At 46.7% G+C, this 57,671-nt stretch carries 47 protein-coding genes and 3 tRNA genes (1 of these 50 running past the window's edge); 23 read left to right on the top strand and 27 right to left on the bottom strand.

Annotated elements, in window-relative coordinates; all coding sequences use genetic code 11:
• Window positions 1–894 carry the 3' portion of an FAD-dependent monooxygenase gene (locus tag BC792_RS11620; protein ID WP_148909228.1) on the top strand. Its footprint begins 279 nt before the window's first position, so the window shows 894 of its 1,173 coding nt (coding positions 280–1,173); its start codon lies beyond the left edge, outside the window; the stop codon is at window positions 892–894.
• A gap of 197 nt (window positions 895–1,091) precedes the next feature.
• Window positions 1,092–2,018: an NAD(P)-dependent oxidoreductase gene (locus BC792_RS11615; RefSeq protein WP_148909179.1), complete on the top strand. Its 927-nt coding sequence runs from the start codon at window positions 1,092–1,094 to the stop codon at window positions 2,016–2,018.
• Here BC792_RS11615 and BC792_RS11610 read toward each other — a convergent pair.
• On the bottom strand, window positions 1,999–2,877 hold the full coding sequence (locus BC792_RS11610; protein ID WP_148909178.1) for a UbiA prenyltransferase family protein: 879 nt from the start codon (window positions 2,875–2,877) through the stop codon (window positions 1,999–2,001). The genes BC792_RS11615 and BC792_RS11610 overlap by 20 nt on opposite strands.
• A gap of 261 nt (window positions 2,878–3,138) precedes the next feature.
• Between BC792_RS11610 and acs the strand changes: the two genes are divergently transcribed.
• The 8 genes from acs (at window position 3,139) to mnhG (ending at window position 11,090) form a co-directional block, all read left to right on the top strand.
• Window positions 3,139–5,055, top strand: a complete 1,917-nt coding sequence (gene acs / locus BC792_RS11605) for an acetate--CoA ligase (protein ID WP_148909177.1) — start codon at window positions 3,139–3,141, stop codon at window positions 5,053–5,055.
• A 185-nt stretch (window positions 5,056–5,240) separates the two neighbouring features.
• Window positions 5,241–7,550: a hydrogen gas-evolving membrane-bound hydrogenase subunit E gene (mbhE, locus tag BC792_RS11600; protein ID WP_148909176.1), complete on the top strand. Its 2,310-nt coding sequence runs from the start codon at window positions 5,241–5,243 to the stop codon at window positions 7,548–7,550.
• A gap of 98 nt (window positions 7,551–7,648) precedes the next feature.
• Window positions 7,649–8,059 carry a Na+/H+ antiporter subunit B gene (locus tag BC792_RS11595; RefSeq protein ID WP_148909175.1) on the top strand — a complete coding sequence of 137 codons (411 nt, stop codon included), beginning with the start codon at window positions 7,649–7,651 and terminating at the stop codon, window positions 8,057–8,059.
• Between the two features lie 2 nt (window positions 8,060–8,061).
• Entirely contained in the window at window positions 8,062–8,418 is a 357-nt protein-coding gene (locus BC792_RS11590; protein WP_148909174.1) for a Na+/H+ antiporter subunit C, read from the top strand.
• Window positions 8,415–9,929, top strand: coding sequence for a proton-conducting transporter transmembrane domain-containing protein (locus tag BC792_RS11585; RefSeq protein ID WP_148909173.1), 1,515 nt, complete (start codon window positions 8,415–8,417; stop codon window positions 9,927–9,929). Before BC792_RS11590 ends, BC792_RS11585 begins: the two co-directional genes overlap by 4 nt.
• A complete protein-coding gene (locus BC792_RS11580; protein WP_148909172.1) occupies window positions 9,926–10,402 on the top strand; it encodes a Na+/H+ antiporter subunit E in 477 nt (158 codons plus the stop codon). Before BC792_RS11585 ends, BC792_RS11580 begins: the two co-directional genes overlap by 4 nt.
• On the top strand, window positions 10,399–10,671 hold the full coding sequence (locus BC792_RS11575) for a monovalent cation/H+ antiporter complex subunit F (protein ID WP_148909171.1): 273 nt from the start codon (window positions 10,399–10,401) through the stop codon (window positions 10,669–10,671). Before BC792_RS11580 ends, BC792_RS11575 begins: the two co-directional genes overlap by 4 nt.
• Window positions 10,668–11,090, top strand: a complete 423-nt coding sequence (gene mnhG / locus BC792_RS11570) for a monovalent cation/H(+) antiporter subunit G (RefSeq protein WP_148909170.1) — start codon at window positions 10,668–10,670, stop codon at window positions 11,088–11,090. Before BC792_RS11575 ends, mnhG begins: the two co-directional genes overlap by 4 nt.
• Before the next feature lie 35 nt (window positions 11,091–11,125).
• Here mnhG and BC792_RS11565 read toward each other — a convergent pair whose 3' ends face one another.
• A complete protein-coding gene (locus BC792_RS11565) occupies window positions 11,126–12,217 on the bottom strand; it encodes a lactonase family protein (RefSeq protein WP_148909169.1) in 1,092 nt (363 codons plus the stop codon).
• 305 nt (window positions 12,218–12,522) lie between these two features.
• Here BC792_RS11565 and BC792_RS11560 point away from each other — a divergent pair, with 305 nt between their 5' ends.
• Complete coding sequence (locus BC792_RS11560) at window positions 12,523–13,893, top strand: peptidylprolyl isomerase (protein WP_148909168.1); 1,371 nt, start codon at window positions 12,523–12,525, stop codon at window positions 13,891–13,893.
• Between the two features lie 556 nt (window positions 13,894–14,449).
• Here BC792_RS11560 and BC792_RS11555 read toward each other — a convergent pair.
• The 6 genes from BC792_RS11555 to BC792_RS11530 form a co-directional block, all read right to left on the bottom strand.
• Window positions 14,450–15,313: a DUF4440 domain-containing protein gene (locus BC792_RS11555; protein ID WP_148909167.1), complete on the bottom strand. Its 864-nt coding sequence runs from the start codon at window positions 15,311–15,313 to the stop codon at window positions 14,450–14,452.
• Window positions 15,314–15,337: 24 nt separating this feature from the next.
• Complete coding sequence (gene cysS, locus BC792_RS11550; protein WP_148909166.1) at window positions 15,338–16,804, bottom strand: cysteine--tRNA ligase; 1,467 nt, start codon at window positions 16,802–16,804, stop codon at window positions 15,338–15,340.
• A 20-nt stretch (window positions 16,805–16,824) separates the two neighbouring features.
• Entirely contained in the window at window positions 16,825–18,129 is a 1,305-nt protein-coding gene (gene der / locus BC792_RS11545) for a ribosome biogenesis GTPase Der (protein ID WP_148909165.1), read from the bottom strand.
• Window positions 18,130–18,364: 235 nt separating this feature from the next.
• Window positions 18,365–18,437 (bottom strand) — tRNA-Met (locus tag BC792_RS11540).
• Window positions 18,438–18,485: 48 nt separating this feature from the next.
• Window positions 18,486–18,558, bottom strand: a tRNA-Met gene (locus BC792_RS11535).
• A 48-nt stretch (window positions 18,559–18,606) separates the two neighbouring features.
• Window positions 18,607–18,679: transfer RNA gene (locus tag BC792_RS11530), tRNA-Met, on the bottom strand.
• 117 nt (window positions 18,680–18,796) lie between these two features.
• Here BC792_RS11530 and era point away from each other — a divergent pair.
• Complete coding sequence (gene era / locus BC792_RS11525) at window positions 18,797–19,675, top strand: GTPase Era (RefSeq protein ID WP_148909164.1); 879 nt, start codon at window positions 18,797–18,799, stop codon at window positions 19,673–19,675.
• Here the strand turns inward: era and uvrC are convergent.
• The gene (gene uvrC / locus BC792_RS11520) at window positions 19,672–21,471 is read right to left on the bottom strand and encodes an excinuclease ABC subunit UvrC (RefSeq protein ID WP_148909163.1); all 1,800 of its coding nucleotides are present in this window, start codon (window positions 21,469–21,471) and stop codon (window positions 19,672–19,674) included. The two genes, era and uvrC, sit on opposite strands and share 4 nt — an antisense overlap.
• 117 nt (window positions 21,472–21,588) lie before the next feature.
• On the bottom strand, window positions 21,589–23,835 hold the full coding sequence (locus BC792_RS11515) for a penicillin-binding protein 1A (RefSeq protein WP_148909162.1): 2,247 nt from the start codon (window positions 23,833–23,835) through the stop codon (window positions 21,589–21,591).
• Between the two features lie 342 nt (window positions 23,836–24,177).
• Between BC792_RS11515 and BC792_RS11510 the strand changes: the two genes are divergently transcribed.
• Window positions 24,178–25,410 (top strand): TCR/Tet family MFS transporter, encoded by a 1,233-nt coding sequence (locus BC792_RS11510; RefSeq protein WP_148909161.1) that lies wholly within the window; start codon window positions 24,178–24,180, stop codon window positions 25,408–25,410.
• Here BC792_RS11510 and ispF read toward each other — a convergent pair.
• Window positions 25,391–25,873: a 2-C-methyl-D-erythritol 2,4-cyclodiphosphate synthase gene (gene ispF / locus BC792_RS11505; RefSeq protein WP_148909227.1), complete on the bottom strand. Its 483-nt coding sequence runs from the start codon at window positions 25,871–25,873 to the stop codon at window positions 25,391–25,393. The two genes, BC792_RS11510 and ispF, sit on opposite strands and share 20 nt — an antisense overlap.
• A gap of 258 nt (window positions 25,874–26,131) precedes the next feature.
• On the opposite strand from ispF, the gene BC792_RS11500 reads away from it, so the two are divergent.
• From BC792_RS11500 to BC792_RS11490, 3 genes are read left to right on the top strand one after another with little or no spacing between them, the layout of a single operon-like run.
• Entirely contained in the window at window positions 26,132–26,701 is a 570-nt protein-coding gene (locus BC792_RS11500; RefSeq protein ID WP_246155015.1) for an RNA polymerase sigma factor, read from the top strand.
• Window positions 26,702–26,717: 16 nt separating this feature from the next.
• The gene (locus BC792_RS11495; protein ID WP_148909160.1) at window positions 26,718–27,809 is read left to right on the top strand and encodes a S1 family peptidase; all 1,092 of its coding nucleotides are present in this window, start codon (window positions 26,718–26,720) and stop codon (window positions 27,807–27,809) included.
• Window positions 27,810–27,855: 46 nt separating this feature from the next.
• On the top strand, window positions 27,856–28,038 hold the full coding sequence (locus BC792_RS11490) for a hypothetical protein (protein WP_148909159.1): 183 nt from the start codon (window positions 27,856–27,858) through the stop codon (window positions 28,036–28,038).
• Window positions 28,039–28,130: 92 nt separating this feature from the next.
• On the opposite strand, the gene BC792_RS11485 is transcribed toward BC792_RS11490, so the two are convergent.
• The 5 genes from BC792_RS11485 to proB form a co-directional block, all read right to left on the bottom strand.
• On the bottom strand, window positions 28,131–28,766 hold the full coding sequence (locus BC792_RS11485) for a peroxiredoxin (RefSeq protein ID WP_148909158.1): 636 nt from the start codon (window positions 28,764–28,766) through the stop codon (window positions 28,131–28,133).
• 161 nt (window positions 28,767–28,927) lie between these two features.
• Window positions 28,928–30,163, bottom strand: a complete 1,236-nt coding sequence (locus BC792_RS11480) for a hypothetical protein (protein ID WP_148909157.1) — start codon at window positions 30,161–30,163, stop codon at window positions 28,928–28,930.
• A 208-nt stretch (window positions 30,164–30,371) separates the two neighbouring features.
• On the bottom strand, window positions 30,372–30,770 hold the full coding sequence (locus tag BC792_RS11475; protein ID WP_148909156.1) for a hypothetical protein: 399 nt from the start codon (window positions 30,768–30,770) through the stop codon (window positions 30,372–30,374).
• Window positions 30,771–30,773: 3 nt separating this feature from the next.
• On the bottom strand, window positions 30,774–32,036 hold the full coding sequence (locus BC792_RS11470; RefSeq protein ID WP_148909155.1) for a glutamate-5-semialdehyde dehydrogenase: 1,263 nt from the start codon (window positions 32,034–32,036) through the stop codon (window positions 30,774–30,776).
• A gap of 16 nt (window positions 32,037–32,052) precedes the next feature.
• Window positions 32,053–33,087 carry a glutamate 5-kinase gene (proB, locus tag BC792_RS11465; RefSeq protein ID WP_148909154.1) on the bottom strand — a complete coding sequence of 345 codons (1,035 nt, stop codon included), beginning with the start codon at window positions 33,085–33,087 and terminating at the stop codon, window positions 32,053–32,055.
• A gap of 141 nt (window positions 33,088–33,228) precedes the next feature.
• Here proB and BC792_RS11460 point away from each other — a divergent pair, with 141 nt between their 5' ends.
• Window positions 33,229–33,657: a hypothetical protein gene (locus BC792_RS11460; protein ID WP_148909153.1), complete on the top strand. Its 429-nt coding sequence runs from the start codon at window positions 33,229–33,231 to the stop codon at window positions 33,655–33,657.
• Between the two features lie 103 nt (window positions 33,658–33,760).
• Here the strand turns inward: BC792_RS11460 and uvrB are convergent, their stop codons facing one another.
• Window positions 33,761–35,803: an excinuclease ABC subunit UvrB gene (gene uvrB / locus BC792_RS11455; protein WP_148909152.1), complete on the bottom strand. Its 2,043-nt coding sequence runs from the start codon at window positions 35,801–35,803 to the stop codon at window positions 33,761–33,763.
• Window positions 35,804–36,056: 253 nt separating this feature from the next.
• Between uvrB and upp the strand changes: the two genes are divergently transcribed.
• The 4 genes from upp (at window position 36,057) to BC792_RS11435 (ending at window position 38,460) form a co-directional block, all read left to right on the top strand.
• Window positions 36,057–36,704 carry a uracil phosphoribosyltransferase gene (upp, locus tag BC792_RS11450; protein ID WP_148909151.1) on the top strand — a complete coding sequence of 216 codons (648 nt, stop codon included), beginning with the start codon at window positions 36,057–36,059 and terminating at the stop codon, window positions 36,702–36,704.
• A gap of 78 nt (window positions 36,705–36,782) precedes the next feature.
• On the top strand, window positions 36,783–37,256 hold the full coding sequence (locus BC792_RS11445; protein ID WP_148909150.1) for a ribonuclease H-like YkuK family protein: 474 nt from the start codon (window positions 36,783–36,785) through the stop codon (window positions 37,254–37,256).
• 62 nt (window positions 37,257–37,318) lie between these two features.
• On the top strand, window positions 37,319–37,927 hold the full coding sequence (pnuC, locus tag BC792_RS11440; RefSeq protein WP_148909149.1) for a nicotinamide riboside transporter PnuC: 609 nt from the start codon (window positions 37,319–37,321) through the stop codon (window positions 37,925–37,927).
• A 2-nt stretch (window positions 37,928–37,929) separates the two neighbouring features.
• Complete coding sequence (locus tag BC792_RS11435; protein WP_148909148.1) at window positions 37,930–38,460, top strand: AAA family ATPase; 531 nt, start codon at window positions 37,930–37,932, stop codon at window positions 38,458–38,460.
• 34 nt (window positions 38,461–38,494) lie between these two features.
• Here BC792_RS11435 and ahcY read toward each other — a convergent pair whose 3' ends face one another.
• A complete protein-coding gene (gene ahcY / locus BC792_RS11430) occupies window positions 38,495–39,811 on the bottom strand; it encodes an adenosylhomocysteinase (protein ID WP_148909147.1) in 1,317 nt (438 codons plus the stop codon).
• A 206-nt stretch (window positions 39,812–40,017) separates the two neighbouring features.
• Here ahcY and BC792_RS11425 point away from each other — a divergent pair, with 206 nt between their 5' ends.
• Complete coding sequence (locus BC792_RS11425; protein WP_148909146.1) at window positions 40,018–40,428, top strand: BrxA/BrxB family bacilliredoxin; 411 nt, start codon at window positions 40,018–40,020, stop codon at window positions 40,426–40,428.
• Window positions 40,429–40,556: 128 nt separating this feature from the next.
• On the opposite strand, the gene carB is transcribed toward BC792_RS11425, so the two are convergent.
• Entirely contained in the window at window positions 40,557–43,376 is a 2,820-nt protein-coding gene (carB, locus tag BC792_RS11420; RefSeq protein WP_148909145.1) for a carbamoyl-phosphate synthase large subunit, read from the bottom strand.
• Between the two features lie 314 nt (window positions 43,377–43,690).
• A complete protein-coding gene (locus tag BC792_RS11415; RefSeq protein ID WP_211357530.1) occupies window positions 43,691–45,940 on the bottom strand; it encodes a glycoside hydrolase family 20 protein in 2,250 nt (749 codons plus the stop codon).
• Window positions 45,941–46,188: 248 nt separating this feature from the next.
• Between BC792_RS11415 and lipA the strand changes: the two genes are divergently transcribed.
• Window positions 46,189–47,067, top strand: a complete 879-nt coding sequence (gene lipA / locus BC792_RS11410; RefSeq protein ID WP_148909143.1) for a lipoyl synthase — start codon at window positions 46,189–46,191, stop codon at window positions 47,065–47,067.
• Window positions 47,068–47,205: 138 nt separating this feature from the next.
• Here lipA and BC792_RS11405 read toward each other — a convergent pair whose 3' ends face one another.
• From BC792_RS11405 to BC792_RS18520, 7 genes are all read right to left on the bottom strand, one after another.
• Entirely contained in the window at window positions 47,206–48,849 is a 1,644-nt protein-coding gene (locus BC792_RS11405; protein WP_148909142.1) for an amidohydrolase, read from the bottom strand.
• A gap of 47 nt (window positions 48,850–48,896) precedes the next feature.
• The gene (locus tag BC792_RS11400) at window positions 48,897–49,964 is read right to left on the bottom strand and encodes a formylglycine-generating enzyme family protein (RefSeq protein WP_148909141.1); all 1,068 of its coding nucleotides are present in this window, start codon (window positions 49,962–49,964) and stop codon (window positions 48,897–48,899) included.
• A 78-nt stretch (window positions 49,965–50,042) separates the two neighbouring features.
• Window positions 50,043–51,458, bottom strand: a complete 1,416-nt coding sequence (locus BC792_RS11395; protein ID WP_148909140.1) for a Gfo/Idh/MocA family protein — start codon at window positions 51,456–51,458, stop codon at window positions 50,043–50,045.
• Between the two features lie 325 nt (window positions 51,459–51,783).
• Window positions 51,784–53,088, bottom strand: a complete 1,305-nt coding sequence (locus tag BC792_RS11390; RefSeq protein WP_211357529.1) for a TolC family protein — start codon at window positions 53,086–53,088, stop codon at window positions 51,784–51,786.
• A gap of 2 nt (window positions 53,089–53,090) precedes the next feature.
• Window positions 53,091–56,168: an efflux RND transporter permease subunit gene (locus BC792_RS11385; protein WP_148909138.1), complete on the bottom strand. Its 3,078-nt coding sequence runs from the start codon at window positions 56,166–56,168 to the stop codon at window positions 53,091–53,093.
• A gap of 13 nt (window positions 56,169–56,181) precedes the next feature.
• Entirely contained in the window at window positions 56,182–57,240 is a 1,059-nt protein-coding gene (locus tag BC792_RS11380) for an efflux RND transporter periplasmic adaptor subunit (RefSeq protein ID WP_148909137.1), read from the bottom strand.
• 249 nt (window positions 57,241–57,489) lie between these two features.
• A partial coding sequence (locus BC792_RS18520) for a hypothetical protein (protein WP_211357528.1) occupies window positions 57,490–57,671 on the bottom strand: 182 nt, incomplete at its 5' end.

The following is a 57,671-nucleotide window of genomic DNA, read 5'->3' as shown; positions in this document are numbered from 1 at the left end:
ACCCGTGCGATGCGGGAGAGGTATCAACAACGAAATTTCGCTATTCATCGTGCGGATCTCCATCTTTTCCTGCTGTCTAAAATCAACGCCCGGAGGCTCCAATTAGGCAAAAAAGCTATCCGGCTAGAACAACAGGCAAACGGTGTCACCTTGTTTTTTGAAGACGGCACACAGCACACATCACGTTTTCTAATCGTGGCTGACGGTGTGAGGTCTCCACTCCGGCAACAGCTCGTACCTTCGTCCACCCCCCGTTATGCAGGATATACATGCTGGCGCGCCACCATTGACAGCACCGGAATAACATTAAACACGGGAACAGAAACCTGGGGAAAATCGGGAAGATTCGGGATGACACCTTTAACTCATAATCGCATATATTGGTACGCCTGTATAAACGCCACACCTGATAATCCTATATATCGGAATTACAAGGTCCGTGATCTGATAAGACACTTTCAATCGTATCATGATCCTATTCCAGCTATTTTGGCACACACCGGGGACAGCGAACTGATCTGGAGCGATATTGTGGATATCGCACCGCTCAAACATCTGGCTTATGACAACATTCTGCTTATTGGCGACGCTGGGCACGCCACGACACCGAACATGGGGCAAGGGGCCTGCCAGGCGTTAGAGGATGTAGCCGTTCTGTTGGACGAACTGCAATTAGAGAAGAGCGTCAAGGAAGCATTTTCCTCGTTTGAAAGACGAAGACTGCTCCGTACAAAATATATTATAGATACATCCAGGCGGATTGGCGAGGTCGCACAGTGGAACAACAGCCTGCTGGTCAGCGCCCGGAACACGTTGATGAAAATCATGCCCGCCAGGTTGGCTCAAAAAAACCTCGACAAGCTGTTATCAGTCGATTTTATGAAATATCCTTAATTACAAACGTTGGTGAACATAACGGGCGTAGGGAGCTCATGAATGCCATTGGAATACGTAAAGAATAAATAATTATACATATATGAAACCACTCGCTGTGCTTTATTGAAACACAATCGCGCTGGGCAGGCTTAGCACAGGCGCTGTCGGGCAATAGTGGCGTGATAATGCACAATGGGTGAAACTTAGCTAAGAAAATGAATATCCTTATTGTAGATGATGTACATCCTATACTGTTAGAAAAGCTAGATCAGGCCTCGATTGCGTACGATTATCGGCCTGGCTTCAGCAGGGCCGACGCCGAGAACGTTATTCAACAATATAGGGGACTGCTTATCCGTTCGAAGTTTCAAGTCGACGAATCCTTTATTGATCTAGCCACCAACCTACAGCTTATCGCCCGCCCAGGAGCAGGGATAGACAATATTGATGAGGAGTATGCCCGTTCAAAAGGGATTCAGCTACTAGCAGCGAACGAAGGAAACCGTGATGCCGTCGGAGAACATATGATCGGTATGCTCCTTAGTCTGATGAACAACCTTAACCGCGGGCATCAACAAATATGCCGGGGGGCATGGCATAGAGAGGAAAACCGCGGTTATGAACTGAAAGGTCGTACGGTTGCTCTGATAGGGTACGGACACAACGGGCAGGCGATGGCCAAGAAGCTGTCGGGATTTGATGTCAACGTCATCGCTTACGACAAGTATAAGACAGGCTTTTCTGACCGCTATGCGTCGGAAGTATCGATGGAGGAAGTTGTCCGCCAGGCTGATGTACTCAGCTTTCACATTCCTCTGACACGGGAAACCAAGGGGATGGTCGATGAAGAATACCTTTTTCATTTCAGAAAACCGATTTTCTTTCTCATGGGGGCACGGGGCGGCATTGCCCAGATTCCGGCAGTATTAAAATACCTGGACAACGGCAGAATACTGGGCGCGGCATTCGATGTATTGCCGGTAGAAAAATTCCCCGAGCTTGGGGAGCAGCCTTGGTACGGCGACCTTATCTCCAGAGATAATGTACTCTTAAGCCCACACGTCGCCGGCTGGACATTTGAAAGCTATTTTAAACTGTCCGACATGCTGGCTGACAAGATCATCACATATCTGGGAAGATAGCGACGGACAAAAAGCCGAACAAAAATTGGACGACGAGGGCGAAGTCAAGTAAGTATGCGTAGTGGTATTTATCTTTATTCCGGAATACAACGGCCGACAAAACGAGGCCAATAGTAAGGTTCGTCAGCAGGATGCCGATTTTCAGCGACAGATTGAAGCTGGACAATACTATCCCAAGGCTATGTAGAAGCAGCAATGCGTAGCACAGGCGGATTGCCCTGTCCGCTCCCAACATATTGGGAATCGTTTTCAGGTGATAATACGAGTCCTGCCGGATGTCCCGTATATCGAAAGGTAGCGTACACACCAGAAGGAAGACGAACTTTAGCACAAACAGCATCGACAGCTCCTGAATATTGACCCCGGCACCTTCTCGATACAGCTGAAACGCCGGCAGACATACAGAGCTCAACGTCCAGACAAGCGCTATATGAAAAATTTTCATACCGGGAATCTGCCGCAAGCCCACCCATTTACCGCCATAACGCGCAACTGGAAAGGAATAGGCCACGCTGACTACCCCGATTCCGCCGAGGAAAAGCAGACTATAAAAATCGATATGGAAAACGGCATACACCAAAACGATCAAAGCGCAACCTCCGTTCAGCCACAACAGCCACTCTCTGCTAAAAATCCAGCGGGTCCGCCTGTATATCGATGCCGCGGGATCAGCCGGTTTCGAAAGAATTAAACTAAAATTGTAAAGTAAAAGTGTAGCCGCTCCTTCAATTGCAATAATATAATAATTGAACGGTTTCTCGAAGAAGATGTATGTTAGCGCACATTGCGCTGCCGCCGCCAGCGCTATTAGCAAGTTTGTATATATGGAGAAATAGTATAACCGCGTGACAAGCTTCATACATTAAAGGTACGAATAATCTGTTCACTTGCGGATATCCACCCGCGCGAAGCGGCCCCTCTTCCATGCGCGCGGCCAGCCGAAAAATAAACAAACGGTTGTTTCCGCCCTCAGGCAACGTTTATGCATTTTGCCCCCACGAAAATTGATAATAATGGCAAAAAAAACTAAATTAGCTTGAGGATATTCAATAAAGACAGTATTTAATAAATTCCTGTCTGCATCGAATAAATAGTAACGCATTAATTTTGTACCGAGAATATGAACCTACAGATTAAAACTTTTGAAGAGTATCAAGACGCCTATAAACGTAGTGTGGAGACACCTGAAGCATTTTGGGGAGAAGTGGCCGAAAACTTTTTTTGGAAAAGAAAGTGGACGAATGTATTAAGCTGGAATTTCACGGAGCCGAATATCAAATGGTTCGAAGGCGGCAAGCTCAACATCACCGAGAATTGCCTGGATCGCCATATCTACAGTTTGGGAGACAAGCCTGCCATCATCTGGGAGCCCAATGATCCAAACGAAGCACACCGCATCCTTACCTACAAGCAGCTATTAAACAAGGTAGAGACTTTTGCCAATGTTTTGAAGAACAACAACATCAGCAAAGGCGATCGCGTCTGTATCTACCTGCCCATGGTTCCGGAGCTGGTTATTGCCGTTCTTGCCTGTGCACGGATCGGCGCCATTCACTCGGTTGTCTTTGGCGGGTTCTCTGCGCAGTCTATAGCAGACCGTATTATTGATGCCGAATGTAAGATGGTCATCACGTCGGACGGTGGCTACCGTGCCGGCAAGGTGCTGGAGCTGAAATCCATAGTGGACGATGCGTTAATGCAATGCAAATCGGTTGAACGGGTGATTGTTCTGACGCGTACACGTACGCCGATCTCGATGATTAAAGGACGCGACGTTTGGTGGGAAGATGAGATAAAAAAGGTAGAAACCCAAGGAAATCCACCTTGTCCTGCGGAAGAGATGGACGCCGAAGATCCCCTGTTTATCTTATATACATCAGGATCTACCGGAAAGCCTAAAGGCGTTGTCCATACTACGGGCGGTTATATGGTATATACGGGCTATACCTTTTCCAACGTGTTTCAATATCAACCTGGCGAGGTTTATTTTTGCACCGCCGACATTGGTTGGATAACGGGCCATAGCTACATCGTGTATGGCCCCTTGTCACAGGGTGCGGTATCGCTCATGTTCGAAGGCACCCCTACCTATCCCGATGCGGGCCGTCTTTGGGATATTGTAGAAAAGTATAAAGTGAATATCTTGTATACCGCTCCTACTGCTATCCGTTCGCTCATGGCTTTTGGAGACGAACATGTCGACAACAAAGATCTAAGCAGCATCCGGAAGCTAGGATCCGTAGGCGAACCTATAAACGAGGAGGCGTGGCACTGGTACCACGAAAAAATCGGAAAAGGCAAGGCACCGATAGCCGACACCTGGTGGCAAACGGAGAACGGCGGCATTCTGATTGCACCGATGGCGGGGATATCGCCAACCATACCGGGCTACGCCATGCTGCCCCTTCCCGGCGTGCAGCCCTGCCTGATGGACGAGAACGGGCAAGAGATCGAAGGAAACGACGTCTCCGGCAACTTATGTATAAAATTCCCATGGCCTGGCATGTTGCGTACCACGTGGGGAGATCACGAACGTTGCCGGCAAACGTATTTCTCCACTTACGAAAACAAATACTTTACAGGAGATGGCTGTTACCGGAGTCCAGAAGGCTATTACCAGATTACAGGCAGGGTCGATGATGTCCTCAACGTGTCAGGACACCGTATCGGAACAGCAGAAGTCGAAAATGCAATTAACATGCACTCTGACGTTATCGAATCTGCCATTGTGGGCTACCCACATCCTGTTAAGGGTCAGGGAATCTACGCGTACGTTATTGCTAATCACCATATAGATGAAAACAGCACGCGTCAGGACATCCTACAAACGATCACACGGCTTATCGGTGCGATTGCCAAGCCGGACATCATCCAGTTCGTTTCCGATCTTCCAAAGACCAGGTCCGGAAAGATCATGCGGCGCATCTTACGTAAGATAGCCGAGGGAGAAACCCAAAACCTTGGAGACACGTCGACGCTTCAGGACCCATCGGTCGTCGACGACATTATCAAAGGAGCGGCGCAGTTCAGATCATAAAAATAGCATACAACGAATCCCCCGATAAGAAAATCCGGGGGATTCGTTTTTTCACTGGGTAAATGCATGCTAAGGAGCCCAACCCAAGGAAAACAGCGGGCAGGATAACGAAAAAGTTGAGAAAATAGCGCGGAAAACGAGCTTTTTTTCTTACTTTTATGACAATCCATTAAAATAAAGATTGCATGCTATTTACTGTTTTAGCAGGACTAATAACATCAAGCCTTCTTATCCCTTTCGGCAAGCTGATTAAGACGAAATGGAGCATATTGCTTCCCTTCATTCCTGTAGTTCTCTTTCTCTTTTATGTGATGCACGTTCCGTCGATAGCGGAAGGAACAAATTTCGTTCAACGTGTTAACTGGGTCCCCTCTTTAGGCGTTAATCTTGATTTCCGTCTAGATGGTTTATCCTTGCTTTTTGCATTACTGATAACCGGAGTGGGAACAGCCATTTTTTTCTACGGACGGACATATTTAAAGGGTCACATCTATTTCGATCGTTTCTTCGGTTATTTACTACTGTTTATGAGCGCGATGCTCGGCGTCGTGCTGGCAGACAATATTCTTACATTATTTATTTTTTGGGAGCTTACCAGTATTAGCTCCTTCTTCCTGATAGGCTTTAACAACGACGACAAATCTTCGCGGGATAGCGCGTTAACCGCATTAAGTATTACCGGACTGGGTGGCTTTTTCTTGTTAGCCGGACTGATTCTCGCGGGAAATATAGCCGGAACGTTTGTTATCAGCGAGCTTTTCATGAAGCATGAGGTGCTGACCATCCATCCGCTTTATCCACTGATCATTGGCCTGCTCTTTATCGGAGCATTTACCAAATCAGCCCAGTTTCCATTCCACTTCTGGCTTCCAGGGGCGATGAAAGCTCCTACGCCGGTATCCGCCTACCTGCATTCGGCGACGATGGTAAAAGCAGGCATCTACCTGCTTGCCCGTTTCACACCGATATTGGGGGGCACCGACCTCTGGAGTATATCGTTGATGGTTGTCGGGGGCTTTACGATGATTTTCGCGGCTGTACATGCTTTGTTCCGCATCGATCTGAAGGGCATATTGGCCTACTCCACGATATCTGCACTGGGCGTGCTGACCTTTCTATTGGGATTGGGCACACCTGCTGCCATTATCGCAGCCAGCGTATTTATCCTGGTACACGCCTTATATAAGGCAACGCTTTTTATGGTTACCGGCATTATTGACCACGAGACGCACACCCGGGATATTTCAGTCTTGAGCGGCTTGCGTAAAGTTCTACCTCCCGTATTCGTGGCGGCGTTACTTGCAGCTCTCTCGAGCGCTGGGCTTCCGCTTACATTTGGCTTTATCGGAAAAGACCTCATCTATGAGGCGACACTGCACTTCAACGAAAACTGGACGATTTGGTTAACGCTACTGGCTGTCTTAACGAACGTCGGTTTGGTGGCTGCTGGGTTCATGGCAGGAATTAAGCCGTTTGCGGGCAAGCTTCCTTCTGCGTTCAGCAATATCCACCTTCCCTATCCGTCGTTGTGGATCCCCCCTTTGGTCTTAGCTATTTTCGGACTAGCCTTCGGCCTGGTGCCGGGAATAATCGGCAACTATTTCAACCACCAGACAGCAAACGCAATTGCAGGTATAGAAACGGACATGCATCTCAAAATATGGCATGGCTTCAACCTCGTACTCATCTTAAGCATGGCCACCTTACTTGCTGGAACACTTCTTTACGTCGTGAACAAACCAAGTTCGAGCAAGCTACAGATGCTTGCCCGCTTTGACGGCCTTTCTCCGCAGGCGATTTTTCGGCGGCTGGCTCGGGGCTTAAAAGATTTTGCCCTGTTTTTCACGAGGCGCTTCCATAATGGCTACCTGCGGGCTTACCATCTTAAGATTATACTGTTCGCGGAACTGCTTCTGGCCTACAAACTATGGCTGAGTGGCCCTATCAGCATCGATTTCGACAGCTTAACCCCGCTGTCCTGGTATGAGGTGGTTATCGTCGCGATCCTTATAGGAGCATTATATATTATTGTGTCAGCGAAATCGCGCCTGGCTTCCGTCGTATCGACCAGCGTTATTGGCTACTGCATGTGTCTGATGTTCGTTTTCTACAGTGCGCCCGACCTGGCAATGACGCAGTTTACAATTGACACGCTGACCACGGTATTGTTCGTACTCGTGCTTTATAAGCTTCCGGGCTTTATTAACTTCACCAGCAAAACGGTACTGATGCGGGACGCCTTGGTGGCTTTGGGATTCGGAGCCATCCTATCGCTGATTGCCCTGCGTGTTCTTTTTGAACCGAACACGACAGAGATAAGCAATTTCTACGGCGAAAATGCCTATCTGCTGGCTAAAGGGAAGAACGTTGTGAATGTTATACTGGTCGATTTCCGGGTGGCTGATACATTATTTGAAACAGTGGTGTTGTCCATCGCGGCGCTGGGTGTTTACAGTTTAATACGACTGCGGCTAAAGTCGTCGGAAAAAGAATAATCATAGGAACGTTCCAGACGGATTTGCTGCAAAGCGTTGAAGTCGGACTATACATCATCATAGATTTGAAAATAGACACTAATGAATATTATTTACATATGAAGAGTGCAATATTACAGACAGCGACAAGGTATCTCCTCCCCATATTATTGTTATTTTCTTTTTTCCTGCTGCTCCGGGGACACTATTTTCCGGGGGGCGGATTCGTAGGAGGCTTGGTAGCCTCCATTGCGTTCGTGCTTCATAGCCTCGCCAACGGGACCGCCAGCACCATGAAAATATTGGGATACAAACCTATTTCATTGATCCCCATCGGGCTGGCGATATCGACGGTGAGCATTATGCTGCCTATGCTTTTTAATTTACCGCCCATGACGGGCCTCTGGTTCGAGGAGCCTATTCCGGTAATCGGCATGATTGGCTCGGCGCTGTTCTTCGATCTCGGCGTATACCTGGTCGTGATCGGGGTGGTGTTAACCATTTTGTTCACTATAGCCTTAGACGAATAAATATGGAATTACTATTAGTATTGGTTCTAGGATTATTGTATGCCGCCGGCGTTTATCTTATTCTACGGCGCAGTTTAGTCAAGTTGCTACTCGGTATTATGCTGTTAGGCAACGGGACAAACGTTCTCATATTTCTGCTAGGAAAAATTACAAAGGGAAGCCCGCCTGTTATTGATGAATCGTACAAAGTGTTTCAGGATATTTATGCCGATCCTATTCCACAGGCGCTGATTCTGACGGCTATTGTTATTAGCTTCGCCTTGACTTCTTTTGCCATCGTCCTGCTAAAACGGGTGTATGCCCTCGTGAATTCTGACGACTTAGACGATTTAAATACTCCTGAAGAAGAAGATTTATGATAGACAACCATATATTAGCTCCTGTTTTCGTGCAGTTGTTTACTGCTGTTATCCAGCTGATGTTCTGGCGAAAAACCCTAACACAGCGTTACTTAAGCGTAGGAGGAAGTTTCATTGGTCTCTTAGTTGCGATCCGTTTGTTCAGCCGGGTCTATCAAGACGGAATTTTGACCATGAATGCCGCAAACTGGGACGCTCCGTTTGGGATCGTTTTTGTAGCCGATTTGTTAAGTGTCACGTTGGTGTTGCTGACCTCCATAGCCTGTTTCGCCGTATCGATATTTTCATCTATAGGTGTCAGCAGGCAACGTATGCTTTACGGTTATTTTCCCATTTTCCACTTCCTTATCATGGGCCTGCATGGGGCCTTCCTGACGGGCGACATATTCAACCTCTACGTTTACTTTGAGGTCATTATCATTTCATCTTTTGTGTTGATGACACTGGGCGGTCGAAAGGCGCAGCTGGAGGGAGCGGTAAAATATATGGCCATGAATATCCTAGCTTCCATGTTTTTCCTAACGGGGATAGGTCTCCTTTATGGTCTTACGGGCTCGCTAAATATGGCCGACCTGGCGTTGAAGGTCCGGCAGGTACAGGACGGCACATTGGTGGGTATAACTTCTTGTTTTTTTATTTTGGGATTTGGCATAAAGTCTGCCGTGTTTCCGCTCTACTATTGGTTGCCCTCCTCGTACCATACGCCCCCTTCGGCTGTTGCGGCAACGTTTGGGGGACTATTGACGAAAGTCGGTATTTACGCGATGCTGCGTGTGTTCAGTTTAATTTTCGTTCCCGACGAGTTTACCCGAACCCTGCTCATGGTCATCGCATGCGCTACGATTCTGACGGGAGCCTTCGGCGCCATAATCAAGACCAATATAAGAAGGCTGTTTTCGTATTTAATTGTATGTCATATAGGCTTTATGATCGGCGGGATAGCTATGTTCAGTAAGCTGGCGCTTATGGGCGTTGTTTTCTATTTAATACATGACATTGCGGTTAAAACGAACATGTTCCTGATCGCCGGACTTATTCGACAGCTTCGGGGCACGATGGATATGGATAAGCTGGGCGGATTATACCGGGATTATCCGAAAATTTCGGTGCTGATAGCTTTGGTACTATTTTCCCTTGTCGGAATTCCCCCATTATCCGGATTCTGGCCAAAGATCTTCCTGTTCCAGGAAGCCTTTCTGCAGACCCAATATTTCTTTGTGGCAGCCTTAATCGTGGGCAGCTTTGTCACCCTCTATGTGATAGCGAACATGTGGGCCCAGGTGTTCTGGAAAAACCCACCGAGAGAAGAAGAGGTGGACGACAGGTTTGCGCCAATGCAGCCGTACAGAAAGCTGCTAATGGTTCTCCCTATCGGAATGCTGGCGTTGACAACGCTTTATATTGGCCTTAATGCGGAAGCTATCGTGCTGGTCGCAGAGAAGATATCATCTCAATTAATAGACACATCAACCTATATTGAGGCTGTCTTAAATAAAAACAACGAGTTATGATTAAGTATTTTTTGATGAATCTATTGCTGTCCGGAATTTGGGTCGCGCTAACAGGCTCGATGTATTATACCAATTTCCTTTTCGGCTTTCTGCTTGGGTTCTTTGTACTTTGGATTATGAACCGGAACGAGACCGACCAACGTTATTTTTACCGTGTTCCAAAAATCATCAGCTTCATATTTTATTTCTTGTACGAACTCATTAAAGCAAATGTGCAGGTCGCTTTTGATGTCGTTACTCCAAAGTATTTTTTTAAACCCGGCATCGTAAAGTACCCGTTGAATGCCAAGACTGACTTCGAAATTAATTTGCTCACGACCATGCTGTCGCTCACGCCCGGCACATTGATTCTCGACGTGAGCGAAGACAAAAAAACAATATACATACATGTGATGTATCTTACAGATGCCGAGAAATTTGTCATGCAAACGAAGACCGGATTGGAGCGAAGACTTTTAGCAATATTACGATGATTACATTAGAAACTTACTTTGACTTTGTTATCTTACCGATATTGTCTATTTCGGCAATGCTTGTGTTTATCCGCCTATACAAGGGCCCTGCTATAGTCGACCGCGTCATCGCGCTGGATCTGATTATCACCATCGGAATCGGCATCATTACCGTGTATAGCATCCGGGCTGATCAGCAGGTTATGCTCGATGTCGCGATCATCCTCGCGCTTATTGCCTTCCTCGGAACCATCGCATTTGCTTATTATATTGAAAAACAGAAAAAATGATTGATATTATATTAGCCATCTTAAGTACTGTGGGCGCGCTATCGATCCTTTTCGCGTCGATCGGCATCCTGAGAATGCCCGATTTTTACCTGCGGCTCTCCGTAACTGTTAAAGCGTCTACATTGGGTGTGGGCCTACTGCTGATTTGCGCCGCGATTATGTTTCCCGACGTATCGGTAACCACTAAAGCGATCGCTATTATTTTTTTCCTTATTATCACGGCTCCCATAGCAGCGCATATGATCGGAAGGGCCGCCTATTTCACGGGCACTCCGCTTTGGAAAGATACCGTAATTGACCAGCTTGCAGGGATGTATAATAAAGAGACGCACGAGCTGGAAAGCAACGGGGGGCCAAAAAACAGTGAGGGCGGATCCGAGCCGCCCAATATAGCGAAGAGCGAGGAAGAGACAGAATAACACGCAATAGCCATGCTTCTGCTCCCCAGCAAGAGCTAGAAGGCGATGCAGACCGGCGTAGGTACGTCAATCTGATTATCCGTTTGCTTGAGTTCGCCCGTCGACATATCCCGCTCAAAAACGGTTATATTATCGGTCGACTGGTTTGCTACGAGTAAAAATCTCCCGTCCGGTGTGATATTAAAGTTTCGGGGTTCCACGCCGTTTGTGGGGTAGACTTTAGATTTTATTAACTTCCCCGATTTTTCTATTTCAAATAACGCAATGGAATTTGCGTCTCCCCTATTGGAAGCGTATAAGAATTGTCCATCGGGAGAAAGCTTAATTTCAGCTCCTCCATTTTTCCCGTTGTAACCGTCTTCGTTGACTGACATGGTCTCGACAAGCTTCCAGTCTTTTCCTTCTTTGGTATAGTGTGCTATCTGCGCCGCCATCTCTAACAAGACATACAAATTTTTGCCTTTTGCATCGAATGCGATGTGGCGCGGTCCGCCGGCCGGCGGGGTCGGAATGTGGCTGTCTTCCACGAGCGAATACGTTTCCTTATCTTTCTCAATGCGATACACGGTGATGCGATCCGTCCCTAAATTTTGCACGTAGACGAACTTATCATCAGGGCTAAAAAATGCCGAATGTACATGGGATGCTTCCTGGCGTTCTTTATCCGGCCCACTTCCTTCCTGCACAATGTATTGCGTACGTTCGCCGAGGGCTCCGTTCTCTTCCAGCTGGAAGACCGATAGCGACCCGCCTCCATAGTTGGACACGACCGCTAAGGGGTAACGGCTGCTAACGGCCACATGGCACGGCGAGCCTCCGCCGGTGGGAATAGCATGGACAAACGACAAGGCGTCGCCGTCAAATGCAAAAGACGACAAGGAAGCGGTACTGTCTTCGCGTTCGTTTACGGCGTACAACATTTTGCCATCCGAAGATCTAGCTAAAAAGGATGGGTCGTTGCTAGCTGTTGTGGAATACAACGTTGCTTCTCCACTGTCAGTATTAAACATATAGAGGTAGATTCCCTGACTTCCCTTATTGGTGTATGTACCGACGAACATCGGAATTTCCTGTGCAAAAGACTGAACCATAAAAAAACCTAAAATAACTGTAACAACTGCTCTCATAAATAATCTTCGCTCGTATCAAACTTAAATAGATTCATTTTGTCAATGAATTTATTCCACGCTCCTCTGCCTTTGAAGGCCTATTTTTAGAGGAAATTGAAGCAAGATACATAATAGTATCATTACTAATAACACGCTCCTGTTAAATATGGTTAAAGAAAAATTAATTTTTAACATTTTTAATAATTTAGCGCGCAAAGTTTTAGTAAATTTGGCAGGTAGCAGATTCACAGGATTTCAGCAATATAGGGCTATAAAATCCCGTTAATTCTGGTAATTTTGCGACTCGTAAAGACAAACATTTTATGATTAAAAAATACATAGGACTATTGAGTTCGGTTATCGTGGCTTTTTGTTGCATCCAGACCGTTGTAGGGCAGAACAAGTTAGTCGATCGGGTGGTGGCGACGGTAGGCTCAAGCATTATTCTGCAGTCCGATGTGGAAATGCAATATGCCCAATACCTTGCTCAAGGTGAAAAACCTAATGACGACATGAAATGTTATTTGCTGCAGCAGCTTGTAACGCAAAAACTACTGTCTCAACAAGCCATGATCGACTCCATTGAGGTCTCCGAGGCCGAAGTTGATGACAACCTAAACCGGAGGATGCAGGTTATGGTGAGGCAGGCCGGAGGAAAAGAACGTCTGGAAGAGTTCCTCAACCGTTCGCTATTGCAATATAAGGAAGAAATGCGCTCGAGCGTAGCCGAACAACTAAAAGCGCAAAAGATGCAGCAGAATATCGTAACAACAATCAACGTTACGCCACAGGAAGTCAAAACCTACTTTAACGGATTGAATCAGGATAGCCTGCCTTACTTTAATACGGAAGTGGAAATTGGGGAGATTGTCATAAATCCGGAGCTTACGAAGGAAGAGAAAGAACAATTTAGGCAAAAAGCCGAAGGCTACCGGCAACAAGTGCTGAATGGTTCAGATTTCGGGACAGTAGCCCGCTTATATTCTGAAGACGGTTCTGCACCCTATGGCGGGGAACTGGGATTTGCGACACGGGATAGCTACGTGAAAGAATTCTCGGCCATGGCGTTTAAACTTAAGGAGGGCGAAATCTCGCCGGTCTTCGAGACCATGTACGGGTTCCACTTTTTACAGGTCCTGCAACGCCGTGGAGAAGAGGTGAATGTTAGGCACCTTCTGATTAAGAAAAAACCAACCAGTGCCAGCCTGGAAAGAGCAAAAGCAAAGATAGACAGCATATACGACAAAGTAACTCAGGGAAAAATCAGCTTCCACGCGGCCGCCTCTCAGTACTCGGATAACAACGAAACAAAATATACCGGAGGGATGATCATGAATGAGGAAGACCATTCGGGCCTGATTCCTGTAGACAGGCTAGACCGGGAAACGTTTACCGCCATTGATCCACTTGAAGTGGGGCAGTATTCGAAATCATTTCTCTCTAAAGACCGCATGGATAATCAGGTTTACAAATTCATGTACCTGAAATCGCGGGTTGCCCCTCATAAGGCAAACCTCGAGCAGGATTTTGCAAAAATACAGGAGGCCGCACGGCAGGATAAGATCAATAGAAAGCTTAGCGAGTGGTTCGAGCAACGGAAGGAAAATACCTTCATAGACATCAACTCCGATTTTATGCAATGCGACGAGCTGAAGCTTTGGATCAATAAAGACGAAGCCTTAGCTGCGCACTAGAAGAACGCTCACATAACAGAAAAGCTACCTCTGCGGGTAGCTTTTTTTGTTGAACGTGTTTGGATTTGGTTTACTTGATGATATGTCATCCGCCACGCCTTTATGTGCCCCACGGACGCAGCAACCACGCACCGTGCGCTGAGTCCCCTGCCGCCCTTAGCATTATTGCGAACCTGAGGAACGGAAGTGATCCAGTCTACACTCTTTAAAACATTTAAGATCGCGTCGTCGTCCCTCCTCACGAAGACGGGTTTCTATCGGCATTAACCTCATAGGAGTCAGTCGTTACGCTTAACCCCTAGACACTTTACACCTTCAAATCGAAGACTTTACGATTTATAGCTGTTGGCTTAAAGCCATCCGCTATCTGCCACTAGCTATTACCTTCCAACTTCCTTTTTACGACGACGAAGCAATCCCTATGCGAGCCGCGTGGGTGCCCCTATCGTACTTCGTAAAACATCGTCCCTTGAGCGGTATAAAGTTAACAAAACAGGCTAATCGATATGAGGACGTTCGTCGTGGACGGCCGGGTTTCATACTTTCATACCGCAGTCTAACGCTCAAACAGCATCTCGATTAAGACCCTCCATTGGTAATCGTCCTTAAGCTGCCAAATCCGGACATAGTTAAATTTAACCACCTTTTCCTTAGAACGCACGGTGGCAGTACCGGAAGTGTACGCATACTCCCCGCTGTAGGCGCGTCCTACGCCTGTCGGCTCTGTATGAATTTCTATACGCTTCCGCTTAAGAAATGCCAAGACATCTTTTTTGCCTTCGATCTCCGACTCCCATGGGTAGTAATAGCGGACGTCATCCGAAAGAAATTCGTTAAAAGCCGTTTCATTGTTGGCTTTTAATATTGTTGAAAAAAGCTCGTCGCTTTGCATAACGACCTCTTCCCGTTGTTGCAAACGAACCTTCGACCGGTGCTTTAGATACCAGGAATCATCCGGTTCGTAATAAACGAGGTCCGATTTCGGCCCTTTTCCAAAATTTTCCACTTCCGCACGCAGATGCACCTTCCAGTTGCCTTTCTTATCTCTGCGCCAGACAGTGAGATATTGCCCGGCCCGTTTCACGGCGCCAATTTTCTGAAACTCCATAGGGCCCGATGTTACCCCCCAATCCAAACTTTTGGACACCAGTGCAAAATTGGGCTGCCAGGCCATCACGTCGGGAATATTCGGGCGATTGTTCAGATAATTAACGGCATTAACCGGAGAAGGCACATATAAGGTAGACTCCTTGTCGACTATAGACATGAGTGCCTCATAAGGGTTGCTCATCTTCGCTATATTCGCGGCCGTACGGTCGGCAGCTATTAGGCTCCCCACTTTATCAGGTAGCTGTCCATACGCATCATACACGAAGACCAACCAGATAGCAATAAAAAAATAGATTTTTTCGAACTTCATTTACACAATTTTGTCGTCTTACAATCAAATCTTATTCCAAAGTGTCCCCTCTTTGCTATCTTTTAATTGTATCCCAATAGATTGAAGCTCCTCCCGTATACGGTCTGATGTCGTAAAATCTTTATTCTTTTTCGCTTCGTTTCGAATATTGATGATGATTTGCATGAGTTCTTCGATGTTATTCGTATCGGTTCCCAAATCATCGTTCAAGCCTAAAACGTCGACGACGAAAACCTGCATAAAATCTTTGAGCTGCACTACCATTTCTACGTCGGCGACGGCTTTTCCATCGTAAGCGGCATTGATGAAACGAACCACCTCAAACAACTCAGCGATAAGCACCGGACTATTAAAATCATCGTCCATGGCCGCATAACAACGTCTTTTCGAAGCTTCCAAATCAAACCCGGACTTACCAGAAGCAGGCTTGATTTTATCCAGCAACGCTATGGCATTCATCAGGCGTTTATAACCTTTGTCGGCCGCTTCCAGCGCATCATTTGAAAAATCTAACGTACTTCGGTAATGTGCCTGCATCATGAAAAAGCGTACCGCCATAGGCGAATAACCCCGATTTAACAACGGGTGGTTTCCAGTAAACAGTTCGTGTGGCAAAAAGCCGTTGCCGGCCGATTTCGACATTCTTGCACCGTTCACCGTCAGCATATTTGTATGCATCCAGTATTTCGCCGGTTGCACGTGGTTACATGCCTCAGACTGTGCTATTTCATTTGTATGGTGTGTAGCAGCCAAGTCCATCCCTCCCCCATGTATATCAAATTGTGCCCCGAGGTACTTGTTGCTCATCGCCGAGCACTCTATATGCCAGCCGGGAAAGCCAACGCTCCAAGGCGCTGGCCAGCGCATGATATGTTCGGGTTTCGCCTTTATCCAGAGCGCAAAATCCAGCCGTCCCCTTTTTTCGTCCTGGCCGCCGAGCTCGCGCGTGTTGTTAAGCAAGTCTTCCAGCTTTCGGTTGGTTAAGACCGTATAATCATATTTTTTGACGTATTTTTCCACGTCGAAATACACCGTGCCGTTCACCTCATAAGCATACCCATTATTGATGATCTGCTTTACCATTTCTATCTGCTCGGAGATGTGACCTGTCGCAGTAGGTTCTATACTCGGCGGCAATGTGTTAAATAAGCGTAACACCTCGTGGAACCCCAACGTATACTTTTGAACAATCTCCATCGGTTCGAGCTGTTCGAGCTTCGCCTTCTTGGAAAACTTATCGTCACCTTCGTCCCGGTCGCCTTCTAAATGTCCCGCATCCGTAATGTTACGAACGTAACGCACCTTATATCCAAGATGCTGCAGGTAACGAAAAATCATATCGAATGAAACAAAAGTACGACAGTTGCCCAGGTGTACATCGCTATATACGGTAGGGCCGCATACGTACATTCCAACGAAAGGTGCATTAATCGGTTCAAATCGTTCTTTTGTTCGCGTTAACGTGTTATAAACGACGAGATTATTTTCCATAAAAAAGATAAAGTAACGGCTTATTTTTGTCTAAAAAATATTTGAATAGGCACTCCTTTGAAATCAAAATTTTCGCGCAACTTATTTTCCACAAAGCGCTTGTAAGGATCTTTAATATACTGCGGCAGGTTACAGAAAAAGGCAAACATGGGCGAACGTCCAGCCAGCTGTGTCGCGTATTTGATTTTAATATACTTTCCTTTGGTGGACGGCGGTGGATAGTTCTCGATTATCTCAAGCATCACATCATTGAGTTTCGACGTAGGCACCTTTTTGATTTTGTTCTGATACACTTCCATGGCCGTTTCGACAACCTTAAAAATACGCTGTTTTTCGGTCACCGACGTGAAGATAATGGGAACATCGGTAAAGGGCGCTATCTTTTCCTTGATACGCGTTTCAAACTCTTTAGCTGTTTTATGATCTTTTTCTACCGTATCCCATTTATTGACAACTAAGACGACGCCTTTTTTGTTTTTCTCGGCGAGGTGAAAGATATTAATGTCCTGCGCTTCGATCCCGTCATTGGCATCCAACATCAAGACTACGACATCAGAATCTTCCAGCGCTTTAATGGTACGCATAACCGAGTAAAACTCAATATCTTCGTTTACCTTGCTCTTCCGGCGGAGCCCCGCAGTATCGACCAGCAGAAACTCGTATCCAAACTGGTTGTAATGTATGCGTATCGAGTCGCGTGTCGTACCCGCGATATCGGTCACTATATTGCGATTTATTCCGAGAAGGGCATTCGTCAGCGACGATTTACCCACATTGGGACGACCCACGATCGTTATCTTTGGGAGCGTATTCTCTTCTTCCTCCTCCTGGTCGGGGAAATGGGATACCACCGCATCCAACAGTTCGCCGGTGCCGGATCCTGTAGCCGATGAAATGTTGTACACCTCACCCAAACCAAAAGCATAAAACTCGGCGGAGTCGTGATGCAATTTGGCGTGGTCCACTTTGTTGGCAACCACATATACAGGTTTAGAGCTGCGCCGTAGAATATCGGCAATTTCATCGTCCAGGTCTGTGATTCCTGTCGTCACGTCGACCATAAAGAGGATGACGGACGCTTCTTCAATAGCGATATGAACCTGATCCCGGATAGCCTCTTCGAAGACATCGTCCGACCCATGTACAAATCCCCCCGTGTCGATAACCGTAAACTTCTTACCGATCCATTCGGCAGCTTCGTAATGGCGATCACGTGTTACCCCGCTAAAGTCATCAACAATAGCTTTTCTACTTTCTGTTAAACGATTAAATAAGGTTGATTTTCCCACATTCGGGCGACCAACGATTGCAACTATATTAGCCATAATAATATTCGGTGTTAACTGACGTTACCTCACGGCAACTCACTTTGTTCAAGCCTACAAAGTTACAATAAAATACGCTATTATTTAGATAGATTAAAAAAATGGCTTTGCGCTGTCGCAAAGCCATTTTTTGTCCAGAAACGCATTCGAATCATACACACAGTAGCATCTAGCTCAAACTGTAAATTGCTTGAATAAAAAAAGGGAAATCATATATCCGACTCCCCTTTAAAAGTAGCGGGGACCAGACTCGAACTGATGACCTTCGGGTTATGAGCCCGACGAGCTACCAACTGCTCCACCCCGCAATGTATGTTTAATATTTTCGAGCTAAGCATTGCACTTAGCTCTTTTAGTAGCGGGGACCAGACTCGAACTGATGACCTTCGGGTTATGAGCCCGACGAGCTACCAACTGCTCCACCCCGCAATGTATGTTTAATATTTTCGAGCTAAGCATCGCGCTTAGCTCTTTTAGTAGCGGGGACCAGACTCGAACTGATGACCTTCGGGTTATGAGCCCGACGAGCTACCAACTGCTCCACCCCGCAATGTATTTTTTATAAAAATTGCGCTTTTGATAGCATAAACGCAAGATAACATTCCGTTTAATTGGAGTACAAAGATATTATTTGTTTCTTTGTATTCCAAATAAAAAACAAGATAAAATGTCGCATAAAGCAGGATTTGTTAGCATCATCGGAAAGCCAAACGCAGGAAAGTCTACTTTAATGAACTCATTAGTAGGCGAGAAGATGTCGATCATTACCCCAAAAGCCCAGACCACAAGGCACAGAATTATAGGTATCGTAAATGATGAAAATCATCAGATCGTCTTCTCGGACACGCCCGGCGTCATTAAGCCGAACTATTCCCTGCAGGAATCCATGATGAACTTTGTCCAAGGCTCTTTAATTGATGCCGACGTCATTCTGTTTGTTACCGATATCCATGAGAAGTACGATGAGAACGATGTTATAGAAAAGCTCCAGAAGACGTCTTCTCCCGTTGCCGTGCTGATCAACAAAATAGACAAGTCGTCCGAGGAAGAGGTAAAAGCCAAAGTAGAATTCTGGAAAGAAAAGCTGGAGCCAGACACAATATTTGCTGTTTCCGCCCTGCATGGATATGGCGTCAGTGGGATAATGGACTATATCAAGGAAAAGCTCCCGGTACACCCACCGTATTACGAAAAGGATGAGCTGACCGACAAAAGCATGCGTTTCTTCGTCTCAGAGATGATCCGCGAAAAAATCTTCAAGCTATACGACAAAGAAATTCCATACAGCACGGAAGTGATTGTAACCTCCTATAAAGAAGATGGGCACCTGACAAGAATTGCCGCCGAGATCATTGTAGAGCGGGACTCCCAAAAGAACATTATTATCGGAAAAGCCGGCGCAATGATAAAAAAGGTCGGTACATATGCCCGTCAGGACATCGAAGAGTTTATTGGCGGCAAAGTATTTTTGGAGCTATTTGTAAAGGTAATCCCTGATTGGCGCAGCAAAAAGAATTACCTCAAGCAGTTTGGTTACGACGACTAGCCTTCAAAATAGTGACGTAGTGCTTTAACCTGTTTCGGGTTAAGCACTTTTCGTAGCTCTTCGTCCGTTGCCTCCTTAACTCTTTTGGCAGATTTGAAGGTTTTCAGTAGTTTTTCTACGGATGTCTTGCCTATGCCGGGAATGTTTTCCAGTTCCGATACAAACGTCTTCCGGCTCCGTTGATGGCGGTGAAAGGTGATACCGAAACGATGCGCCTCGTCCCGAAGATGCTGAATGATCTTGAGTGTCTCTGATTTTTTATCGAGATATAGCGGATATTGGTCTCCGGGATAATAAAGCTCTTCCAACCGCTTGGCAATTCCGATTACAGTTACTTTTTTCTCAATTCCGAGTAGCTTCAGGCTCTTCAACGCCGCCCCCAGCTGTCCCTTTCCCCCATCGATTATAATCAACTGCGGCAGATCCTGATCTTCATCAAGCAGGCGGCGATACCGTCTGAATACCGCTTCTTCCATCGTGGCAAAATCGTTTGGTCCAACAACGGTTTTGACATTAAAGTGCCTATAATCTTTTTTGGACGGCTTTGCATCTTTAAAAACGACCACTGCCGAAACGGGGTAATTCCCCTGAATGTTCGAATTGTCGAAACACTCGATATGCCTTGGAAGATCCGTCAGTCGCAGATCCTTTTGCATTTGCTTCAAAATACGTTCAGTCTTCACCTCGGGGTTAAGCCGTTCATATTGCAACATACGTTCTTTTTTGAAGTAGGCGACATTCTTCAAAGAGAGCTCCAGCAAGTTCTTTTTTTCGCCGGCTTTCGGAATTGTAAACCGTATGTCGTCGCTTTCTTCGATATGAATATCAAAAGGAACAATAATCTCTTTCGATGTACTTTTAAAGCGGCTACGGATTTCAGGAATCGCCAGTGCTAACAGTTCTTCTTCCGATTCGTCGAGTCTCTTCTTCATCTCTAGCGTTTGCGTCTGTATTACCACACCGTGTACAACCTTCAAATAGTTTACAAACGCATAGCTCTCGTCGGAAGCGATGCTAAACACATCCACATTGCTTATCGACGAACTGACAACGGTCGATTTGCTCTGGTAATTGGCAAGCTTATCCAGTTTTCCCTTGAGCTTATGCGCCAGTTCAAAGTTCAGGTCGTTAACAGCGTCCTGCATCTGGCTTTTTAGCCTGCCGGTTACGACCGCGATCCTTCCGTTAAGAATATGTTTAATGTCAGCAAGGTTTTGATTATAATCTTCTTCCAGCTGATAGCCCTCGCACGGTCCTTTACAGTTTCCGATCTGGTATTCCAGACACACCTTATATTTCCCTTTCGCAATATTTTCCGGAGCTAGGTTTAAGTTGCACGTCCGCAGCGGAAAAAGTTCCCGTATCGTATCCAGTATGATATGCATCATGCCGACAGAAGCGTACGGCCCGTAATACCTCGATCCGTCCTTGACATATTTTCTGGTCCAATATATACGTGGAAAATGCTCATTTTTAATGACGATCCATGGATATGTCTTGTCGTCCTTGAGCATCACATTGTAGCGTGGCTTATGCTTCTTTATGAGATTGTTTTCCAACAGCCATGCATCGATCTCGGTATCGACAATAGTGAAAGCGATACGGTTAATCTTACGGACGAGCACTCTGGTTTTGCTGTTCAGCTGCTGATCGTTAACAAAATACGAGCCAACCCTATTCCTTAAGTCTTTTGCTTTGCCCACGTAAATAAGCTCGTTGTTCTTATCAAAATATTGATAGACGCCGGGCTTGTGTGGTATCTTTTTTAGTTCTTCTCTGTAGTCAAATGAACTCATATTGTAAACGTTCTACCGTGAACCAGTTGCCATTGATAAACGAGTGATTCACAAAAATGCCGAACAGCAAATTTCGGCAAAATTTGCTGTTCGGCAACTATATCTTGAACAAGATGCTTAAAATCCAAGGCGATCGTCATCCAACTCGGCTTCCTCAGAAGGCGTACCATAAAAAGGAACGTACCTACTGCAGTCGATCTCGCGGGTTAAGCCGCCGGGAGGTAACGGAAAGTCGTCTTTTGTGTAATGTAGCGTTTTATCGTCGTAGACCTTTTTCATGTATAGCCCAAAGATAGGTAAGGCAGCCGACGCACCCTGTCCGGATGCCATACTGTAGAAACGGATCCCGCGATCTTCAGCCCCTGTCCAGATGCCCGTCACGAGGTCTGGCGTGATACCGATGAACCACGCGTCGGAGTTGTCGTTGGTCGTTCCTGTTTTACCCCCGATAGGGTTTGTCAACCCGCCGTATTCTGCTCTCCGCAGACGGGATCCTGTACCGCCGTCTACAACGCCTTTCAGCATATCAACCATGATATAGGCGGTTTCACTATTGATGGCTTTTACAACTTTAGGCGCCTTTTCGTAAATGGGCGTACCATTTTTATCTTCTATACGCAAGATCATCGTGGGCTCTATCCATGTTCCGTGGTTTACAAAAGCCGCGTATGCTCCTACCATATCATATACAGAAGCTTCATAGGCGCCTAGTGATATTGACGGATAATTTGGAACATTTGAAGTAATCCCCATCTTCTTCGTCAGCGCGGCGACATTAGAGGCGCCAACTTCATTGATAACGTAGGCAGTCGCAAAGTTCTGCGAATATTTCAATGCGTTTTTCAGTGTGATCGGGTCACCGCCCTGTACGGTACCGCGCGGCGTCCAGTTGCCGTAGGTCCGCATATGGTTCGGAACCGTAAAACACGGCGAGTAACCGTTATCGATAGCCGTAGCATACGTAAAGGGCTTCGCTGTTGAGCCGACCTGCCGCTGGGCCAGTTTCACGTGATCGAACTTAAAGTGCTCAAAACTGATTCCGCCCACCCACGCTTTTATATGGCCCGTCTTCGGCTCCATAGACATGACCGCATTGCGCAGAAAGAGTTTGTTATACCGTATAGAGTCCATGGGCGTCATCACCGTATCCACATTTCCTCGGTACGTGAACAACGTCATTGGCACTTTCTTATTAAAATGGGCCTTGATATCTTCTTCCGACATGCCCGCTTCCTTTAATACCCTATAGCGATCCGACCGGCGCATTCCCGCAATCAGCAACTTGGCATTAGCTCCTTTAAAGGGATCTGCATTCCGGTATTGTCTATCAAAGTCGCGTTGCAGCTTCATCATCCACTCTTTTTGGGCCGCTTCGGCATACTGCTGCATGACGTAGTTAATCGGCGTATATATTTTCAGTCCGTCCCGATCCAAGTCCCACGGTGTGCCATCCGCCTTCGTGATGGACAGGCGCTGAAACTCTTTTTTAATTTCCTCTTTGAGTACGGCCCGGAAATAAGGAGCTAGCCCTTCACCATAGTTCGAAATGCGCAGCTGCAGCTTTATAGGTTCGTCTTTAGCCTTTTGGACTTCCTCTTTGCTTAGAAAATGCTGATTGGCCATATTATTCAGAACGGTATTCCGTCTCGCAAGTGCGTTTTCAGGAAACCGTACAGGAGAGTACGCCGAAGGTCCTTTGAGCATTCCAACCAGAAGCGCTGCTTCCTCAGGCTTCAGCTTATCAGGTGTAGTGTTAAAATAGGTGCGGGCGGCCGATTTGATTCCGTACGTGTTGTAGGCTCCAAAGTCGACCGTATTAAAGTACATCGTGATAATCTCTTCTTTGGTATAGCTTCTCTCTAAACGCACCGCGGTAACCCATTCCTGAAATTTCTGCATAATACGTTTAATGGTATTACGCTCTCTCCTCTCCGAAAACAGGTTCAATGCCAACTGTTGAGTGATCGTGCTCCCTCCCTGCTTATTTCCCAGCAACGTGTGGAAAACTGTGGTTATAGTGCGTGAATAATCGATACCGGAGTGGTCGTAAAACCGCTTGTCCTCCGTTGCGATCAGCGCCTGTATCAGATACGGCGATAGCTCGCTGTATTTGACATTCGAGCGGTTGTGTTTATAGTACGTTCCCAATACACGCAGATCGTCCGCAAGGATTTCAGACGCTAAGTTGCTCTTGGGGTTCTCCAGCTCTTCGAACGAAGGTAGTTTGCCGAATACGCCCAGCCGTACGCTTAAAATAAAAACGGCGCCAAATACGACTATTCCGGCCAATATCTTCCAAAAGTTCCGGGTATAACGTTTAACGTCTTCTTCTGTTAGTTTATTTTGCTTTGATTCTCTCTTCATAGCATGATTTAATACTTTATAGCTTACCTCGTCTGATAGAGCGTCAGCCTCTTTCTATATCAGTTAACGTGCCAATTCCGTTGCTTGTTATCGTAAACATATTGTAACCTTCTTGTGGCATATGTCCGTATACGGAAGCAAAGGTAATATATTCTTGTCTGATAACTTTTAACTTCTTCAAAGTTTCGGTTGTTCCCTTTCCTGATAAAGTCAACCGATACCGCCCGGCGTTTCCATGAACAGGCCGGCAGTTAACAGTGTTGCCACGGCCAGCCTACTATCGCCAATAAATAGCAATTAAAAAATCCTTACTTTAGGAAAGTATTAGTGCCGACGTCGATTATGCAAAGAAAGAACAACGCTAGCTTATTTTTTATTTTCCTGACTGTCGTGATAGACACCGTAGGATTGGGAATTATTATCCCCGTACTTCCATCTCTGATCCGCGAACTCATCCAGGGAGATCTCAGTGAGGCGTCGCGCTATGGCGGTTGGCTGATGTTTTGCTACGCTTTTACGCAGTTCCTTTTTGCGTCGGTACTGGGAAATCTCAGCGACCGCTTCGGGAGGCGCCCGGTTTTGCTGTTCTCCCTCCTTGGATTTTGCATAAACTATATTCTCATGGGCCTCGCCCCCACTATCCTTTGGCTGTTTGTCGGCCGGCTGATAGCCGGCATAACGGGCGCCAGCCACACCGTTGCTGCTGCGTATATCGCGGATATTAGCTCTCCGCAGAAGAAGGCTCAAAACTTTGGGCTGCTCGGGGCCGCCTTTGGACTCGGATTTATTATCGGCCCCGTGCTCGGCGGGCTTTTAGGGCAATACGGTCCCCGCATTCCGTTTTTCGCTGCCGGCGTATTAAGCTTTCTAAACTTCCTTTACGGATACTTTGTCGTACCAGAGTCGCTTAAAACCGAGAACCGCAGGCCATTTTCGTGGCGAAATGCAAATCCTATAGGAACGTTCCGCCACATGAAAAGATATCCGCGGATATATGCATTGATAACCTGTATCTTTCTGGTCAACCTATCGGCGCACGCCGTGCAGAGCACGTGGTCATATTATACAATGGAAAAGTTCGGTTGGGACGAAAAGATGGTGGGCATATCGCTCGGATTCATCGGTACCTTGTTAACTATCGTACAGGCAGGGCTTCTGCGCATTGTCATTCCGAAGCTAGGCCTACCGAAATCGGTCATCACCGGCTTGGTATTCTGCACTGTCGCATTACCCCTCATGGGAGCCGTAACCCAAACATGGATGTTGTTCGCCACCAGCATACTTTACGTCTGTAGCGGTATCGCCGGTCCGGCCATACAAAGTCTTGTTTCGAACCTGACGCCTAACGACGAACAGGGACAGATTCAGGGCGGGATCGCCTCGGTCATCAGCTTAACAGCTATCTTTGGTCCGGTCATGATGAGCAACCTATTTTCGTTCTTCACGAAGGAAGGAGCCGCATTATATTTTCCGGGCGCTCCATTCTTCATGGGCGGCCTATTGACCTCGGGCGCGCTCCTTATCGCCCTGCGCTATTTCGCCCGACATGCTCGGGCTACCCCTCCTTCGCGATAAGACAAACCGCATAGGCGACGACACCTTCCTGCCGGCCAATAAAGCCCATGGTCTCGTTGGTCGTCGCTTTTATTGATACGTCATCTGTATCCAACCCTGTTGCGCGCGCGATATTTTCTTTCATTGCCGCAATATAAGGTTTGATCTTAGGCGCTTCTAAACACAACATACTGTCGATATTACCTAACGTGTAACCTTTTGCAGCAATCAGCCGGACACACTCCTCCAATAATATGAGGCTATTTACGCCCTTCCACTTTTCGTCGGTATTGGGGAAGTGATGGCCGATGTCCTCGAGATTGGCAGCTCCTAAGATAGCGTCACAGATAGCATGGACCAACACGTCAGCGTCAGAATGTCCAAACGCTCCGGCGTGGTGTTCAAGTTGAACGCCGCCTACAATAAATGGATGTCCTTCTTTCATTTGGTGAACATCGAATCCGAAACCTACCTTTGTCTTTATCATAGGGCTAAACATAGATAAATTCACTTTTATATGCAAAATAATTGCATAGGGACTGTCGTTATTACGGACAGCCTGCTAACATGCCGTAAGATAGGTGTTCTCCCTGAATTGTATCGATGGCACGCAAACCTAGCGCAGCAGTCGGGGATATTTTATATCTTTAACGCCTGGAAGAGATAAAAGAGCGTTTGCCGGACAGGAACTAAAAAAATCGACATAAGGCAGGTTACTATTTGATTAAAAAGGTATTAATAGGTGAGTAAGGAAAAAAGCGATAGCAACGTTGATTTGGATATCATTCACGGCTTGGCGTCGGGAGACAATCTGGCTATAATGAAATTATATAAGCTGTATTTCCCGCCAATTGCGAAGATGGTTATAAACAATCAAGGAAGCAAAGAAGAGGCTCAGGATATCTTTCAGGAGACCGTAATGGTGCTCTACGACAGAGTGACCAACAGCAACTTCGAGCTTCAAAGCAAACTTCAAACTTTTTTGTATGCTGTTTCAAAGAGGCTATGGCTAAAACAGCTTACTCGGGGCGAGTCAAAATATCACAAGGATCAGATCGACAATCATGAGGATTATCTGGCTGCCGAAGAGGCTGTCGAAAACCATGAAATCGTCGAAGCGAACCTGTTGCACATGGAAGAAGCACTGGTTGGACTGGGAGAACCATGCAAAACGATCTTGTATGACTTTTATATAAAGAATAGATCCATGGCTGACATCTGTGAGAAATTTGGCTATACCAATACAGACAATGCGAAGACACAAAAATACAAGTGTCTTCAGCGGCTAAAAAAGTTATTTTTTAAGAAGTAAGTTATTCCAGACAGGCATGAGGAAATTAAACCAGCAGGAATTTATAGAATGGGCAGACGCGTATCTTCGGGGAGAACTCTCCGATGAGCAAAGGGTTTGGTTCGAGGGATACTGTAAGGAGCATCCGGACGAGGCTACGAAATTTGAGGAACACGCGGCGTTTCTGTCCACTTTTAAGGCGGCCGAAGCACGGCTAGACTTTAAAAAATCGTTATCCGAAACAGCGCACCATTATCATACAACTCACCGGACCGAACGCACCCGTGTTGTGAGCCTGTGGGATCGCCTAAAACTAAACGCGGCGGTCGCTGCGGCAATAGCTATCGTATCGGTATTCTCCACATTATGGCTTACAGGATACTACTCGAACCTGCGCAAAACCACTTCGGACTACTCCGCCCTGCGCCGCGATATGAACACGGTAAAAAGGAATGTTAATGCGCACAACGCTGCGATTAAGAGCATCAGCAGCCATAAGGATAATGTGGAAACCATGCATTATGGAGCTACCGGATTTATGATCACGAAGAACGGCTATGTAGTCACGAACTACCACGTGATTACCGGTGCCGATTCCGTTCACCTACAGAACCATAAAGGTCAGTCTTTTAAAGCCGACATCATTTTCACCAATCCGGAGAAAGATCTGGCGATACTACGTATTAATGATTCCACCTTCAGGTCGTTAAAAAATATTCCTTATACGTTTAAGAAGCAGGACTCCGATCTGGGAGAAGATATCTACACCATTGGATTCCCACGCGACGAAGCCGTATATGGACAAGGGTACCTGAGTTCCGCTACCGGATATGCAGGCGACACGTTGGCCTACCAGATCTCTATTCCGGTCAACCCGGGTAACAGCGGCGGCCCTGTTTTAGATAAAGACGGGAACGTCATCGGTATTATCAGCGGAAAACAAAAAGGCATCGACGGCGCCGCATTCGCCATAAAAACCAAGGCCTTGTTGGAGACTTTGAACAGCATACCGGCAGACTCCCTGCAAGGGAATATCGTGCTTAGCAATAAAAACTCCCTAAGCGCTTTGCCGCGTACTGACCAGATAAAGAAGCTGCAGGACTATATCTATATCGTTAAAGTATATTAACCAGCGTTCGATTCTTATTTCGGCTCAGGGCGCTTTGAACTGCTAGATGCTGCTGAAGAAGACAAAGCAACAGCGGGGGCTACGTCAAGAGCTTTCCGAAAGAAGAGGGTTTCAATGTGAACTTGATAAAGAAGCTAATCTAGTAGCCGCTAAGCTGCGTAGCCTTCCCTCGACTAACCCCAATAAGCCGGCAAAGGCTGGACTCGCTATTGAATTGCTGAGCACATAAAAAACTGTCAAAAGCACGGCAGTCTATATAAACAGTACGGGCGCAAAGAAATTGCGCCCGTACTGTTTATCATTAGAGAGAACATCGCCATACTATTTGTTTGGTTGCGGCGTGACCCGCAAATACGGCTTAATCTCTTTAAACCCTTTCGGAAACTTATCCGGAATATCTTCCGTCTTAATCGCAGGGACGACAATGACATCTTCTCCGTCTTTCCAATCGGCGGGCGTCGCCACCGAATATTGATCCGTCAGCTGCAGTGAATCGATGACACGCAAAATCTCATTGAAGTTACGTCCCGTAGACGCCGGATACGTCAACGTCAGCTTAACCTTCTTATCAGGACCGACCACAAATACGGAGCGCACAGTTGCCGTAGCCGAAGCGTTAGGGTGGATCATGTCGTAAAGTTCCGCTATCTTTCTGTCTTTGTCTGCTATAATCGGAAAGTCGACGGTGGTCTGCTGCGTCTCGTTAATATCATTGATCCAACCCAAATGATCTTCGACAGAATCAACGCTTAATGCGAGCACTTTAACGTTTCTTTTTTCAAACTCCGACTTTAGCTGTGCCGTGCGCCCCAGCTCGGTTGTACACACCGGTGTGTAATCCGAGGGATGAGAGTATAAAACAGCCCAGCTACCATCAATGTATTCGTAAAAATCAATCTTTCCAACAGAGGTCTCTGCCTGAAAGTTGGGTGCGGTATCTCCTAATCGTAAACTCATTTTTTTTTGCGTTTATTGTAAAACCATATAATCTACAAATTTAGTAGATTAAACAATTTATCCAAGAAATGGTTTCTTATTTTTACCTGATCATCAAAAACATTACACTATTTTTACTATAAGCGGGGCGTTACTGAGCTCCCATCACGGCATCGGTCAGTCTATCGATTATATGGGTATTCCTGTATCCAGTTAAATCCCCGTCTCCTTAGTTCGAAGTGCTCTGGTTGCTGCTTAACTAACCTGACTTTTTCCGTGCGGTCGCCAAACGCTTTCGTCAAAAGTATATCTCCATTTTCTAGTATTAAATAGTCAAGCGTATAGTTGTTCAGTGATATTTTACGTTGTTTAGCATCGATTGCCGGAGTGATTTTCTTTTTTCTATAATACACATCCCGGACCGTCGCATCTCCTTCATATTCGAAAACGATAAACGACCAGTCACCCGGAATAGCCGTCCGCCTGTTATCTCCACTTTCGACCTGGTATATCCCGTACAACGGCGACTTCCGGAGGTAATGTTTTATTAGTTTCTGTCTATTGAGAACTCCTGAAAACTGTGACAGAACGAATATACTTATTGCTGCAACTTTTACTGTCGTAAGCATTTTGTTTTTCCAAGGCTTGACAAATTCGGGTTTCCGAAGTACGTCTATGTGGGCGGACTTTCCGAGGACGAGAAAATCAAACAGAGGCTTGATATGGGGCAATAGCAAAAAGACAGACAATAAAAACAAAGCTGTCGAGATGATCTTGACCGGCACATCAAAAAAATAGTTAGCCGTCATGATGTTAATACTTACGACCATGGTTATCAACGCGCCGAGTACAACTGTTTTCCGGAATAAAAGAAAACCCGACAGTATTTCCACCATGCCGATAAAAATGTTGTATCCTTTGGAATAACCAAAGTATGTCCAAGCTAATCCCATGGGGGAAAACTCTCCCAGCGGTTGCATTAGCCGGTTCAGCCCCGGTGGCAGCATCTGCGCATGGATAAGCTTGATAGTGCCATAGTTTATCAACATAAAGGCAATATAATAACGGACAAAAGTTGTCAACCAATAATAAGCTGTATTATAATCTTTCTGCTTCCTGTCTGTGACAGTCCAAATTATAGTACCTGCGACGGCCCAGAGAAAGAGAATAAGCAAGGTTATCCACGCGTAAGAAGTGTCACTACTTCCATTTATAACAATTGAATGGTCGTAGCTATAGTTGAGTACATTCTCTGCAAACCAAGGTGTCACATGCTGTGTGAATTGCACCAACGGCTTGCTTATATAATTAAATAATGGAAAGGCCTCGTTATTATTAACGATAATAAAGGATAAAATGAAAATGAATGAAAAACGAAAGCCTATCTTCTGCAATGGATGCCACGGATTAATCATCATAGCCGTAAGATACTAAATGCGGACCAATTCTTCCATATATATATACGACAGGCCGCGACTTCGTATTGCAATAAATTACGGCTAGACGCCTTTACGGGGTGTTTCCGGTAAAAGGTGGCGGCAGTAACACACAACCTAAGCAGAGGATGGCGATGCCCCAGCAGATCTGACAATAGTTGGAGATAAACAAACAGAACGAGCTGCCACGCTATTTCAACCTTTTTTCGATTTCAGATAAATGATGGTAATCGTCAAAAGAGAAGCTGCCGAGTTTTTCGGAAACGTATTCGATCAGCAGCTTTGCTTTGCGCAGTAAGGTCCGCTGGGACTCCCCATCCACAGTCTGCAGCCCATCACGAAGTAGTAATAAGGCCAAAGGACGGATCTGTTGCTCTTCGAGTTCCTGTTCCACATACAGCAGAAGCTCTTCATCTGTACACAGGAGCATCCAACGTCTTTCTTTATGGAAGAACTTCATGTATGCTTCCTCCAGTGCCTGATGGTCAACAGGATCACCATCTAAGGATTTATCGATTAATAACCGTAAAAACTTGCCGATCTCTTCGATCCAATTTAAAATTGTGTCTTTTTCATATCTAATCCCCATGGTCTATCGTATTTGTCCTTTCCCAGTTACATACCACTTTTCGGTGACTAACTTTTCCAGTGCGAATGGCCCCCTGGCGTGAAGCTTCTGCGTGGAGATACCGATCTCCGCCCCCAGGCCGAACTCTCCGCCGTCGGTGAAGCGCGTGGAGGCGTTAGCATACACGGCTGCGGCGTCCACTACATCCATGAACAGGTCCACTTTCGTCTGATCTTCAGAAACAATACATTCCGAATGCTTAGACGAATACCGCGCTATATGCGCTAGCGCTTCGTCAAAGCTATCCACTACCCGTATAGAACACTGTAACGACAAAAATTCCCTGCCGAAATCCTCGTCGGCTGCCCGATGGAGATAAGGATAGTCCAACGACCGCAGCAGCTGATACGCCGTTTGATCCGCAAACACGTCTACGGCTGATTCCTGAAAATACGTTGCTACCTCTCGAAGAAAGCCCTCAGCAATGGCTGCATCTAATACGACGGTATCCAATGCATTACACACTGATGGTCGCGAGATCTTCGCGTTAGCTACTATTTTCGCGGCGGTCTTTAAATCCGCTGTTTTCTCTACATAGGTATGGCATACGCCGGCCCCGGTTTCAATAACGGGAACTTTAGCGTGCTCCCGGACAAAATCTATTAAGGTCTGAGATCCCCGGGGAATAATAATATCCACATATTTTGTTGCTGTCAACAATTCCGAGACAAATACGCGATCAGTAGGCAAAAGCTGTACGATATGCACGTCAGACCGTCTGTCGCACAGCACCTTTTGAATAAGCTGCACCAAAATGGTGTTGGAATACCAGGCGTCGGTGCCTCCTCGCAACAAACATACGTTCCCCGACCGTATACATAAGGCAGCAACATCCACGGTGACGTTAGGCCGGGACTCATAGATAACACCCACCACGCCGAGGGGCACAGTCTTCTTCTCGACAAGCAAGCCATTGGCCAACGTCGTACGGGACAGAAGGGCGCCCGTTGGGTCCGGCAGATCAGCCACCGCTTCTACACTTCTCGCTAATGCCTCAATCCGCTCTTCTGTCAGTAAGAGCCGGTCGAAACGAGGGTCTTCGGAAGGCATGCGCGCCAGATCTTTGCTATTTTCCGAAATGATCACCTGCTTGTTTTCCCGCAGCGAAGAGGCGATATCCAATAGGAGCTCTTTCTTTTCCACATCAGTTAACATACGGATACCTCTTGTCGCACCATATGCAGCCTGTAGCTCCGCTTCTATGTTTTCTTTCATCTTGTAATGCATTTTACAGCTATCCCGTTTATAACAGCACAATATCGTCGGCATGAGCGACGGCTGTGTTTTTCTTCTTATGAATCGCCGCTAGGTCAACGACATCTATTTTGGCTTTTGCTACGGCAAAAATCTCCCCCTGCTCGTCCGCAATCTGGAATACCTCGCCGGTTTCCATTGGCTGATTGATGTCAATTATCCCCACAGCCAACAGACTTTTTCTGTTTTGAATGGCTTTGACGGCTCCCTCGTCCACTTTTATCATGGCCTTAATAAGGCTACCGCTCGCCATCCATTTATTCCTTGAAGACACCTTTTTCGGCTGAGGCAGACAAACAGTTCCCGTTTCCCCACGCACAGCTTTCAGTATACCATCTTCCGTTTGCATGCTGAAAATAACCGTTCGGATTCCCATCTGATTTGCAAGACGGGCAAAATTCAGTTTTGAGGTCATTCCACCCAGGCCAACGGTCGACTTGTCCTTCCTAGCCAACCCCAGCGCCGCCTTATCAATAATCTGTATTTCGGGCACCACGTTTCCTTTGGCGTCCAGCACCCCCGGCACCGACGTACTAAACAGAAGTTGCTCGGCGCCAAAACCGACTGCAATCAGCGTTGCCAGTTCATCGTTGTCCGAGAACTTCAGCTCCTTGTTGCTAACAACATCGTTTTCATTGGCTACGGGAATAATATTGTTTTTCCACAGTTCCTGATAGGTATCCTTCAGCTGTAAAAACTGTGCCCTATTTGCAAAGTGTTGCCGCTCGCACAAGCTTTGCGCCAAAGCAATATTAAACGGTTTGAAATATGTGCTATACGTGCGTAACAGCAGCGGATTACCAATGGCCGCAGCAGCCTTCCGCTCTGATATAGATCCTTCATACTTGGTCAAAAAGCGCTTTCCCGCAGCCACGGCTCCCGACGAAACAAGTACTATATTATATCTCGGTTGCAGCTGTGCGGTCTGCCGTGCAATCTCCAGCACGATACGTTCGTCAACCTCCCCTTCTTTTGTCGTAATAGCAGCAGAACCAAACTTTATGACCAACACAGGTTTTTTCATTATTAATGATTTAATAATTTTAAAATGATTTTTTTAGATTAATGTAAATGTAATAAGCTTTTTTATAAAAATAAATCATCAGCTATAATTTTAGCCGCTGTTTGGTACGGTTTATGACCATTCTATCAAAAAAAGATACCTATGAAGTACATGCTAGTTATTTTCAGTTCGGTCGCATTTCTATCCTGCCAGCAGCAGCCATCGAAAAAAACGACAACAACTTCTGAAGTAGCGCCATCGTTAGTAGGAAGCGAAAAAGACGAGAAGGGCTGTTTGGTTGCGGCCGGCTACACTTGGTCAAAACTGAAAGAGGACTGTATCCGTCCATGGGAAGGCACAGTGACCATGAATGTAACCGACACGTCTACCAACTTCGAAACAGCAGCGTTCGTCTTAATCGACTCCACCAAGCAGCAGGCGGAACTTTTTCTGAAAGAAGAGCCTGAAAGCATATTACTTGACAGCGTGGCTCCACATCTTTATACAAACAACGACTACAAACTGTCGCAGGAAAACTATTGTTGGTCGTTAATCCACCGACAAAATACGCTATACGAAGAAAAAAAGTAAACAATTTCACTGATAAGCGAAACGGTCTGTATGTAAAGGCTGTGCTTTTCGCCTATCCGACGATGCACTGCTTTTATCTCTTTGCCTTAGAATCAGAGCGCCTCTAATAAACCTCTTTACCGAAGCGCTCCGTATACCGTTTTTCCATAGCGAACATCTCGTCCCGCAATTTTGCTGCTTCCAGAAAGTTCATTTCTTTCGCTGCTTTCTCCATTTGCTTTCGAACATTGTCTATGGCCTTTTTCAGATCCTTCTCGCCTAAATATTCCATAACGGGGTCGGCCGCAACAGGAGCCGTCGGATCCGGATCTACATAGGCTTTAACTTCGCCAGGCTTAAAGTCTGCCACAGATGTCTGCTCTAGAATTTCCTCTCTTGTCTTTCCTACGGTACGCGGAATAATACCGTGCTCTTCGTTGTAAGCAATCTGTTTCTCCCGGCGTCTGTTGGTCTCCTCTATCGTTATGCGCATGCTGTCCGTCATCTGGTCGGCATACATAATCACGCGCCCTCTGTCGTTCCGGGCGGCCCGGCCGATGGTCTGAATCAGTGACCTCTCTGAACGTAAAAATCCCTCCTTATCGGCATCAAGAATTGCGACAAGCGTTACTTCGGGAAGGTCAAGTCCTTCCCGTAACAGGTTGACTCCGACGAGCACGTCGAACTCGCCCAAACGCAACCCTCTTAGGATCTCCACACGCTCCAGCGTCTTGATCTCGGAATGGATATAGCGGACCTTTATATTCAGCCTGCTCATATATTTAGTTAATTCTTCGGCCATTCTTTTGGTCAGTGTTGTCGCGAGTATACGTCCTCCCTCTTTTATCGTTTTTTCCACCTCTTCGAGGAAGTCGTCTACCTGGTTGACAGCCGGATGTACTTCGATAACCGGATCGAGCAGCCCCGTCGGACGGATAACCTGTTCAACAACCACCCCTTCTGTCTGTTGCAGTTCATAATCGCCGGGGGTCGCTGAAACATAGATGGTCTGATTCGTAAGAGACTCAAATTCGGGAAAGTTTAAAGGCCGGTTATCCAGCGCCGCAGGGAGCCGGAAGCCGTGTTCCACGAGAGATACCTTCCGGGATCGGTCGCCACCATACATGGCCCTTAGCTGCGGAAGCGTTACGTGGCTCTCATCAATAACCAATAAGTAATCTTCGGGGAAGTAGTCCAGCAGGCAGAACGGTCTCATTCCCGGCTTCCTGCCGTCGAAAAACCGTGAATAGTTCTCGATACCCGAACAATACCCCAGTTCACGCATCATCTCCAGATCGTAGTTTACGCGTTCCTCCAATCGCTTAGCTTCGAGCATTTTTCCTTCTTCCTCGAGCTGCGCCTTCCGTTGGACAAGTTCGTCCTGTATGGCCCAAATAGATTGGGTGAACTTCTCTTTAGGGGTAACAAAAAGGTTCGCCGGGAATAGCGCTATGTCTTCCAATCTGGAGAGTGTCTTACCCGAGATCGGATCTATTTCGCTAATCTCATCGATCTCGTCGCCAAAAAATGATATCCTAAACGCATAGTCCAGATAGGCCGGATATACATCTACAATATCGCCCTTGACCCGAAATGTGCCCCGCTTGAAATCGCTTGTCGTCCGCGCATACAAAATTTCGACGAGCCGGTGCAAAAAAGCATTTCGGCTTATGGTCATCCCCACGCCGAAGCGGAATATCGATCGGGAAAAATCTTCCGGGTTTCCCATACCGTAAATACAGGAAACCGACGAAACGACGATAATGTCCCTACGCCCGGACATCAGCGACGAAGTCGTCGCGAGTCTCAGCTTCTCGATCTCCTCGTTAATCGCCAGGTCCTTCTCTATATAGGTATTCGACGAAGCGATGAAAGCCTCCGGCTGATAGTAATCGTAGTAAGAAACAAAATAGTTTACAGCGTTATCAGGAAAGAACTGTTTAAATTCCCCATACAGCTGCGCGGCCAGCGTTTTGTTGTGGCTTAAAATCAAGGTCGGCCGCTGCGTCTCCTGGATGACGTTTGCAATGGTGAACGTCTTTCCCGACCCGGTTACTCCGAGCAGCGTCTGGTACGGCTCCCCCTGATTTATTCCTGCCACGAGCTCCTTGATAGCTTGAGGTTGATCTCCGGTAGGTTTATATTCCGATGTTAAATTAAATTTCATATATACTAGTACTTCCTGCGTGAATCCATTCGTTGGAACATAAGAACCATCTTGCGTTATTTCCCATCAAAACACAGATCAGGGCAATTAAACTGTTTGCATCCCAAATGATTGTTTGAGCGGTGTCCGTTCCGTAGGTTACTTCCAACGACGTATAAAATTACTGAAAAAACGTCAATTCTTTATCGTCCTAACGTCATGAACGTGGTATAATATTGGATGGTATTTAGTAAATTAGTGGAAACTCAATAATATGGTAACGATTTTGACGAAAGAAAACAGTATAGCGAACCACTATCTCGTGGAACTTCGCGACGTACAGATACAGCAGGATCGTATGCGGTTTAGACGTAATCTGGAACGCTTGGGAGAGATCATTGCCTACGAGATAAGCAAGACGCTTGCTTATAAGCCTACCGCTGTAGAGACCCCTCTCGGAACAGCTACACACCACGTACTTGAAGATCAGCCCGTACTGGCTACCATCATCCGCGCCGGCCTTCCCTTCCACCAAGGGTTATTGAACGTATTCGACAGGGCTGACAGTGGGTTTATCGCCGCCTACCGACATACCAAAAAAAGCGGTGAAATGGAAATTCACAAAAAATATACGAATACGCCCGATTTGAACGACAAGGTTGTCATTGTCGCAGACCCTATGCTGGCAACGGGACGTAGCCTTGTTTTATGCTGTAAAGACCTGCTAGCGGAATATAATATTAAGGAACTCCACATCGCCGTCGTTATCGCTTCCGAAGAGGGTCTTCAACATGTGCGCGCCTTCCTGCCGGAAGCCAACCTGTGGATAGGCGATGTCGACAATGAAATGACCTCCAAGGCCTATATAGTACCTGGCCTCGGCGACGCCGGCGATCTGGCCTATGGCAACAAAGAAGATTAACTAATAACAGAAACTTAACAATAACTAAAAACATAATGCTTTCTTTATCAATAAATTTATATCAAATATTTCATCGTTATGGTTTGGCAAAAATACAACGGCGAGACTATCCGCTCGTCTATCAACGAAGCTGTTGAGGACATCATTAAAAGAGAGACTCATCTAGGCAACAAACTGAAAGTCTACATCGGTACAGATTCCCAGGTAAAACGGGGGGTTATCGAATTCGCAACGGTCATCGTCTTCCTCCGTGAGCACAAGGGCGGATTCATGTTTATCCACCGCGACCGAAAAAACCACAAGCAGAGCATCAAGGAACGGATGTTAACAGAAGTGCAAAAGTCTATCGACATCGCCTATCAATTATGTCCGCTTCTCGACCAGTATCACATCGATCTGGAAGTTCATGTGGACATCAACACAAACCCTAACTTCGAATCTAACGTGGCGCTGAAAGAAGCGATGGGTTATATCCTGGGCATGGGATTCCAGTTTAAAGCCAAGCCCGAGTCGTTTGCGAGCACCAATTGCGCAAACAAAATCGTACAATAAAGCGTAGCCCTTAGGCTCGCCTTCTCCAACGAAAGTGTATCTTTAAATGAAAATTTAAAGGTATGCATGACTTTTTCACCTCTCTTTACCAGCAATTTCTTTCTACTACCTTTGCCGAATGGGTGGCAACCGTTTCGGGATTTCTCTGTGTCTTCCTCGCCGCCAGACGGCATATACTTAACTGGCCGATAAGCATTATCAGTGTGAGCGTCTATGCATTTATCTTTCTCGACAGCAAACTATACGGCGACGCTCTTTTACAGCTGTATTTCGTTGCTACCGCCATTTATGGTTGGTACTATTGGAACAAAACAGACGAGACTTCCCAGCATAAGCCAGTAGTCAGCTTTCGGAGCGGACAACAGCTATTGGTGCTGATCGCTGTCGGTTTATTAACCCTGCTAATGGGAACAGCATTAGATAAGTTCACCGATTCGGACGTTCCGTACATTGACGGCTTTTGTACTGCAATGAGTTTTGTCGCACAGTTTTTAATGGCGCGAAGGGTATTACAAAGCTGGCTTCTCTGGGTAATAGTAGATATTTGCTATATTCCGCTCTATCTACATAAAGATCTGGTGTTAACCGCTATTCTTTACGTAGCTTTTACTATTATTGCATGGAATGGTTACCGCGATTGGCGGCACGCCTACTTAAATAAAACGAGATAACATTGATTAACCCCAAATTACAGAAGATAGCCGTAGTGGGCCCCGAATCGACAGGAAAATCGGCTGTGGCACAGTTCCTGGCCCAACAGCTGCACACTGTCTGCGTACCCGAATATGCCCGTTACTATTGCCAGCATCTGAACAATCAATACACCGTGGAGGACGAGGTGAACATGTTTTATGGGCAAATCGCACTGGAGGAAGCGTTATTTCCCTTAGCTAAAAATCACCTACTGATCTGTGACACGACAATTATGACGGTAAAAATTTGGTGCGACCACCTGTTTGGCGACACGCCGAAGCACGTGAAGGATGAAATTGCCACGCGGCATTACAATCACTATCTTCTCATGGATATCGACCTACCTTGGGAAGATGACCCCTTACGCGACTTTCCTGATCAACGCGAGCACTTTTTGGAGGTCTGGAAAAAAGAGCTTGGCGCGCTTGGAAGCCACTACACAGTCATTTCCGGACAGGGCGATGCCAGGTTTGAGAACGCATTCCACGCCATAAAAAAAATCCTCACCTAGTCTGTAGATGAGGATTGCTAATATCTGCTAAGTCTTAATAGCGGTAGGCTTCCGGTTTGTAGGGGCCATCAACCGTCACACCGATATAAGCGGCCTGCTCTTCGGTAAGCGTATCCAGCTCCACGCCAATATGTGCCAGATGCAAACGTGCCACTTTCTCGTCGAGATGCTTAGGCAGCGTATACACCTTTTTTTCATATTTGTCCGTATTCGTCCATAGTTCAATCTGCGCCAAGGTTTGGTTCGTGAACGAGTTCGACATGACAAACGAAGGGTGGCCCGTTGCACAGCCAAGGTTCACCAAACGTCCTTCAGCCAGTAAGATAATATCTTTGCCATCAATTGTGTATTTGTCTACTTGAGGTTTTATCTCCACTTTTGTGGCCCCGTAATTCTGGTTCAGCCACGCGACATCAATTTCGTTATCGAAGTGCCCAATGTTACATACTACGGTCTTATCCTTCATTAGTTTGAAGTGCTCCGGGCGGACGATATCTTTGTTTCCCGTCGTAGTTACGACGATATTGGCTTCCTTTACTGCGTCGATCATTTTCTTTACCTCGTACCCTTCCATGGCTGCCTGAAGCGCACAGATAGGATCGATCTCGGTCACAATAACCCGAACGCCTGCAGAACGTAACGATTCCGCTGATCCTTTACCAACATCGCCATATCCGGCAACGACAGCGACCTTTCCCGCTAACATTAAGTCTGTAGCTCGGCGGATTGCATCGACCAACGATTCCCGACATCCATACTTATTATCGAATTTGGACTTTGTAACCGAGTCATTCACGTTGATCGCCGGCAAATGCAGCGTTCCATTTTTCATTCTTTCGTACAGACGATGCACGCCTGTAGTCGTTTCTTCCGACAATCCCCTGATACCTTCTACTAATTCGGTGTACTGGTCGAATACCATATTCGTGAGGTCGCCACCATCATCTAGAATCATATTGAGCGGTTTACGCTCTTCTCCAAAAAATAGGGTTTGCTCAATACACCAGTTGAACTCCTCTTCTGTCATACCTTTCCACGCGTATACCGGAATGCCTGCCGCCGCGATAGCCGCTGCCGCATGGTCCTGAGTTGAAAATATGTTACACGAAGACCAAGAGACTTCTGCTCCTAGTTCAACTAGCGTTTCTATCAACACAGCCGTCTGAATAGTCATATGTAAGCAGCCCGCAATGCGCGCGCCTTTCAGCGGCTTGGTCGCTCCGAACTCTTTTCTCAGGCTCATCAGCCCCGGCATTTCCGCCTCCGCCAGCTCTATCTCTTTCCTTCCCCACTCCGCGAGCGAAATATCTTTTACCTTGTACGGTACGTACGTCGTTTCTATTGAAGACATAATTTCCTTTTTTTTGCATCACAAAAATAGCCTATATCCCCCTGATTTCAAAGTTATTTACTTCCTTATCGGGCAATTCTGACATTATCTTGAGGATAACACCTTGATTCGCGAGCAACAATCCATTACCTTTGTCTTCTAGGTAGATGAGAACAATAAACAAGAGGTTACCTATTTAATTTTTGATTGATTAAAAAAAATAAGACATGTATCCAGAATATTTAGTAGCGCCAATGCGTCAAGAACTGGTAGACGCAGGTTTCCAAGAGTTAAAATCAGCAGAAGAGGTTGATGCCGCCATTCCGTCGGAAGGCACCGTATTCGTCGTCGTCAATTCGGTCTGCGGTTGTGCTGCGGCAAACGCACGCCCTGCAGCTCGCTTCGCCGTTGAAAACGGAAAGAAACCCAGTAAACTTGTTACTGTCTTTGCCGGGATGGAAAAAGATGCAGTAGACAAAGCACGTGAGTATATGTTGCCCTACCCACCATCATCGCCGGCAATGGCTCTTTTTAAAGACGGCAAGCTTGTACATATGATTGAAAGGCACATGATAGAAGGTCGTCCAGCACAGATGATAGCCGACAACCTCATCGCGGCGTTCGACGAGTACTGCTAGTCATTTTCATTTTGATTTTTTGAATTAAAGCCTCTCCCATCCAGGAGAGGCTTTTTTATGGAACTTAACTTTAGATGAAAAAAATAAGCCAGCTGCAGCGGGCTTATTTTTTTTCATCTCGCCGTTTGTTACTGCGCGTTTAAAAACATCGATTTCTGACTGTAAAGCTCTCTAAAGAATGGGTCCTGCAGATCCTTTATAAAGCGGATCGCTTCTCCGGTAGATTTCATTTCAGGCCCCAATGTTTTGTCTACTTCAGGGAACTTCGAAAACGAAAAGACGGGTTCCTTAATCGCAAATCCCTCCAATTTCCGCTCGATCTTGAAATCCTTCAACTTATTCACGCCAAGCATAATCTTGGTTGCGATATTGATATATGGCACATCGTAAGCCTTGGCAATAAACGGAACCGTACGGGACGCGCGGGGGTTCGCTTCGATTACATACACATTCTCTCCCTTAACGGCGAACTGTATGTTTAACAGTCCTTTGACGTTAAGCGCCTTCGCCAACTTGATGGAGTACTCTTCCATTTTCTTTTGCACATTTTCGGAAAGGCTGAAAGGAGGTAATACTGCCGACGAATCGCCTGAGTGTATACCCGCAGGTTCAATATGTTCCATCATACCGATTATATGTACGTCCTCGCCATCGCATATAGAGTCAGACTCGGCCTCTTCGGCACGGTCCAGGAAGTGGTCAATAAGAATATGGTTGCCCGGCAGGTTCTTCAACAGATTTACGACGGCTTTTTCAAGATCTTCGTCATTAATCACGATACTCATACCTTGGCCGCCCAGTACATACGATGGACGGACAAGAACAGGGTACCCAACTTCATTCGCCACGCGTAGCGCTTCCTCCGCAGAAGTTGCTACACCATATTTTGGATAAGGGATATCCAGCTCTTTTAATAAATCTGAAAATCGTCCCCGGTCTTCAGCTAAATCCATATCCTGGAATGACGTACCAATAATCTTAACACCTAGGGCTTCCAAACGTTCAGCCATCTTTAACGCAGTCTGCCCACCTAGTTGTACTATCACACCCTCGGGCTTCTCCAGTTCGATGATTTCACGGACATGCTCCCAGAAAACCGGTTCGAAATAGAGTTTATCGGCCATGTTGAAGTCGGTCGATACCGTTTCCGGGTTACAGTTAATCATAATAGCCTCGTAACCAGATTCTTTAGCTGCTATCAAGCCATGAACGCACGAATAGTCAAATTCGATTCCTTGTCCAATACGGTTTGGTCCAGAGCCGAGAACCACTATTTTCCTACGGTCGGACACCACTGACTCGTTCTCGTCTTCGAATGTGGAGTAGTAATACGGCGTTTTTGCCGGAAACTCGGCAGCACAGGTATCAACCATTTTATATACGCGGTGAATACCAAGCTCTTTACGGCGTGCATATACCTCATCCTCGGATACATTACCTAGCAACCAAGCAATCTGGGCATCAGAGTATCCCTTCTGCTTCAAGGTGACAAAGAAGTCTCTTGGAATATTATTAAGCTGGTATCGACGTAATTCTGTTTCGTATTGAACGAGCTCCTGGATTTGTAGAAGAAACCATTTATCAATACGGGTCGCTTTACGGATAGATTCCAGTGGTACGCCAAGCTCGAAGGCATCTTTGATATGGAACACGCGATCGCCGCTAGGGTGCTCCAAGCTGTCCATGATTTCCTCCAGATTACGTAGCTGGCGTCCATCGGCGCCTAGGCCCCAACGGTTTGTCTCCAACGACTGACAGGCTTTTTGTAAGGCTTCAATAAACGTACGTCCGATAGCCATTACCTCTCCCACAGCTTTCATTTGTAAGCCCAGCTCTTTATTTGCGCCTTTGAATTTATCGAAATTAAAGCGCGGAATCTTGACGATAGCATAGTCTAACGTTGGCTCGAAATAGGCTGACGTTGTTTTTGTAATCTGGTTTTGAAGTTCATCCAGGTTGTAACCGATAGCTAGCTTTGCAGCTATTTTTGCGATAGGATAACCGGTGGCTTTAGACGCCAGTGCCGAAGAGCGCGAAACCCGCGGATTAATCTCGATAGCGATAATATCCTCGTTTTCCGGATTTACGGAGAACTGCACATTACATCCGCCGGCGAAGTTCCCGATAGAACGCATCATTCGGATCGCCTGGTTACGCATGTCCTGATAACACTTGTCGCTTAATGTCATCCCCGGCGCTACAGTAATGGAGTCGCCGGTATGGATTCCCATGGGGTCAAAGTTCTCGATCGTACAGATAATGATCACATTATCGTTCGAATCTCTCAACAACTCCAACTCGAACTCTTTCCATCCCAGTACAGCTTGTTCTACCAATACCTCATGTGTTGGGGAAGCGTGTAGCCCTCTGTTCAGTGCGGCGTCAAAATCTTCCTTCCGGTGGACAAAGCCTCCCCCGGTTCCAGCCAACGTATACGAAGGACGGATAACAAGCGGAAAACCGATTTCTTGAGCTGCTTCCTTTCCCTCTAGGAAGGAGTTAGCGATTTTTGAACGCGCAACGCCTACGCCGATATCAACCATGAGCTGACGAAATTCCTCGCGGTTTTCCGTTTTCTCAATGGCGGCAACGTCTACGCCGATCACTTTAACATTATATTTTTCCCAAAGCCCAAGATTCGATGCTTCAATGCATAGATTCAACGCCGTTTGTCCGCCCATTGTGGGAAGGACTGCATCAATCTGTTGTTCTTGTAAGATCTTTTCAATACTTTCACACGTTAAAGGCAGCAGATACACGTGGTCTGCAATAACCTTATCGGTCATAATCGTTGCGGGGTTCGAATTGATAATGGATACTTTGATCCCCTCTTCTTTTAAGGAAAGGGCTGCTTGAGATCCTGAATAATCAAATTCACAGGCTTGGCCAATAACAATAGGCCCCGAACCGATGATTAGAACTGAGTTGATGGAGGTGTTTCTAGGCATTATTTTTCTTCTTCAAAAAATTAACTATCAATATGTTGTGTGGATCAAAGCAACGAAAAATGCCTTTGTGGGGAGAGTATTCCGACTGCTTTGTCGGAGTGCAAAGTTACATTTTTTTTATGAAAACCTAAGTGTTTTTAAAAAAGTTTCACACATGGGTACATTTTTTTTAGCAGGGAAATCAAAAGACCGGTCGTGCCATCCCGACGCAGTCGGCAGGTATCCCCGAAAGTATCCCTGATGGTCCTCTGCCGGTACACCTTATACCCGCGCTCATTTAGCGTCGCAAACCGGCGCATGAGGCCGTCACGTCGCTAATACACGACAATCTCATCGGCAAATAAGTAGCCCTTCATAGGATTGGTGGCAACCACTTTCACGTATCTACCCATCTGCGGCTTTTCCATCTTTATTTCGAATGTTTTAAATTTCAGCGTTGGGTCGTTGGGACTTTCATGATTGATAACCGTGCCGACCTGGCGGTAATTCTTACCATTATCGGATAGATAAACGCGAAACTCCCCCGGAAAATAAACGCCTGGGCCAGGTAACTGCATAAACCGTACACCGACAGACTTGATTTCCTCGCGGCGTTCAAAATCAACGTAGACATCGAGGCCTCCGGTAAACCCTTGCCATTGTTGATCGTGATAACTTAATCCGCCGCGCGTACCGTTTGTCAATGTCAGCTCCTTCTGTGCTGCGTAACCATCCCACGGTATATTGTAATAGACCTTTTTCCCTATAGCTTTGTGAATATCCAGCTGCACGATCTCGACGGGGCTCACCCTGGTGGAATCAATAAACGATGCTGCTTTGATGGTAGTCGTCGTCGTTAACTCTACGGGGTTTGTAAATGGTGTTGAATGACGGGTTGGTTCTGTACCGTCAGTCGTGTAATAGATTAACGGCTCTAGCTGTTCTGATGTCAAGGATACAACGTTACTCATTTTCTCACTATTGAATGTCACGTGTGAAACCACTTGGAAGGAAGGGCGATAATAGTTAACATCCAATTCCTGCAGGATTCTATAATGCTTCTGCAAACGCCTCTTAAAGTCTGTCCAACTCCGGTTCTCCTGGTTCGTCCAGTTGACTTCCGCAAGCGCTAAAGCCCGTGGAAATGCCATATACTCCACATGCTGGTAGTTAGGCATATACTCGGTCCACAGGTTAGCCTGAGCCCCCAGAACATGCTTAACTTTGTCTTTGTCGATTGAGGGCGGAACCGGATTGTACGCATAAACCTTATCCAAAGGCAGATATCCTCCAATGGCTTCAGGCTCCGTCCGGGGATCCGCCTGGTAGCTGTCAAAATACAGGTATTCACCTGGCGTCATGATAACATCATGCCCCATATTAGCAGCTTTTATGCCCCCATCTTCGCCCCTCCAGCTCATCACGGTTGCTCCCTTTGTTAATCCTCCCTCCAATATTTCGTCCCATCCGACCAGCTTCCGCCCTTTCGATTGAAGGTATGCATCCATCTGCTGAATGGCGTAACTTTGAAGTTCATGTTCATCTTTCAAACCTTTTGCTTCTTTCAACGCCTGGCATTTTGAACAATTTTTCCAATGCTTCTTATCGGCTTCGTCGCCACCTATATGAATATACTCCGAAGGAAAAATTGCCAGCACCTCATCCAGCACATTCTTCAAAAAGGCAAATGTTTCTTCATTGCCGATACAAAATTCGCCCTGTGTATAAGGAACACCGGTACAGGAAAGCTCGGGATAAACCGCCAAAACCTCTTCAGAATGCCCAGGCATTTCGATTTCAGGAATCACCGTTATTCCCTTCGCGGCTGCGTAGGCCACCAGTTCCTTGGCCTGTTCCTGCGTGTAGAACCCTCCGCTGGCATTTGGCGTCCCTTGCTCTACATACTGCCGCCCGTTGTTCCACCAGTCCTTCCAGCCCGTATGCGTGCGCCATGCTGCCTTTCTTGTTAACTCGGGATAACGCTTAATCTCCAACCGCCAGCCGGCGCCGTCTGTTAGATGCCAATGGAAATAATTGAACTTATACAGCGCCATTAGATCGATATATTTCTTTAAAAAGGAAAGAGGCATATAATGTCGAGACACATCCAAATGAAGTCCTCTATATCTAAAACGCGGGGAATCTTCTATAGTCAGTTGCGGAAGGAATCTCGGATCGGCCTGCAACATCCCTAACTGCACCAACGTATATATACCCGACAGCATGCCCTGGGGCTCGGCCGCCTTGATGAGCACCCCCGACTCGTCAATGAGTAACTTATATCCCCGCTGTTCAATTTTATCAGCGGGTTCTGCCGGAAATAGGCGAATGCCGTGCCTATGCTTCTTACCTACCTTTTTTATCACTTCCATGGAGATATCCGGAAATTGTGGATACTCCGTTAGCAGGGCGGCCACTTCAGCGAAAGTTTCCGTGGCATACAGAGGCATGTCGCTGGATAACTCAACCGTACCCTCGCCATATACGACTTTATTCGGACGTGGTATAAGGTTTATTTCGAGTTCCTGAGCCATACCGCTTAGGAAGGAAAATGCACAAACTGCTAGAACGATTAAAAGCCGCATAGTTAGTTTCCGTTTAGTTTGATTTACAAATATCATAATAATTTCCTTACGCCTTTCATATGTATTTAATTTGTTTCGCAACGCCAACTTGAATGTCTATAAACCTCGAGGGGTATTGCACGGCTCAACACGCGCGTCCTGGCGTACATCGGTCGGCCGAGCTTTAACAGCTGCCCGGAATAGAATATGATATTCTAACTACAATCGACATGTCGCTTTTTTAGTGGAATAATGTTTAACTTTGCAATATGATTGAACTTCCTGTAATCCCTGTCTCTGAGACGCAACGCAAACCCGATTGGTTACGCGTTAAGTTGCCGGTCGGTAAAGAGTATCGCCATGTGAGAAATCTGGTGGATGAGCATAAGCTTCATACCATTTGCGAGAGCGGCAATTGTCCAAACATGGGCGAGTGCTGGGGTGCTGGCACAGCTACTTTTATGATTTTGGGGAACATCTGTACACGTTCCTGTTCATTTTGCGCCGTTGCCACAGGGCGTCCACTGGCAGTAGATCTCGATGAACCCAACAGAGTCGCTAACTCGGTGAAACTGATGCAGGTAAAGCACTGCGTAATTACGTCGGTAGACCGTGACGATCTGAAAGACGGGGGATCGACCATCTGGGCGGAAACCATCAACGCGATCCGCCGGGAGAGCCCGGACACCACGTTGGAGACATTGATTCCGGATTTCAAAGGACAATGGGAAAATCTGGAACGGGTGCTGGCCGTCAGACCGGAAGTGGTTTCACATAATCTGGAGACAGTACGCCGGCTAACACGCGAGGTCCGTATCCAAGCTAAATACGATCGTTCTCTGGAATGCTTACGCCGTATCTCCGAAGCGGGGCTACGTACAAAGTCAGGAATTATGTTAGGCTTGGGCGAGACGGAAGATGATGTTATTGAAGCAATGCAAGACCTGTATAACGTCGGTGTCCATATCCTCACCCTTGGACAGTACCTGCAACCTACAAAAGCTCATCATCCCGTGATAGAATGGATAACGCCTGCTCAGTTTGAAAAGTATAAGAACATTGGTTTAGAAATGGGATTCAAATACGTTGAATCTGGCCCCCTTGTTCGTTCTTCCTATCACGCAGAAAAACACCTTTTTGACATGTAACGCCAATACTGCAACATAAAAAAGGCCTGACATCACTTTTTGTCAGGCCTTTTTTTAAGGCGGATAGGCCCCTACCGGCAAGTGTCGCTACCAATGGGCACTGGGGCAGTAGCACGCCGCTTGCGCGATCCCAGAACCTTACCTCGAAAATACGGTTTCTCCTCCGATCACAGTACGCCAGGTCTTAATGTCGCGGAGCTCTTCGGCCGGAGCCGTCATGATATCTTTTTCCATGATCACGAAGTCAGCATCTTTCCCCCGTTCGATGCTTCCTCTTTTCTTTTCCTGAAAACAGGAAAACGCCGCCCAAATTGTCATTCCCCGTAACGCGTCCTCGCGGCTGATAGCATTCTCGATCTGAAAACCACCTTTAGGAAAACCTGTCTTATCGACACGGGCAACTGCTGCGTGGAAACCGTATAACGGATTAAAATGTTCAACAGGAAAATCGCTGCCTAACGCTAATTTGCCATATTGTTTTAACAGCTCCTTATAAGCGTAAGCACCTTTTACCCGCTGCGGCCCCAGCCGATCCTCAACCCAGTACATGTCGGACGTGGCATGCGTAGGCTGTACGGAAGGAAGGATATGAAACCGGGAGAATTTAGCAAAATCCGTAGGAGATACTACTTGTGCGTGTTCAATCCGCCAGCGGCGATTTTTACCATCTTTAAGGTGCCTGCCATAGGCATCTAATATGAGCCTGTTAGCAGAGTCTCCGATAGCATGGGTATTCACCTGAAAATCCGTAAGTGCAAGTCGCTCGATGACACGGTCAAATTCTTCGGGGCTATGAAGGAGGAATCCGCGCGTTGCTGCATCATGGTAATGATCCAGCAGACATGCGCCACGCGATCCCAGTGCCCCGTCGGCCATAAGCTTAACCGAGCGTATGGTCAGACGATCGGATTCGTAAAAGCCATCCCGGATATACTTGTCAATACTGCCGGGGTTGCCCGCAATCATGGCATAGTCCCTTATCTTTAACGAGTCCTGCTGGTAAAACTTCTTTAAGTATTCCAGCTGTTCCAACGTAAGGCCTGCATCGACAATCGACGTAAGGCCTACAGAGAGGAGCGAGTCCTGGGCGCGCCGGAGGCTGAGTAACAACGAGCGCTCTTCTGCCGCTGGAATATATTGGGAAACCAACTGCATCGCATTATCTAAAAGAATACCTGTCGGCACACCCAGCGTATCGCTGACAATCAATCCCCCCTCAACCGTCTGGGCGCTGCTTATCCGGGCTGCTTCCAGCGCTTTGCTATTTACCCATGCTGCGTGATAGTCTACGCGGGAAAGAAAGACCGGCGTCTCGGGGAAATACTTATCTAAGCTATCTTTTGAAGGAAACGACTTCCCGTCCCACAAGTTTTGGTCCCAACCACCACCTACCAGCCATTTTTTATCGGGATAAGCCTTTTGATATGCCTTAAGCCGCTCCACGACTTCCGCTATCGACTGAGCTCCGCCGAGGTCCACCTGCTCCAGTAACTCAGCCAGCATAAAGAAGTGTGCATGCGCGTCATATAGGCCCGGATAGATAGCCCTTCCCTGAGCATCAATGTGTTCCTTTGCCGTATATTTCTGCATAATCTCCTCCGAAGATCCAATATCAATAAAGATCCCGTTTTTGATAGCGAAGGCCTGTGCCCGCGAGAAGGACGAGTCGACGGTATATATATTTGCGTTATAGACAATAAGATCGACCTCCTTATTGGTTGTGCAGCACAAAAACAAGGTTACCGAAATTGCCAGCACCAGCGTGCGTATATAGTTTTTCATAGTTTGGTATATTTTATAAAAATGGTTTCTGCGAACGACTATCGACTTTATATGTCCTTGACACACCTAAATCCTACATTGTTTGTAGGGCTGTTCTCCTCCCCCTTTCCTCTGCTCCCCGCTTTATAACGCTCACAATATTCATCATTGCATAAAAAGGATCCGCCCCGCTGCACACGCTTGATGGCACCTGGCTCCTGCGGGTCGTAGGAATCGGCAGGCCCCTTGGGATTGCTCTTCGCACTGCGGGCATAATAGTCAGGGCGGTACAGATCAGCACACCATTCCCAAACATTTCCCTCCATATCGTATAATCCCCATGCATTGGGCGGGAACGACTTTACCGGCGCTGTTGTTTCAAAACCGTCTTCCTTTGTGTTATCTATCGGAAACTCCCCCTGATAAATATTAGCAAGCCAACGTCCGTTTTCCTTCTTTTCTGTCCCCCAGTAATATGTTTCTGTCGTATGTTTTCCGGCTTTTGCGGCATACTCCCATTCTGCTTCAGTCGGAAGACGTTTCCCCGCCCATTCGGCATACGCAGCGGCATCCTGATAGGCAAGCTGCGTTACCGGATGATGTTCCTTCCCGCGGATGGAGCTGTCCGGCCCCTCTGGGTGTCTCCAGTTAGCTCCCGGAACATATGTCCACCATTGCAAATGATTTTGTAATCCATGCACACCTTTAGGAGGTGTAAACACGGCGGATCCTGGAACCAGCATCGCCGGATCGACCCCGGGAAAGTCTTCTGGCCTTAGGGGGCGCTCCGCAACCGTTACATAACCCGTTGCTTTGACAAATGCTTCAAACTGCTCATTGGTCACTTCATGCTCGTCCATGTAAAAAGAAGCAACCTCCACCTCGTGTATAGGTTGCGCATCGTCAAAGCTTTCGGACCCCATCATAAACTTCCCTCCCTCTATCAACACCATACGAACACTATCCTTGCCCCTGATGTGGCGGACCGTATCGCGGTGGCCGATAAAACGCGAAGGAACGTTTCCATGACACATGGCGACAGTATCTTCAGCGGTCCGCTCCTGAACTTGCCGTCGCCCCTGCTGGCAGGCAATCAAAAACAAAGATGTTCCCAGCAGAATTTTTAAAGAAAACATAACCGAATATACCGTTCTTTAACGTAAAAAAGAAGGCCCGGCTAAAAAACCGGGCCTTTAGGTACATTTTAAACGTTATCAGTCGACTTTTAGCTGATTCTTTTGATCTTTGGAGATTTTTGGACGGATCCCCGTATTCCCACCACCGTTCAGTGTCAGATCATGCGGCTTGTTACTTCTCCAAGCCCCGCGGGTGAAATCCGGAATGGTTACGGTCCTACTGTTCTTTGCCACAGATTCACAGCTTAACGGGACAATGACACTCCACGAGGCACCGTCGTATACATCCTGATCCAACGGTAATCCATTGCGAAGACAGTCTATCAAGCGCCAGTCCATCATAAAATCCATTCCGCCGTGTCCGCCGACCGCCTTTGCCTTTTCACCAATAAACCTGATCAATTCAGGCGTATATTTCTCGTAGAGCTCTTTCAGCTGCTCTTCCTTCACGAAGCTATGTCCAAAAGCAATACCCTCCTTCGGGTATTTCTGGGCAAAGCCCTTTGTTCCGCTGAGCAGATGGATACGCGAATAAGGACGGGGAGAAGTTACATCATGTTGTACCATCATGGTCTTGCCCTTTTCAGTTTTTATCAAAGTAGTATCCATGTTGCCACGATATTTCTTACCGACGAACTGCTGATAGAACGAATCTTCTGCGGCCAGTTCCCGTGCGCGGTCAGCCATCATAAAATCGTTAGACTGCATCGCAACCAAATGAGTCATCCGATCTCCGCGGTTGATATTAAGACATTGTGCTATGGGCCCTATACCGTGCGTTGGATAGAGGTTTCCATTCATTTTGATATTTTCGCGCAGACGCCACATGTTATCATAACCGTTCTTATTAAAATTCAGCTCCAACAGGTCGTGAATGTAGGCGCCTTCGGCATGCACAAGCTCCCCAAACATCCCTTGGCGTACCATATTTAAAGTCAACATTTCGAAGAAGTCGTAGCAACAGTTTTCCAGCATCATACAGTGCTTTTTCGTTTCCTCCGACGTTTTTACAACATCCCAACATTCTTTAACGGTCAAACCTATCGGCACTTCACAGGCTGCATGAGCGCCCGCCTTCATCGCAGCAATGCTCATGGGAGCATGATACGACCAAGGCGTACAGATATATACAAGATCCAGCTCCATTTCTTTCAAAAGGGCTTGCCAACCGTCTTCGCCCGAATAGGACTTCGCTTCGGGAAGTCCTTTATTGGTAAGTATCTTTTGCGCTTTGGCCACCCTCTCCGGATGCTTGTCGCATAAAGCTACTATCTCCGCTCCATCAATATACGACAGGCGGTCGACCGCGCCAGGCCCACGCATACCGAGACCTATTACGGCAACTCTGACCTTGTCTATTTTTGGAGCCGCGTAGCCGCTCATATTAAACCTCGGTGCCGCTCCGAACGCATCCTGATTGATAGATGGCAGGGAAATCGCCACCCCAGAGAGTAACGAGGCCTTCTTTAAAAAATCTCTTCTATTTGAATCCATAATCCGATAATTTTCTTTTACATTAAAGGGGACATAAAGCCCCCTCTAAAATCACCTATTTTAAAACAAACTAAACAGTCGCCTCTTAAACCTATTTATACGCTGGAAGGGATATAAATGGTTGTCAACAAAGGTCTTGCTTCCTTCGTCTATACAAGTATAATAGTATTCATAGGTAAAAAAAAGCCTAAATGTAAAGCAAACGTTTGCTTAATTTTCGTTGTCCACATCTTAACCATGCGCCGACCGCCATCTGCATTGGGCCTATAGATATAGATATGGGCGGTAACGCCGCTTCTACATCCCGCCAGAGAAACGTGCGAATCTAAAAATCAATTTGCCCGATTAGCTCCTTGAGCTGAACTTCCGATAGCTTAGCCTGGAGCCGCGCACTGTTATTACGGGATATGGCATTGATAAAGTTTTCCTGCGCATCGCGAAACTCTACCGAGCTGATAGAGCCTATGGTGTATTTCGCCAGCGTAATCTCCAGGTTCTGCCGGGCAATATCTTCGTTCCTTTCCTCCAGCTTCGACAGCTCCATATTGGTTAGGTAGGTCTCATAAGCCGTTTTTATGGCTGTCTCCACGAGCAGCCGCTGCTGCTCGATCTGCAAAGACGCGTTGTCGATCTGAATCTTAGCGATGCGCTCGTTGCGACGTTGGTTGAAGCCATCGAATATATTTAGTGAGGCCGTGACTCCATAGGTCAACCCTCTGGCGTTCGAATGAGCCACAAACCCAAGGCTTGATTCTGACCGGGAGAAATTATATCCCCCGCTGACGCGAACCGTCGGATATCGCGATGCTCTGACATTTTTTAGATCCAGTTCCGCCAACCGCTTATTCAGTGCTATCAGCTGCAGATCGGGGTTAAACCGGCTTGCACGGTCCAACAGGTCGGCGTATATCAACCCATCATCAATATGAACATCGTCCTCAACATAAAAGTCTATGTCCAGGTTGCGCGCCAGCAGGCTGTTTAATTCGGTTTTCAGATTCCTTACGGTTTCGGCCTGCCGAAGTCTGCCGGAAATATCTTCGTTCAGATTGACCTGAACGTTTAAGACCTCCAAACGCGCGGCCTTGCCTATAGAAAATCTGTTTTCGGCCGTTCTTAACCGCTCTCGCGAAATAGCTATATTAGAATCCAGCGCCGAGAGAAGGTTCTGTTGTTCCACAATGGTATAGTATAGTGTGATAACGTCGCCGATGGTGGTCAGCACCATACGCTTCAACTGCAGACCGCCTTGCTTCTCCAGTTCCTGCAATCTTTCATATCGGGCAAACATTCCCATCCCATCAAAGACCGTCCAGCCTATGCTAACACCATAGTTAAGACTATTATTCTTCGCATTGTCCAATGACCTTTGTTCACCATTGTTCTGTACCTGGTGTGAATTCTGTACGCTATTGTTCTGGTTGAGGTTGGCCGTCACCGAAGGCAGCATACCGGCATTTCCGTAGGTGCTGTTTTCTTTCGCTACCAGCAGGTCGTTTTTAGAAAGACGGATGCTATAGTTGTTTTCCAATGCGATTTCAACAGCTTCCTTTACAGTTAACAACTCCTGACTTTGGGCGCCGAAGGGAAGAAAAACAACGATAAACAAAAAAGTGATTGCTCTTTTCATACTTATTCATCTATTTTATCAAACTCCGGCCTTCTCTTCCGTGACCGTGACATCATCAAATAAAAAGAGGGGATGACATACAGCGTCAATATCAGGGAAAACATCGTTCCTCCGACGATGACTACCCCCATGCCGATACGGCTTGTCGACGCAGCCCCCAAGGATAGGGCAATAGGTAGCGCACCAAGTGCAATAGCTAATGAGGTCATCAAAATAGGGCGCAGCCTTGCTTCGGAAGCCTTCACCACCGCGTGATACTTTTCGTAACCCTCGTCACGAAGCTGATTAGCAAATTCTACGATGAGAATACCATTTTTAGTCACCAGCCCGATAAGCATGATCGTACCTATCTGACTGAAGATATTCCAGCTCTGTCCAAACAGCCAAAGGGAAAACAGCGCTCCTCCGACCGCCATCGGTACCGTTAACAGGATAATGACAGGATCTACGAAGCTCTCGAACTGGGCAGCAAGAATCAGAAAAATAAGTAGCACGGCTAAGCCAAATGCGAACATTGTATTGGAGCCACTTTCCACAAAATCTCTCGCCTCCCCACCCAGGTCTGTGGTAAAGCTAGCGTCGAGGACCTTTGCTGCTACAGCATCCATCGCCTCAATGCCATCGCCCATACTTTTGCCCGGCGCTAATCCCGCGGAGACTGTTGCCGACATATACCGGTTGTTGTGATACAGCTGTGGTGGACTGCTTCGCTCCTCCATTTCAACGATATTGTCGAGCTGAATTAACTGCCCGTCTTTGTTTTTTACAAAGACAGAGGCCAAATCCATCGGCGTTGCCCTATCTTTACGGTCAAACTGTCCCATTACCTGATACTGCTTGCCGTTCATCATAAAATATCCAAAACGCTGTCCCGACAAAGACATCTGCAACGTCTGGGCAACATCAAGTACCGAAACGCCCAGCGATTGCGCCTTCGCTCTGTCGATCGTGACGTACACTTCCGGCTTGTTAAACTTCAGGTTGACATCAACCATAGAGAATGTGCGGTCTTTCGCCAGCTCGTCCATGAATTCCGGAATCTTTTCCTCCAATTTTTGAAAATTCGGCGCCTGAATAATGTACTGTATCGGGAGGCCTCCCCTTCGATTGACCGATATAGTTGGTTGTTGGGAAACGGCAACCCGCGCCTCGGAATACTGCCGCATCAACCGCGAAAGCTTGTCGGCGATTTCTCCCTGGCTACGTTCTCTTTCATTTGGCTGAACGAGCCCCAACCGCACAATTCCACTATTCGAAGACGCTGAGCCAAATCCCGGAGACGTAATCACTAAACTGACCTTCTTCTCCGGAATGGAGTCGTTAATCAACATCGTCAGTTCGGTCATAAACCGGTCCATATAGTCGTAAGAGACGCCTTCCGGCGCGGTGGCCCTCAAACTTACGTAACTACGGTCATCGTAAGGTGCCGTCTCTTTAGGCAAAATCTGATAGAAAAAATAGATCAAAAGAAAACATCCGCCGATAACGGCAAAACTCAGCCACTTCATCTTTAAAAAACCACGCAGCGAACTTTCGTACTCCTTGTTCATGAGCTCGAAATAACGTTCCGTCTTTTCGTAAAATTTCGACTTCTTCTGCTCACCGCCCTTCATCAGATATGCGTTAAGCATCGGCGTCAACGACAGCGAAACAAATGCCGAAATTAAAACCGCCGCGCCGATAACCACACCGAACTCCCGAAATAGCCGCCCGACAAATCCCTCTAGGAAGATCACCGGCAAGAATACCGCGGCTAGCGTTACGGAAATTGAGATTACAGCAAAGAAGATCTCATTCGACCCTTTAATAGCTGCCTCTATGGGGGACATTCCTTCTTCGACTTTCTTGAATATATTTTCCGTGACCACGATACCGTCATCAACGACCAGCCCCGTTGCCAAGACAATTGCCAACAGTGTCAGAACATTGATCGAAAAGCCACATAAATACATGATAAAAAAAGTGGCTATTAAAGAGACAGGAATATCGATCAAAGGTCGGAAAGCAATAGCCCAGTTTCTAAAAAAAACATAGATAATAATAACGACGAGGACGATAGCGATTAAGAGCGTTTCGACAACTTCGAGAACAGCCTTTTTTACGAACGCGGTGTTATCTATAGCGATGTTCAATTCAAATCCGGGAGGCAGGTCATGCTGCAGTTTATCGTATTCCTGATAAAACTGCTTCGCAATATCCAGATAGTTTGTGCCTGGCTGCGGGATAACAGCCAACGCCACCATAGGATAACCAGAGTCCGACATTTTGGTCTCGAAGTTTTCGGCTTCCAGGGCAGCTGTTCCTACATCCCCCATCCGGATGATACGATTGTTATCTGCTTTGATAATGATGTTGTTAAATTCTTCTTCGGTCTGCAGGTTTCCCAACGTCTTTACAGCTAACTCCGTATTGGCACCGGTCAATTTTCCTGAAGGCAGTTCGACATTCTGATTGTTTAGTGCCGTACGGACGTCAAGGACAGTTAATCCATAAGAAGCAAGTCGGGCGGGATCAATCCACAACCGCATAGCGTAGCGCTTCTGTCCCCATATCTGTACGGAACTCACCCCCGGTATGGTCTGCAGCCGTTGTGCAATAACATTTTCGGCGTAATCGGACAGCTCCAGCACGTTCTTTGTCGAGCTCTGAACAGTCATCGTAATAATTGGTTCCGAGTCGGCATCTGCTTTCGACACAACAGGCGCGGCATCAATATCCTGGGGCAAGTTTCTCAACGCCTGAGATACTTTGTCGCGAACGTCGTTAGCAGCTTCTTCCAGGTTCTTCCCTAAATTGAACTCGATGGTTATGTTACTCGTTCCCTGGTTACTGGACGACGATATATTCCGGATACCATCAATCGAATTAATGGATTTTTCAAGAGGTTCCGTGATCTGCGACTCAATGATATCAGCATTCGCTCCCGCATAACTCGTGCGCACTGAAATCTGAGCCGGATCTATTGACGGAAACTCCCTGATACCTAAAAATGTGTATCCAATAATCCCGAACAGAATTAACAGCAGGTTCATAACAATCGCCAACACCGGGCGCTTGATACTTAACGTAGATAAACTCATAGCTGATTCTTTTCTATCGCAATGTCACTTTTACCGGGCTACCGTCGCGCAATGACATCATACCTGATGTTAAGACAGTGTCTCCCTCTTGGATACCTTTCTGGATAAGAACCTCCGCATCTGTACGTCCCCCGGTTTCGACCAGCATCTCTTTAGCCACGCCGTTTCGTTGAACAAATACCTTTTTGCCGTTCTGAATAGGTATTAAGGCTTCCGCAGGAACGAGAAGTCCGTTTTCCACAGTCTCTAGTGGGAAAATAATGTTTGCAAAAGTTCCCGGAATAAGCTGACTATCAGCGTTATCAGCCAGCGCTCGTACCCGCAGTGTTCTTGTTGTAGCTTCAATCATTGGCTCAATGGCATAAACCTTTGCCACAAACTCTTCCATTAATCCCTGGACGGTAAACTTAATAGCACTACCGATCTGTACCCTGTTTGCATATTTTTCAGGAATAGAAAACTGGACTTTAACCTTACTCCTATTAACAAGCTGCGCAATGTCGTCGGCCGGTGTTACGTAGCTTCCTTTAGAAACGTTCCGAAGCCCCACGATTCCCGAGAACGGAGCTGTAATAACCGTTTTTGCCAGTTGCGCCTCTATGACCTGGATTTGCGACTGGGCGGTTCGGTAGTCCGCACTGGCTATGTCATATTCTTCCTGACTGATGGCCTCTTTTTCTAATAGAAGCCGCGCGCGTCGTTCATTTTCTGCCGCAAGGTTACTTCTGGTCTTCGCTTGTGCCAATTGAGCCTTCCATTCAGCATCATTAATACGAACAAGCACCTGTCCCGCGTTTACCTTTCCCCCTTCCGAGAAGTTAATGGATTCCACAACTCCCGATATTTCCGAACGAAGAAGGACATTCTCGTTTGCCTCTATTGCGCCCGACAAGGACAAAAAGTCTGAAAAGGGCTTACCGCGTACAACGATGCCGTATACCTTGGCTTCGGCACGTCCAGGCCCCACACTATTTTCCTTAGATTTTTCTTTGTTAACAACTATCCGATACCCTACGAGGAGTCCGATCAGCAGCAGGAAACAAGCTAGAATTATCGCTACCTTCCTATTCATAAATACTTAAAACTAAACATACGAACGAGTTATCCGCTGCCAAGATAGCGCTATTTAGCGAAATCAACTTGTAAAAATGTTAATATAAAAGTAGGGCGACGATCGTCAGAAAGTGATCCTGAAAATGGCAACAGATGATAGGCTAAACGGTGAAATTGAATAGCTAGTATTGGGATCGGAGATATCGGCCCAGTGGCGGGTGCCGTGTCTATTATCTCTTTATTATCAGTGGTATAGGGGCAGCCGGTATCACGTAGCGGGATTGGAAATATCAGACAGGGGTCCCACATCTGATGTCTCCCATCTGATGTCCCACATCTCACATCTCTTAACATAAAAAAAGCCCCTTGCAGTTTCCTGAAGGGGCTTTCCTGTAAAATTAGGCACCGACCTACTCTCCCACCTGTTACGGCAATACCATCGGCTCTGGC

The organism is Sphingobacterium allocomposti (assembly GCF_008124885.1).
Classification (GTDB): Bacteria; Bacteroidota; Bacteroidia; order Sphingobacteriales; family Sphingobacteriaceae; genus Sphingobacterium; species Sphingobacterium allocomposti.
Note: the sequence above shows the minus strand (reverse complement) of the source record. Positions and strands in the feature narration are given on the sequence as shown.

Coding starts and splice junctions, on each gene's coding strand:
- BC792_RS11585 (WP_148909173.1), top strand. CDS start 8,415: ATGATAGACAACCATATATTAGCTCCTGTTTTCGTGCAGTTGTTTACT.
- mnhG (WP_148909170.1), top strand. CDS start 10,668: ATGATTGATATTATATTAGCCATCTTAAGTACTGTGGGCGCGCTATCG.
- uvrC (WP_148909163.1), bottom strand. CDS start 21,471: ATGAGTTCATTTGACTACAGAGAAGAACTAAAAAAGATACCACACAAG.
- BC792_RS11425 (WP_148909146.1), top strand. CDS start 40,018: ATGTATCCAGAATATTTAGTAGCGCCAATGCGTCAAGAACTGGTAGAC.
- carB (WP_148909145.1), bottom strand. CDS start 43,376: ATGCCTAGAAACACCTCCATCAACTCAGTTCTAATCATCGGTTCGGGG.
- BC792_RS11460 (WP_148909153.1), top strand. CDS start 33,229: ATGAAGTACATGCTAGTTATTTTCAGTTCGGTCGCATTTCTATCCTGC.
- BC792_RS11565 (WP_148909169.1), bottom strand. CDS start 12,217: ATGAGAGCAGTTGTTACAGTTATTTTAGGTTTTTTTATGGTTCAGTCT.
- BC792_RS11405 (WP_148909142.1), bottom strand. CDS start 48,849: ATGAAAAACTATATACGCACGCTGGTGCTGGCAATTTCGGTAACCTTG.
- BC792_RS11400 (WP_148909141.1), bottom strand. CDS start 49,964: ATGTTTTCTTTAAAAATTCTGCTGGGAACATCTTTGTTTTTGATTGCC.
- pnuC (WP_148909149.1), top strand. CDS start 37,319: ATGCATGACTTTTTCACCTCTCTTTACCAGCAATTTCTTTCTACTACC.
- BC792_RS11495 (WP_148909160.1), top strand. CDS start 26,718: ATGAGGAAATTAAACCAGCAGGAATTTATAGAATGGGCAGACGCGTAT.
- cysS (WP_148909166.1), bottom strand. CDS start 16,804: ATGGAAAATAATCTCGTCGTTTATAACACGTTAACGCGAACAAAAGAA.
- BC792_RS11615 (WP_148909179.1), top strand. CDS start 1,092: ATGAATATCCTTATTGTAGATGATGTACATCCTATACTGTTAGAAAAG.
- acs (WP_148909177.1), top strand. CDS start 3,139: ATGAACCTACAGATTAAAACTTTTGAAGAGTATCAAGACGCCTATAAA.
- BC792_RS11380 (WP_148909137.1), bottom strand. CDS start 57,240: ATGAATAGGAAGGTAGCGATAATTCTAGCTTGTTTCCTGCTGCTGATC.
- BC792_RS11385 (WP_148909138.1), bottom strand. CDS start 56,168: ATGAGTTTATCTACGTTAAGTATCAAGCGCCCGGTGTTGGCGATTGTT.
- BC792_RS11485 (WP_148909158.1), bottom strand. CDS start 28,766: ATGAGTTTACGATTAGGAGATACCGCACCCAACTTTCAGGCAGAGACC.
- BC792_RS11555 (WP_148909167.1), bottom strand. CDS start 15,313: ATGAAGTTCGAAAAAATCTATTTTTTTATTGCTATCTGGTTGGTCTTC.
- mbhE (WP_148909176.1), top strand. CDS start 5,241: ATGCTATTTACTGTTTTAGCAGGACTAATAACATCAAGCCTTCTTATC.
- BC792_RS11515 (WP_148909162.1), bottom strand. CDS start 23,835: ATGAAGAGAGAATCAAAGCAAAATAAACTAACAGAAGAAGACGTTAAA.
- upp (WP_148909151.1), top strand. CDS start 36,057: ATGGTAACGATTTTGACGAAAGAAAACAGTATAGCGAACCACTATCTC.
- era (WP_148909164.1), top strand. CDS start 18,797: ATGTCGCATAAAGCAGGATTTGTTAGCATCATCGGAAAGCCAAACGCA.
- BC792_RS11395 (WP_148909140.1), bottom strand. CDS start 51,458: ATGGATTCAAATAGAAGAGATTTTTTAAAGAAGGCCTCGTTACTCTCT.
- ahcY (WP_148909147.1), bottom strand. CDS start 39,811: ATGTCTTCAATAGAAACGACGTACGTACCGTACAAGGTAAAAGATATT.
- BC792_RS11475 (WP_148909156.1), bottom strand. CDS start 30,770: ATGGGGATTAGATATGAAAAAGACACAATTTTAAATTGGATCGAAGAG.
- BC792_RS11590 (WP_148909174.1), top strand. CDS start 8,062: ATGGAATTACTATTAGTATTGGTTCTAGGATTATTGTATGCCGCCGGC.
- BC792_RS11560 (WP_148909168.1), top strand. CDS start 12,523: ATGATTAAAAAATACATAGGACTATTGAGTTCGGTTATCGTGGCTTTT.
- BC792_RS11470 (WP_148909155.1), bottom strand. CDS start 32,036: ATGCATTACAAGATGAAAGAAAACATAGAAGCGGAGCTACAGGCTGCA.
- BC792_RS11610 (WP_148909178.1), bottom strand. CDS start 2,877: ATGAAGCTTGTCACGCGGTTATACTATTTCTCCATATATACAAACTTG.
- proB (WP_148909154.1), bottom strand. CDS start 33,087: ATGAAAAAACCTGTGTTGGTCATAAAGTTTGGTTCTGCTGCTATTACG.
- BC792_RS11415 (WP_211357530.1), bottom strand. CDS start 45,940: ATGCGGCTTTTAATCGTTCTAGCAGTTTGTGCATTTTCCTTCCTAAGC.
- BC792_RS11490 (WP_148909159.1), top strand. CDS start 27,856: ATGCTGCTGAAGAAGACAAAGCAACAGCGGGGGCTACGTCAAGAGCTT.
- BC792_RS11445 (WP_148909150.1), top strand. CDS start 36,783: ATGGTTTGGCAAAAATACAACGGCGAGACTATCCGCTCGTCTATCAAC.
- lipA (WP_148909143.1), top strand. CDS start 46,189: ATGATTGAACTTCCTGTAATCCCTGTCTCTGAGACGCAACGCAAACCC.
- uvrB (WP_148909152.1), bottom strand. CDS start 35,803: ATGAAATTTAATTTAACATCGGAATATAAACCTACCGGAGATCAACCT.
- BC792_RS11480 (WP_148909157.1), bottom strand. CDS start 30,163: ATGATGATTAATCCGTGGCATCCATTGCAGAAGATAGGCTTTCGTTTT.
- BC792_RS11390 (WP_211357529.1), bottom strand. CDS start 53,088: ATGAAAAGAGCAATCACTTTTTTGTTTATCGTTGTTTTTCTTCCCTTC.
- BC792_RS11595 (WP_148909175.1), top strand. CDS start 7,649: ATGAAGAGTGCAATATTACAGACAGCGACAAGGTATCTCCTCCCCATA.
- BC792_RS11580 (WP_148909172.1), top strand. CDS start 9,926: ATGATTAAGTATTTTTTGATGAATCTATTGCTGTCCGGAATTTGGGTC.
- der (WP_148909165.1), bottom strand. CDS start 18,129: ATGGCTAATATAGTTGCAATCGTTGGTCGCCCGAATGTGGGAAAATCA.
- BC792_RS11510 (WP_148909161.1), top strand. CDS start 24,178: ATGCAAAGAAAGAACAACGCTAGCTTATTTTTTATTTTCCTGACTGTC.
- BC792_RS11575 (WP_148909171.1), top strand. CDS start 10,399: ATGATTACATTAGAAACTTACTTTGACTTTGTTATCTTACCGATATTG.